Raw genomic sequence first — 57,671 nt, 5'->3', positions numbered from 1 at the left:
GCGCCGGGAGGTGCTCCAGGCCGTGTGGCCGTACCTGACCGATGTCACGGGGAACCCCTCCAGCGCCCACGAGGCCGGCCGGGCGGCGAAGGCCGGCCTGGACGCGGCCCGTTCCGGGGTGGCGCAGGTGCTCGGCTGCCGCCCCGGGGAGGTCGTGTTCACCGCGGGCGGCACCGAGGCCGACAACCTCGCCGTCACCGGGATCGCCGGTGCGGACCCGCGCGGGAAGCGCGTCGTCGTCTCCGCGATCGAGCACCCGGCGGTGCTGGAGACGGCCCGCGCGCTCGCGCGGCGGGGTTTCCGGGTGGACGAGGTGGGCGTCGACGAGTTCGGGGTCGTGGACCTGGAGCAGCTGGAGCACCTCGTCGACGACGGCACCGCGCTGGTGTCGGTCATGTACGCCAACAACGAGATCGGCACGGTGCAGCCGCTGGCGGACATCTCGCGGACCTGCCGCGCGCACGGGGTTCCGCTGCACACCGACGCCGTGCAGGCCGCCGGGCACCTCCCGCTGGACGTCGGCGCCCTCGGCGTGGACGCGCTGTCGGTCTCGGCGCACAAGTTCGGCGGTCTGCGCGGGTCCGGTGCGCTGTTCGTGCGGGGGTCGGTGCCGCTGGAACCGCTGCTGCACGGCGGGGGCCAGGAGCAGGGCCGCCGTCCGGGCACCGTGGACGTCGCCGGCGCCGTCGGCACCGCCGTCGCCCTGGGCCTGGCCGAGGCGGCCCGCGAGGAGGAGTCGGCGCGGCTGCGGGCGCTGCGCGACCGGCTGGTCACCGGGGTCCTCGACGCGGTGCCCGGTGCGCGGCTGACCGGTCACCCGGTGCAGCGCCTGCCGCACCACGCCTCGTTCTGCTTCGCGGGCGTGGGCGGGGAGACGGTCCTGCTGGAGCTGGAGGCCGCGGGGATCGTGTGCTCCAGCGGCTCGGCGTGCTCGGCGGGTTCCGAGGACGCCTCCCACGTGCTGCTGGCCACGGGCCTGGACGCCGACACCGCCCGGACCGCGGTGCGGTTCTCGATGGGTCCGTCCACGACCGAGCAGGACGTCGACGAGGTGCTGCGGGCGCTGCCGGCGGCGGTGCGCACGGCGGCGGGAGCCTGGTAGCCGGGGGCCCGGGCCGGGCCCCCGCCCCCGGGGTTCAGCGGTGCTGGCGCTGCGCCGGCACCCGGCCGCGGCCGGTGTTCCCCAGCGCGAACCCGCCGAGGGCCACGACGGCCGCGGCGACCATGACGATCGCGAGGTTCAGCGGGCTCGTGCCGCCGCCGAGGCTGACCAGCGGGGAGACCAGGGCGGCGAGCGCGAACTGCAGCGCGCCCAGCAGCGCGGAGGCGGACCCGGCCGCCCGCGGGACCGCGGCCAGCGCGAGCGCCGTGCCGTTGCCCATCACCAGGCCGAGGGCGGCGACGGCGACGGCGATCGGCAGGGCGAACCACCCGGCGGGCACGTCGAGCAGGACGAGCAGCAGCAGCGCCGCGGAACCCGCCAGCGACACCCCGAGGCCCACGCCGAGCAGCCGGTGCACGGGGTGCTTGCCCGCCAGTCGCGCGGAGGCGCCGCTGACGACGGCGAGCAGCAGGGCGTTGACGCCGAACACCAGGCCGTACTGCACCTCCCCGAGCCCCATGAGCTCCTGGTACAGGAACGGCGAGGCGGAGATGTAGGCCATCATCACGGCGAACCCGAACCCGAACGCCAGGGTGTTGCCGACGTAGGTGCGCGAGCGCAGGTCGCGGGCGGTGGAGCCGGAGCGGGCCCGCAGGTCGCGGGCGGCGGCGCGCCGGGCGGGCGGGTGCGACTCGCGCACCACGGCGAGCACCGCGACGAGCACGACGACGGCCAGGGCGAGGACGACGGCGAGGACGCCGCGCCAGCCGATGGGGTCCACGAGCAGGCTGCCGGCCAGCGGGGCGACGACCGGGGCGAGGCCGCCGACGATCATCAGCAGGCTCAGGGCGCGCGCGGCGGCCCGCCCGGTGACGAGGTCGGCGACGATCGCGCGGCCGATGACCATGCCGGCCGCCCCGCCCAGGCCCTGCGCGACGCGGGCGGCGACGAGGAGCCCGACGGTGGGCGCGACCACGGCGGCAGTGCTGGCGAGCACGCACAGGACGGCTCCGGCGAGCAGCGGTCGCACGCGCCCGAACCGGTCGGACAGCGGGCCGAAGACGAGCTGACCGGCGGCGGAGCCGATGAGGAAGGCGGTCAGGGTGAGCTGCACGCCGGTCTCGTCGGTGCCCAGGTCGCCGGTCATCCGCGGGAAGGCGGCCAGGTACAGGTCGGTGGCGAAGGGGGCGATGGCGAACAGCAGGGCCAGCACGAGCAGCAGGCCGCGGGTGAGTCCGCGGTGGCCCTCGACGGGCGGGAGCGCGGGGGCGCCGGTGACGCCGGCGGGAGCGGGAGCGGGAGCGGGAGCGGGCACGGGGTTCCTCGTCGATCGGTGATGTTTCCATAACTATAGCTCGACAACCACCGCGTACGCTGTCCCCGTGGCCACCACCGCACCGCCGCGCCCCCGGGACGCCGGCCTCGCCGACCTCGCCGACGTGCTGCTGACCGTCGCGCGCGACCTGCAGCAGCGGCACGCAGCGCTCGAGGGCGTCGTCGCGCTGACGGCCACCGAGACCACCGTGATGCGCCACCTCGACCGCAACCCCGGCACCTCCCCCAGCGCCGCCGCCGCGGCCACCGGCCTGCAGCGCAGCAACCTCAGCGCCGCCGTGCGCTCCCTGGAGGCCAAGGGCCTCGTCGAGCGCTCCCACGAGGGGCACGACGGGCGCTCGGTCGCGCTGAGGCCCACCGCGCTGGCCGCGCGGAACATCGCGCTGCTGCGCGCCCACTGGGCCGAGCGCCTGCACCGGGCGCTCGGCGGCGACGACGCCGGCGTCCACGGGGCCCTGGACCTGCTGCGGCGCCTCGAGCACGGCCTGGCCGCCGAGCGCTGAGCCCCGCCCCCGGCCGGAGGCTCACGCCGGAGCGCGCGGCGCTGCGGGCAACGGGGGGGGGGGGGGGGGACGGCGCTCGCGCCGGTAGAGTCGCCCGGCGCCCGATCACCGGACCGCGGCGCCGGGTGGGAGGGTCCGTTCCGTTGGCGCGCACGTCGCTGGTCAGCCAGGTGGCCGAGACGATCCTGGAGCAGGTCGTGCGCGGCGAGCTGCCCGCCGGCCAGCTGCTGCCCACCGAGGCCGAGCTCTGCGAGGCGCACGGCGTGAGCCGCATGACGCTGCGCGAGGCGCTGAAGACCCTGCAGGCGCAGAACGTCGTGCGCGCCGCACCCGGCGTGGGCAGCTACGTGAACCCGGTCGAGCGCTGGACGGGGCTGGAGGCGGTGCTGCGGGCCACCTCCGCCGGCGCCGGGGACGACGCGACGTCCGTGCAGCTCGTCGAGGTGCGCCGGATGATCGAGACCGGCGCCGCCGCGCTGGCCGCCGCACGCCGCGACGAGGCGGACCTGGAGCGGCTGGAGGAGCTGCTGGAGCGGATGCGCACCGCGCACCGGCACGGCGACGTGGACGACTTCGTGCACGCCGACATCGCGTTCCACGACGTGCTGCTGCGCGCCTCGCGCAACCCGTTCGTCGCCGTGCTGCTGGACCCCCTCTCGCGGGTGCTGCGGGAGAAGCGCGAGCAGACCTCCGCGGTCCCGCAGATCCAGGCCAACGCCGTCGAGCAGCACGCCCTGGTGCTGGCGGCGGTGCGCGCGGGTGAGCCGGAGGGGGCGCGCCGGGCGATGGACGCGCACCTGCAGCAGACCGCGGAGGACCTGCGCCGCTACGTGCTGGACCCCTCCTCCTGAGCACCCCTCCTCGACAGGCGCCACCGCGCCACCTAGGATGTCTGACATCTGACAACAAAGGAGTTCTCATGGTGGACGAGGACACTCTCCTCCAGCGCTACCCCTCCCCGGTCGAGGTCCCCGCCGCACGGGTCGCCGAGGCCGCCGACCGCGCCGGCACCGTGCTGGTCGTCCTCGACGACGACCCCACCGGCACCCAGTCCGTCGCGGACCTGCCCGTCCTGACCGCCTGGGAGGAGGACGACCTCGCCTGGGCCCTGGGCACCGGTGCCCGCGCCGTCTACGTGCTCACCAACACGCGCAGCCTCGACGCCCGGGAGGCCGCCGAGCGCAACCGGCAGGTCGTCACCGCGGCGCTCGCCGCCGCCGGGCGCACCGGCACCCGCGTCCGCTTCGTCAGCCGCGGCGACTCCACCCTGCGCGGGCACTTCCCGCTGGAGACCGACGTCATCGCCGCCACCCTCGCCGAGCACGGGCAGCGCCCCGTGGACGGCGTGGTGCTCGTGCCCGCCTTCCCCGACGCCGGCCGGATCACCGTCGGCGGCGTGCACCACCTGCGCACCCCCGGCGGGCTGGTCCCGGCGGGCGAGACGGAGTTCGCCCGCGACGCCACCTTCGGGTACCGCAGCTCCGACCTGCGCGCCTGGGTCGAGGAGAAGACGGACGGGCGCACCCGCGCGCAGGACGTCGTCGTGCTCGACCTGGGCGTCGTGCGCGCCGGCCCCACCGCCGTCGCCGCCGCCCTGGCCCCCGTCGCCGGCGCCACCCCCGTGGTCGCCGACGCCGTCACCGAGGACGACCTGCGCCTGCTCTCCCTCGGCCTGGCGCAGGCCGAGGAGAACGGCAAGGAGCTGCTGTACCGGGTCGGCCCGCCCTTCGTGCGCGCCCGCACCGGCCAGGAGGTGCACCCCCCGCTGAGCGCCGAGGAGGTGTTCGGCGGGCGCCCGCCGCGCCCGGGCGGGGGGCTCGTCGTGGTCGGCTCCCACGTGGGCCTGACCAGCCGCCAGCTCGCGGTGCTGCAGGCCGAGCGCCCCGACGTGCGCTCCCTCGTCGTCGAGGTCCCGCTGGTCCTCGACGACGCCCGCGCCGGGGAGCACGTGGCCGGGCTGGCCGCCGAGGCCGCGCGCCTGCTCGCCGACGGCGACGTCGTCGTGCACACCAGCCGCGACCTGCGGCGCACCGACGACCCAGCGGAGAGCCTGGAGATCTCCCGGCGCGTCTCCGCCGCGGTCGTCGAGGTGGTGCAGCGCGTGCTCGCCGCCCACCCGCCGCGGTTCGTGATCGCCAAGGGCGGCATCACCTCCAGCGACGTGGCCGCCCACGGCCTCGGCATCCGCCGCGCCCTGGTGCGCGGGCCGATGCTGCCCGGCATCGTCTCGCTGTGGGAGCCCGTCGACGGCCCCGCGGTGGGCACCCCCTACGTGGTCTTCGCCGGCAACGTCGGCGACGACGGCTCCCTGGCCGCCGTCGTGCGCACCCTCACCGCCCCGTGACCGACCCTGCGACCACCCCCGCGACCACCCCCGCGACCACCCAGGAGCCCCCGATGCCCACTCCCCCCGGCTACACCGTCGCCGTCCTCGGCCTGGGCGCCATGGGGCTGCCCATGGCCACGCGGCTGACCGAGCAGCTCACCGTGCACGGCTTCGACCCCGCACCGCAGCGGGCGGCGCTGGCCGCCGACGCGGGCGTGCGGACCTTCCCCTCCGCACCCGAGGCCGCCACCGGCGCCGACGCCGTGCTGCTGGCCGTGCGCGACGGCGCGCAGCTGCGCGAGGTGCTCTTCGGCGAGCAGGGCGTCGCGGGCGTCCTGGCCCCCGGCGCCGTGGTCGTCATGACCAGCACCGTCGGCATCGACGACGTCGTGGACGTCGCCCGGCGCCTGGCCGAGCACGACGTCCACCTCGTCGACGCCCCCCTCAGCGGCGGTCCCGCGCGCGCCGGCGCCGGCGACCTGCTCATCGTGGTCGGCGCCGCCCCGCAGGCGCGCGAGAAGGCGGCGCCGGTGCTGGACCTGCTCGCCTCCACGCTCAGCGTCATCGGCGACGAGCCCGGTCAGGGCCAGGCCTTCAAGACCGTCAACCAGCTGCTGTGCGGGGTGCACATCGCCGCCGGCGCCGAGGCGCTCGCGCTGGCCGAGCGCCTCGGGCTGGACCCGGCCGCCACCCTGGAGACCCTCTCCGCCGGTGCCGCCGGCTCCTTCATGCTCGCCAACCGCGGCCCGCGCATGCTGCAGGCGCTGCAGGAGGAGGACGCGGAGGTCCTCAGCCGCCTGGACATCTTCGTCAAGGACATGGGCATCGTCACCCGCGCCGCCCGCGCCGCGGGCCTGCCGACCCCGGTGGCCTCGGCCGCCGAGCAGCTGTACCTGCTGGGCGCTGCGCAGGGGCGCGGCGCCGACGACGACTCCTCGGTGATCGAGGTCCTCCGCCCGCGCGGGCCGGGCGCCGCGGACGGGCGCTGACGGCGGGCCCGGCACCCCTTGTCGATCCCGTGACGATCCGCCCGCTCGGCCCGTCCCGACGGGCCGAGCGGGCCGGGCCGGCCTAGCGTCGTGGGTGCGGGCCCAGCGCCGGGCCCGCGAGGCCACGCGGGAGGAGAGCACCGTGACGACCGCCCCCCGGCACGGGGACCGCACCGGGCGCCGCACGGCGCTGAGCGCCGTCACCGCCCTGGCCCTGGCCGCCGGCGGCGCGACCGCAGCGGCCGCCGCACCCGGCACGAGCACCCCCACCACCACCGTGCGGGCGAGCGCGGAGGTGACGCCCGCCCGCGCGGCCGGACCCGACCGGTACGCCACCGCGGCGGTGGCCGCCACCGAGGTCACGCACCCGGCCGGCACGGACACCGCCGTGCTCGTCACCGGTGAGGGGTTCGCCGACGCGGTGACCGCCGCCCCGCTGGCCGCGCAGGCCGGCGCCGCCCTCCTGCTGACCCCCTCGGACACCCCGCACGAGGCCACCGCCCGCGCCCTGGACGAGCTGGGCGTGCGGGAGCTGATCGTGCTCGGCGCCGAGTCGGCCGTCGCCGCGGACGTCGTCGCCGCGTACGCCGGCGGCACCCGGCAGGTCACCCGCCTCGGCGGCGCCGACCGCTACGGCACCGCCGCGCTCGTGGCCGCCGAGATCGCCCGGCGCGGCGACGTGCGCGAGCTCCAGGGCTACCCGGCGGCGTTCCTCGTCAGCGGCGAGGACTTCCCCGACGCGCTGGCGACCGGTGCCCCCGCGGCCGCCGGCACACCCGCGCCCGTGCTGCTGACCCGGTCCGGCGAGCTGCCGGCGGCGACCGCGCAGGCGCTGGCCGACCTGGGCACCGAGCACGTGTGGGTCGTCGGCGGCGAGGAGTCCATCGCCCCCGCGGTGCAGGCCGAGCTGACCGGTGCGGGTCTGGGCAGCGCGCGCATCGCCGGCGCGGACCGCTTCGGGACCGCCGTCGAGCTCGCCCGGGAGTTCGTGACGACCCCGCTGCTGGACGGCGGGACCGTCACCCTCGCCCGCGGCGGCTCCTTCCCCGACGCGCTGGTCGCCGGCGCCACCGCCGCCGCCACCGGCGGACCGGTGCTGCTGACCCCTTCAGCCGGTGACCTCGGCGACGCCACCCGCGGGTACCTGGCCGCGCCGTCCGCCCCGGTGGAGGTGGTGCGCGCGGTCGGCGGCGAGGAGTCCCTGAGCTCCGCCCTGCTGGGTGAGGCCGTGCGGGTGGCCACCACCGGCCCCACCACGCCGGTGCCGCCGGCGTGGTCGCTGGAACCCGCCGAGGTCACCGCACCCGCCGGCGGGGTCGCCGACCTCACCGCGAGCGCCCTGCCGGACGGGCCCGCGCTGCCGTTCGAGCTGAACCTCGTGCTGTTCCCCTGCGAGGGCGCCCACGAGCAGGACGGCACCTGGACGTTCACCGACGCCGACGGCGACGGGCTCGCCGACGACGACGCGAGCACCTCGACGGGCTCCGCCGCCCTGGCCGTCGTCAACGGCCAGGACGTCGCCGACACCGGCGCGCTGATCACGGGGGCGCTGCACGAGGTCGTGACGTTCCGCCTGGCGAGCGCCGCTCCCGACTGCACCGTCCCGGTGCTGTTCGACGACACCGGCAGCGCCGACGGCTGGCTCGCCGTGGACGCGCACGGGCGCCCGCTGGAGCCGTACGCGGCCGCGCGCGTCGCGTTCGGCTGAGCCGCTCCCGGGGGTTCAGCCGAACGGGACGGTCCCGACGGCCTCCCACGGCCCGTCGAGGTAGCGGTGCACCTCGACGCCCACCGCGCGCACCGACCACGGGACGAACCCCGCCGACAGGCGCGCGACGAGCTCACGGGCCTCGGCGGGGGCCACGAAGTTCTGCACGGTGACGTGCGCGGAGAACCGCTGCGCGTCCTGGCGGGTCAGCCGGCCGGCGAACCGCCCGGCCAGGTCGGCGCGCAGCGCGTCCAGCTCCGCCGAGCGCAGCACCAGCGCCGTGCCGCGCCCCAGGGAGCGCACCCCGGCGACCTCCACCGCGAAGGGCGGGCGGCGGCACTCCTCGCGCACCGCGTCCAGCACGGCGGGCAGGTCCTCGCCGGGCAGGGCGTGGAAGAGGGTGACGTGCGCGCCGACGCGCAGGCGCTCCGGCGGGAAGTGCCGCCGGCGCAGCTCGTCCAGGTGCCGCTGGTCGGCCTCGTCCAGGGCGAGGGCGAGGACCAGCGGGGCCGGCCCCGCGCCCGGCGCGCTCACCGGGCCGCGAGCAGCAGGGCGAGCCCCAGCGCGGACGACGCCAGGGAGAACGCGCTCACCGCGGTCGCGGCCACCCACCACCCGCGGAACGGTGCGCGGCGCGCCAGGGCCCGCACCGACACCACGAGCACCACGAGCGCCACCGCGAGGGCCAGGGGGAAGAAGACCACGGAGACCAGCAGCGACAGGACGGCCGCGATGGTGGCGGCGATCGCCGCCGTGGACGAGGGCTGCGCGACCTCGACGGGCGCCGGCGGCGCGACCCGGGCGGGCGGCGCCGGTCGGGGGCGGGGCTTCTTGCGCTGGGCCACGCGCCCACTGTGCCAGCAGCCGGCGGGCGACGGCCGCCGCCCCGCCCCGGTGCCGGTCGCGGTGCCGGTCGCGGTGCCGGTCGCGGTGCCGGTTCGTAGGGTGGGCGGGTGCCCGACTGCCTGACCACCCGCCGCCCCGCCCCCCGCACGACCCGCCGCCGCGCCGCCCGCGGTGGCGCCGCCGTCGCGCTGGCCCTCGGCGCCTCGCTCGCCGCCGCGCCCGGCGCCTGGGCGCACGACCGGCTGGTGTCCACCGACCCGGCCGCGGACGCCGTGCTGGAGCAGGCGCCCGAGCAGGTGGTGCTGACGATGTCGTCCCCCCCGGTGGGTCTGGGCACGCAGGTGCAGGTCACCGGCCCCACGGGCGTGGTCTCCACCGGTGAGCCGCGGGTGGTGGACGAGACGGTCACGCAGTCGCTGGCCGGGGAGCGGCCCGCCGGCGCCTACGAGGTGCAGTGGCGGGTGACGTCCTCCGACGGGCACCCGATCTCCGGTTCCTTCACGTTCACCGCGGAGACGGCCGCCGGCGGGGCGGCGGCGACCACCGCCCCCACGCCCGACGTGGTCACCTCCTCCCCCGTGGACGGGGCCACCACCGCGGAGGCCTCCCCCACCGCCGACGGCGAGGCGGACCCGGTCGTGGACGCCCCGGGCGACGCCGCGGCGGAGGGTGAGGGGGTGAGCACCGGCGTGGTCGCCGCGGTGGTCGTGGCCGTCCTCGCAGTGCTCGCCGGGGTCGGGGCGGTCATCGCGCGTCGGCGCCGGCGGGGCTGAGCGGGCTGGCGGCCGGGCGAGAGCGCCGCTCCACCCGCACGTCCACCAGCCACAGCCCCAGCACGACGACGGTGAGGACCGCGCCGGCGAGGGTGACCGCGCTCCAGCCGCCCGCGATCCAGGCGGCGGAACCGACGGCCGAACCGAGCGCACCGCCGGCGAAGTACGTCGTCATGTAGGCGGAGTTCAGCCGCGCGCGGGCGTCCGGGCGCAACGGGTAGACCACGTTCTGGTTCGAGACGTGCACCGCCTGCAGCGCCAGGTCCGCCAGCGCGTACCCGGCGACGAACAGCACCAGCGACGTCAGCGCACCCGAGGCGGACAGCCCCAGCGCGACCCACGCCAGCGCGAACAGCAGCACCCCGGCACCCGTGGCGAGCTGACCCCGCCCCGCGTCGGCCAGCCGGCCCGCCAGCGACGCCACCGCGGCGGCACCGGCCCCGGCCAGGCCGATCAGCCCGATCTGCGCCTCGCCGAGGCCGAACCGCTCCCCCGCGAGCAGGAACGTCATCGAGCTGAAGAGCACCGAGACGCCCGCGAACCCCGCCGCGCCCAGCAGCGCGCGGGTTCGCAGCCGCGGCTCGGTGCGCACCAGCGCGGCCGTGGAGGCCAGCGTGGCCGCGTAGCCGCCGACGCGCTCGGGCACGCTCACCGGCAGGCGGCGGCGCAGCACCAGGGCGAGGACCACGAGGGCGAGCGCCACCACCGCGTACGGGGCGCGCCAGCCGGCGAGGTCGGCGAGCACGCCGGAGACGCTGCGCGCCAGCAGCGCCCCCAGGAGCAGCCCGCTCATCACGGTGCCCACCGCCCGGCCCTCGCGGCCGGGTTCGGCCAGCTCCGCCGCGAACGGCACGAGCACCTGGGCGGCCACCGAGAACACCCCGGCCACCGCGGTGCCCACCGCCAGCACCGCGAAGGAGGGCGCCAGCGCGCACAGCGCGTGCCCGGCGGCGGCCAGCAGCGCCAGGACGGTGAGCAGCCGGCGGCGCTCCAGCAGGTCACCCAGCGGCACCACGAGCAGCAGGCCGAGGCCGTAGGAGACCTGCGCGGTGGTGACCAGGGCGGCGGCGGTGCCCTGGGGCACCGCCAGGGAGAGGGCGATCGTGTCCAGCAGCGGCTGGTTGACGTAGTTGCCGCCGACGGTCAGGCCGGTCGCGACGGCCATGAGCAGCAGCAGGGGGCGGGTCAGCACGGGAGCAGCGTGCTCCCGGCAGGCGCCCGGCGTCCAAGCGATCGGAAGGCGCGCGGCGATCGCAGAACACGATCGCCGAGCTACGCTCCCGCCCGTGACCCCGCTGCAGCTGCGGTGCGTGCTGGCCGTCGCCGGGACGCTGCACTTCACGCGCGCCGCGCACGAGGTGGGCATCGCCCAGTCCGCCCTCAGCGCCCACGTCGCCCGGGTGGAGGCGGAGCTCGGGGCCGCGCTGTTCGAGCGCACCAGCCGCAGCGTGCGGCTCACCGCCGCCGGGGAGGCGCTGCTGCCGCGCGCCCGCACCGTGCTGGCCGAGCTGGACCGGCTGCGCACCGACGTGGCCGCGGCCACCGGGGCCGTCGAGGGACCGCTGCGCATCGGCACCATCCCCACGCTGGGGGACGTGGACCTGGCGGGCCTGCTGGCGCGGCTGCGCGAGCGGCACCCCGGCGTGCGCGCCACCGTCGTGGAGCAGACCTCCGCGCGGACCGTCGCCGACGTGGTCGCCGGAACCCTCGACGTCGGGTTCACCGGCACCGCGCTCAGCGAACCGCCGGTGGGCGTGCAGGCGCAGGTGATCGCCACCGAGCCCCTGGTGGCGGTCGTCGCCGAGGACGACCCGTGGGCCCGGCGGCGCCGGCTGCGGCTGCGGGACGTGGCGACGCGCCCGGGCGTGGACTTCCCCGCCGGCACCAGCGGGCGCCGGCAGGGCGACGAGGCGTTCGCCGCGGCCGGCCTGGCCCGAGAGGTCGCCGTCGAGAGCTCCTCCGCGCCGTTCCTGCTGGACCTCGTGCGCGCCGGGGTGGGCGTGGCCCTGCTGCCCGCCGCGGCCGCGCGCGGCGCCACCGGGGTGCGGGCGGTGGCGGTGGCCGACGCTCCGGTGCGCCGGGTGTGCGCCGTGCACGCCGGCGCCGGCTCGTCCGCCGCGGCGCGGGCGTTCCTCGCGCTGCTCGCCGAGCACCTGCCGGCCTGAGCGCGCCGGTGTCCGCACCGGTGTCCGCACCGGTGCGGACGCGACGAGGGGCGGTCCCCGCACCGGGGACCGCCCCTCCCGCGACGTGGCGCCTCAGCGCACCGTCACCGCGCGATCAGGGGACGATGAGCCCCGCCGTCTGCGTGCGCGCCTTCTCGAAGCGCTGGGCGGCGTCGGCCCAGTTCACGACGTTCCACCACGCCTTGACGTAGTCGGCGCGGACGTTCTTGTAGTCCAGGTAGTACGCGTGCTCCCACACGTCCAGCAGCACGATCGGCACCAGGCCGAGCGCGATGTTGCCCTGCTGGTCGTACAGCTGGACGTTGATGAGCTTCTGGCCCACCGAGTCCCAGGCGAGGATCGCCCAGCCGGAACCCTGCACGCCGGCGGCGACCGCCGCGAAGTGGGCGCGGAACTTGTCGAACGAGCCGAACTGCTCGTCGATGGCGGCGGCCAGCTCGCCGGTCGGCTTGTCGCCGCCGTCCGGGGACAGGTTCGGCCAGAACGCCGAGTGGTTCACGTGCCCACCCAGGTTGAAGGCCAGGTTCTTCTCGTGCAGGTTCACGGTGGCCAGGTCGTCGGCGTCGCGCGCCGCGGCCAGCTTCTCCAGGGCCGTGTTCGCACCCGTCACGTACGCCTGGTGGTGCTTGTCGTGGTGCAGCTCCATGATCGTGCCCGAGATGTGGGGCTCGAGCGCGGAGTAGTCGTACGGAAGGTCCGGCAGCGCGTAGTCAGCCATGTCGTCTCGTCGTCTCCTCGTCCATCACCAGGGTTCTCGCGCGGAGCGGACGGCGCCCGACGGGAGCCGGGCGGCTGGGCGCCCGCGCGCTCGACCTTCGCGCAGCCTCCCGGGCCGCGCAACCGGCCGCGGGCAGCATCCCACCTGGTGATCAAGCCGCCGGGGAGGGGGTGTCGGCGGCGCCTGGCACTGTGGTGCCCGTGACCTCCCCGGCCGAGACCGACCGCCCCGCCCCCCCGCCGAGCGCGCCCGCCGTGCCCGTCGTCGGGTTCGACCTGGACATGACGCTGGTGGACTCCAGCGAGGGCATCGCCGCCACGCTGCGCGCGACGCTGGCGGAGGTGGGCGTGCACGTGGCGCCCGAGGACGTGTGGCCGTACGCGGGGATGCCGCTGGAGCTCATCGTCGCCGGCCTGGCCCCGGGCACCCCCGCGGACCGGGTGGAGCGGCTGGCCGCGCGCTACAAGGAGCTGTACCCGTCGCTGGGCGTGCCCGGCGTGCGGGCGTACCCGGGGGCGGCGGCGGCCCTGGCGGCACCGGCCGCGCACGGCGGGCGCAGCGTCGTCGTCAGCGCCAAGCACACCCCCAACGTGCACCAGGTGCTGGCCGCGGCGGGGCTGGACGGCGCGGTGCGCCCCGAGGACGTCGCCGGGGACCTCTTCGCCGAGCTCAAGGGCGAGCGGCTGGCGCGGGCCGGCGCCACCGCCTACGTCGGCGACCACCCCGGTGACGTGCGGGCCGCGCGGGTGGCCGGGGCGGTGGCCGTGGGCGTGACGACGGGCGCGCACGACGCGGCGGCGCTGCGCGGGGCGGGCGCCGACGTGGTGCTGGGCGGGCTGGAGGACTTCCCGGCCTGGCTGGCCTCGCACGCCGCAGCCCTGGCGGCGGGGCCCGCGGACCGAGGGGAAGGCGACGCGCCCGCACCCCGTTAACCTGGGGGCGACCGTCGCGACCCCCCGGGCGACGCGACGGCCCGCAGACGACCGACGATCACCCGGGCCGCGGCTCCGCGCCGCGCCCGACGCTCAGACGAGAAGGTTCCCGTGCCGACTGGCAAGGTCAAGTGGTTCGACACCGACAAGGGTTTCGGCTTCCTCGCCGCCGAGGACGGCGGGGAGGTGTTCGTGCACACCTCGGCGCTGCCCGCGGGCACCACGACGCTCGCCAAGGGCGCCCGCGTGGAGTTCGGCGTGGTGCAGGGCCAGCGCGGTGCGCAGGCGCTGTCGGTGCGCCTGCTGGAGCCGGCGCACTCGGTGGCGCGCGCCACCCGCAAGAAGCCGGAGGACATGGTCGTCATCGTCGAGGACCTCATCAAGCTCCTCGACGGCGTCTCCTCGTCGCTGCGCCGGGGCCGCTACCCCGAGAAGGGCGGTGCCCGCAAGGTCGCCACCGTGCTGCGCGCCGTCGCCGACGACCTCGAGGCGTGAGCGTGGCCGAGGGCACCGCGGCCAGGCCGCGCCGCACCCGCAAGCCGGCCCTGGACGCCGCCGCCGCCGCCGCGGTGGACCTGGCCCGCACCGCGGCCGAGGAGGTCGCCGACGAGGGCACGGTCGGCGAGCACCTGGGCGCCGTCGCCGAGGGCGACCGGATCGTCAGCCACACCTTCGCCTGCCTGCTGCCGGGGTACCGGGGCTGGCGCTGGACGGTGACGGTGACGCGCGCCTCCCGCGCCCGCAACGTCACCGTCAACGAGGTGTGCCTGCTACCGGGCGAGGACGCGCTGCGCCCCCCCGAGTGGCTGCCGTGGTCCGAGCGCATCACGCCCGGCGACGTCGGCCCGCGCGACACGCTGCCGCGCAAGGCGGACGACCCGTACCTGGAGCAGGGGTACCGGGCGACCGGCGAGACCGAGGCCGACGAGCTGGCGCTGTTCGAGCTGGGCCTGGGGCGCGAGCGCGTCATCTCGGCCCTCGGCCGGGACGAGGCGGCGCGGCGCTGGTACGAGGGCGACCGCGGCCCCGCCTCCGAGGTCGCCGAGCACGCGAAGGCGCCCTGCTCCACGTGCGGGTACTTCCTGCTGCTGGCCGGTTCGCTGCGCCAGGTGTTCGGGGTGTGCGCCAACGAGTGGTCGCCCGAGGACGGCCGCGTCGTCAGCGCCGACCACGGCTGCGGCGCGCACAGCGAGACGGACGTGGAGGTGGAGCCGGAGGCGCCCAGCGCGCCCCTTGTGGACGACCTCGCGGTGGACGAGCTCGAGCTGGTCGACCCCGCCGCGGACGAGGCGGAGGGGGCGGTGGAGCGGGCCGAGCCCGCGCCGGCGCCCTGAACCGGCCCGCGGGCGCGGCCGCCGGCGACCCCTTCGGCACCGCGCGGCTGCGCCGGAACGTCCTGGACGCCTGGACGGCCTCCCCGGCGCGGTTGCGGGAGGACGCCAACGCCGAGGAGGACGCCGCCCTCGGCGCCTACCGCGACCGGCTGGTGGTGGAGCTGGCGCAGAACGCCGCCGACGCCGCCGCGGCCGCGGGGGTGCCGGGCCGCCTCCTGCTGCGCCTGAGCGACGGCGGGGCGTCCGACGGGACGGTCGGCGGGGCGGGGCGGCTGCTGGCCGCCAACACCGGCGCCCCGCTGGACGCGGCCGGGGTGCAGGGACTGGCCACGCTGCGCGCCTCCGCCAAGCGCGGCGCGGGCAGCGACGTGGTGGGCCGCTTCGGCGTGGGCTTCTCCGCCGTGCTCGCCGTCACCGACGCGCCGGTGGTCTCCTCCACCACCGGCGCCGTGGGCTTCTCCCGGGCCGCGAGCGCCGACCTGGTGGACGAGGCGGCGCGGGCCGCGGGCGGCGAGGGGCTGCGGGCGGAGGTGGCGCGGCGCGGCGGGCACCTGCCCGTGCTGCGGCTGCCGTTCGCCGTCGCGGCACCGCCGCCGCCCACCGGCTACGACACCGCCGTGGAGCTGCCGCTGCGCGACGCCGCGGCCCGGGAGCTGGTCGCCGCGCTGCTGGCCGGGGTGGACGACGTGCTGCTGCTGGCGCTGCCCTCGCTCGACGAGGTCGTCGTGGAGGTGCCGGGCGAGCCGCCGCGGGTGCTGCGCGACGTCGCCGGGCGGTGGCGGGTGCTGCGCCGCTCCGGCCGGCACGACGCCGCCGCGCTGGCCGGGCGCGGTGTGGAGGAGCGCGCGCGCCCGTCGTGGCACCTGGCGTGGGCGCTGCCGCGCACGCCGCCGCCCGCGGGGTCCGGCACCGACCTCCTCTCCCCCGCCGGCGCCACCGCGCCCGTCGCGGGGCCGGGGGTGCTGTGCGCGCCCACCCCCACCGACGAGGACCTGCCGTGGCCGGCGCTGCTGGTGGCGACCCTGCCGCTGGGCCCGGACCGCCGTCGGGTCGTGCCCGGCCCGGCCGCCGACGCGGTGCTGGACGCCGCCGCGCAGGCGTACTGCGACCTGCTGGTGGAGGTGGCCGCCGACGGCGGCGACGCCCTGCCCCTGCTGCCGCACGGGGTGCCGGCCGGCCGGCTGGACGCGGAGCTGCGCGAGCGGGTCCTGCGGCGCGCCCGCGAGGTGCCGCTGCTGCCCGCCGCGGAGACGGCGCCGCAGGACGCCGCCGGGGACCTCGGGCGGGGCGCCGGCCGGCTGCTGCTGCGCCCTGCGTCGGCGGTCGCGCTGCGCGGGGCGGGGGCGGACGACCCGCGCCTGCTGGCGGCCCTGGCGCCCTCGCTGGCGGGTCTGGTGGCTGCCCCCCGCGCCGTGGACCGCCTGCTCACCGAGCTGGGGGTGCTGCGCCTGGGGCTGGCCGACGCCCTGGAGCTGCTGCCCGGCGGCGGGTCGCCGGCCGCGGCGCGGGAGCTGTTCGCGGCGCTGCTGCCGCTGGCGGGCGACGGCGCGGCGCGCGAGGCGATGTCGGGGCTGCCGGTCCCGCTGCTGGACGGGCGCACCGTGCACGGCGCCCGCGGTGTCGTCGTCCCGGACGCGGCGGTCGCGGCGGTCCTGGACGCGGAGGCCGCGCGGCTGCTGGCCGGGCACGGGCTGCGGGTGGCCCACCCGGAGGCGGTGGCCGGCGGTGCGGGCGAGCTGCTGGTGCGCCTGGGGGCGCGCGAGGGCGGGGCGTGGGCGCTGCTGACGGACCCGGCGCTGGCGGCGGCGGTGGCGGCCTCCCCCGACGCCGAGGACCCCGACGCCGTCGCGGACGCGGTGCTCGCGGTCATGGAGGCCGCCGTGACCGGCGGTGCCGTGGACGGTGAGGTCGACGGCGGTGAGGTCGACGGCGGTGAGGTCGACGGCCGTGAGGTCGACGGCCGTGAGGTCGACGAGGGTGAGGTCGACGAGGGCGCGGTGCTCCGCGCGGCGCGCGACGTGCCGGTGCTGCGCGACCTGGCGCTGCGCGACGCGGACGGCGAGCTCGCCCCCGCGAGCGCGCTGGTGCTGCCGGGCACCCTCGCCGCCCGCGCGCTGGACCCCGACGCGGTGGCCGAGGTCGACCCGGACCTGCTCGCCGCGTGGGGGCCGGGGGTGCTGCGGGCCGCCGGGGTGCTCGCCGCGCTCGCGGCGGTCCCCGTGCACGCCCTGGACCTGGCCGACCCGGACGAGGTCGGCGACGCCGTCGAGCGGGGGCTGGCGGCCCTGGACGAGTACGCCGAGGAGGTCTGGGGCGACCTGCTGGACGAGGGCCCGGCGGGGCCGGCGGGCACCGTGGTGGAGGACGCCCTGGCCGTGCCCGACCTGGACCTCGTGGTGGACCGGTGGCCGCAGGTGCTGGGTGAGCTGGCCGCCGCACCGGCGGGGGCGGCCGCCCTGACCCGCCCGTGGTCGGCGGGAGGGCGGCACCGCCCGGGCCCGGCGGCGTGGTGGCTGCGCACCCGCGGTCCGCTGCCCGCGGTCAGCCGGGCCGCCGGCGGCACCGCCCCCGCCTGGCTGCCGTCCGCCCCGGGCTGGGCGGGCGAGCTGCCGGCGGCGGTGCGCGCGTCGCTGGGGGTGCTGGAGGAGCTGTCCGCGGCGGGGCCCGCCGACGCCCGCGCGCTGCTGGACGCGGCCGCCGCGGACCCGGCGGCGGTGCCGGCGGCGGACCTGCTGCGGGTGTGGGCGCTGCTCGCCGCCCACGCCGCCGGCCTGCCGCCCGGCGGGGCGCCGCGGGAGCTGGCGGCGCTGGACGCGGCCGGGCGGGTGGTGCGGGCGCCGGCCGACGACGTCGTGGTGGCCGACGACCCGTGCTGGGCGCAGCGCGCCGACCTGGGCCCGCGGTTGCTGGTGCCGTCCCGGCACGCCGCGGCGGTGGCGGACCTGCTGGAGCTGGACCTGGCCTCCGAGCGCGCGGACGGGCGGGCGGAGCCCGGCCCGGTGCAGCGGCGCGCCGTCCCCGTGGAGGTGGCGGCGCTGCTGCCGGGCTGCCCGCCGACGTGGGAGGAGGCGCCGGGCCTGCGCGTGGACGGGCGGCCGGTGGCGTTCTGGACCGAGCGCGCGCAGGCGGGCGGACCGGTGGGCCGGGTGCTGGCGGTGGACGCGCCCGGCGCCGCGGCGGGCCTGGCGCTGGCGGCGGACCGCTGGGCGCTGCGCCGGGCGGTGGCCGACCTGCTGACCGCGGACGCCGGGCAGCGCGCCCGCCTGCTGGCCGAGGAGCTGCCCGGCTGACACCCGCACCACCGGGGCCGGCACCGCCGGCCTCGCTCCGGGGAGCGATCACTCCAGGGGGGCCTCCACGAAGCCCTCGGTGGCCGCGGTGACGCGGGCGGCGGTGGCCCACCGGTCGCCGCCGTCGAGCCGCACGACCGTGTCCGCGCCCAGCAGCGCGTCGATCTGGTCGACGACCCGCTCGGAGACGGCGCCCGGCCCGCCCACCACGTACACCAGGCCCGGGTCGCGCTCGCGCAGCCGGTCGGCGGTGGCGGCCGGCAGGGCGTCACCGGCGGTCAGCAGGACCCCGGTGCCCAGCACGGAGGCCAGCGGGCCGGCGGCCAGGGCGTCGACGGCGTGCGCGTCCTCGCCGGAGGCGACGACCGAGGCCTTCGTGGGCGCGGGGGGAGCCGGGGTGGCGGCGGAGGACGAGGTCGCGGCGGCGGCCCCGGCGGCCGCCAGCACCACCGCGGCGGCGGCCCCGGCTCGCCGGCGCCCGGAGGTCGCGCTGCCCCCGGTGCCGTGCCAGGTGCCGTGCCCGGTGCCGTGGCCGGTGTGCTGCTCGCTGTGGTCCCGCACGGTGCGTCTCCTCGTCCTCCCGGGCGGGGCCGGTCCCCGCTCCCGTGCAGGTGGGACGCCGGGGTGTCGCTCCGCGTTGCACGCGGGAGCCGACGGGTCCGGGCGGGTCAGGGACCGGGGTGCTCGTGCGGCCACAGGTCGCCGGGCTCGGCGGGCCGCTCGCGCTCCTCCCGGCGGGCCGCGCGGCGCTCGCGGCGGTGCACGTGCGCCAGCCCCACCAGGCCCAGCGCCAGGCCGGCGACGCAGGAGCCGAGCCAGCGCCCCTGACCCGTGTCGCGCACCTCGGGCACGGCGAGGGCGACGACGAGCAGCACGCCCCACACCGCCAGGCCGACGAGGACGGCGCGGCGGTCGTCGGTGCGCAGGGGGGGCGGTGGGGGCTTGGCCTTCGACGGCGGCAGGTACAGGCGCACACCCCCAGTGTGCCGGGCGGGGGCGTCTGCTGGGATGGGCCCGTGGCCGACCAGGAGAACGCGCAGAGCCCCCTCCAGCCGCCCGCCGTGGCGCTCACCGACCCCTCCCCGCGCCGGCGCACGGCGCTGGTGACCGGTGCCAGCAGCGGCATCGGTGCCGCGACGGTGCGGGCGCTGGCCGCGGCGGGCTTCGACACGGTGGCGGCCGCGCGCCGGGTGGAGCGCTGCGAGGACCTGGCGCGCGAGGTGGGCGGGCGGGCCGTGGCCCTGGACGTCACCGACGACGCCTCGGTGGCGGCGCTCGTGGACGCCCTGCCGGAGGTGGACGTCGTGGTGCACTCCGCCGGCGGCGCGCTGGGCACCGACCGGGTCGAGGACGGCGACGTCGAGGGCTGGCGGCGCATGTACGACGTGAACGTCCTGGGGGTGCTGCGGGTGCACCGGGCGCTGCTGCCGGCGATGCGGCGCGGCGGCGACGCGCACGTGGTGGTCCTCGGCTCCATCGCCGGGTTCGAGACCTACCCCGGCGGGGGCGGCTACACGGCCGTCAAGCACGCCGTGAACGCGCTGTGCCGGACGATGCGCCAGGAGATGGTGGGCGAACCGGTGCGGGTCACCGAGGTCGCGCCGGGCATGGTGGAGACGGAGTTCTCGCTGGTGCGCCTGGGCGACGCCGGGGCGGCGGCGAAGGTCTACGAGGGCCTGACGCCGCTGAGCGCGCAGGACGTCGCGGAGGTGGTCGTGTTCGCGCTCACGCGCCCGCCGCACGTGGACCTGGACAGGGTCGTGGTGCGGCCGGTGCAGCAGGCGGACGCGGCGCACGTGCACCGCCGCTCCTCCTGACGGCGGGGGCGCAGCCGCCTCGCCGGGCGGCGGTCAGCGGGCGGTGATCAGCGGGCAGTGATCAGCGGGCGGTGATCAGCCGCCCCGCCTCCACCGGGCGGCCGAACAGCCAGCCCTGGGCGCGGTCGCAGCCCATCTCGCGCAGCAGCGTGGCCTGCTCGCGGGTCTCCACGCCCTCGGCGGTGACGACCATGCCGTGCGCGTGGGCCAGGCCGATGAGCGCGCGCACGACGGCCGCGGCGCGCTCGGAGGTCCCCAGCGGCCGCACGAAGCTCATGTCGATCTTCAGGAAGCTCAGCGGGAAGCGGTCCAGGTAGGACAGCGAGGAGTACCCGGTCCCGAAGTCGTCGAGGCCGACGCGGGCGCCGACGCTGCGCAGCTCGCCGAGGCTGGCCCGGGTGGAGGTCGACAGGTCGATGAGGGTGCGCTCGGTGACCTCGGCGAGCAGGCTGGACCCGGAGGCGCCGGTGCTCTCGACGCTGTGCGCGAGGCGGTGCGCGAACGCGGGGTGCTCCAGGGTCTTGCCGGAGACGTTGAAGGAGACCTGCAGCCCCTCGCCGGCGCTGCGCCACTCGCGCAGCTGGCGCAGCACCTCCCCCAGCACCCAGGTGTCGACGTCGACGATGAGGCCGGTGTCCTCGGCGGTGTCGACGAACGACTTGGGTTCCAGCAGCCCCTCGACGGGGTCCTCCAGGCGCACGAGGGCCTCGGCGGCCACGAGCCGCTCGTCGCGCAGGTCGACGATCGGCTGCCAGACCACGCGCAGACCGTCGGTGCGCAGGGCGCGGCGCACCTTGTGCTCGGCCTCGCGGCGGGCCTCGGCGTCCTCGCGCATGGCGGAGTCGAAGGCGGCGACGCGGTCGCGGCCGGCGTCCTTGGCGCGGTAGAGGGCCATGTCGGCGTTGCGGAACAGCTCGTCGCCGCTGCACTCGTGGCCGACGGCGACGCCGGCGCTGGAGGTGCACACGAACGGCTCGGGCAGCCCGGGCAGCAGCACCGGCACGCGCAGCCGCCGGACGATGTTGTGCGCCATGGCGGTCGCCGACTCGGCGCGGTCCACGCCGGGGACCATGAGCACGAACTCGTCGCCGCCCAGGCGGGCCAGGGTGGAGCCGGCGGGGGCGGCCTGCTGCAGGCGCCCGGCGATCTGCCGCAGCAGGGCGTCGCCGATCTGGTGCCCGAGGGTGTCGTTGACGAGCTTGAAGCGGTCCAGGTCGAGCAGGACGAGGGCGACGGCGGAGGTGGCGGTGGCGGTGCGCAGCGCCTCCTCCAGCCGCACGTCGAGCACGGAGCGGTTGGCCAGGCCGGTCAGGGAGTCGGACTGCGCCAGGCGGACCAGCTCGCCGGTGGACCGGTCGCCGGGGGCGAGGTCGAGCACGAGGCCCTGCACGACGCCGGGGCGGCCGGGGCGCAGCGGGACGCTGGTGCCCAGCAGGGTGCGCTCGGTGCCGTCGGCGGTGCGCACCCGGAACGGGTAGGGCACGGGCGAGCCGGTGCGGGCGGCGGGGTCGTCCACACCGGTGAAGGGACCGCGGTCGTCGGGGTGGACGCGCTCGCGCCAGGTGGCCAGGTCCGGGTCCGGGTCGGTGGGGGCCACGCCCAGCAGGTCGCGCAGCCGGTCGTCGAGGGTGACGCGGTCGGTGGCGGGGTCCCACGACCAGGAGCCGAGGCCGGCCAGGCGGACGGCGCCGGCGATCAGCTGCCGGGCACCGGCGAGCTCGGCGGTGGCCAGCTGCGCCTGGCGCGTGGCGCGCGCGGCGCACCAGGCGGTGCCCGCGGCGGCGGCCAGCAGCTCCAGGGGCGCTCCGGCCGGGCCCGGCTCCCCCCACACGGCCAGGCGCGGGGCGGTGGGGTCTGCGGGGACGAGGTCGACGACGGCGGAGGGTGCGCTGCGGGTGAGCTCGGCGACGGTGGTGCTCGGGGACGGCGGCGGGGCGGTGCAGCCGCGGGCGGCCAGGACGTCCAGCTCGTGGTGGCGCGAGCGGGCGACCGGTGCCAGCAGCAGGACGCCGGAGTACCCGGCGCGCTGCACCTCGTCGACCACCTCCTCGGCCAGCGCGGCCGGGTCCGTGCGGTCGGCGAAGCGGCGCTGGGCGCGCAGCAGGGCCGCGGTCAGCTCGGCGGCGGTGGGCTCGGCGGGGGCCGCGGCGTCCTCGCGGGGAGCGTCCGGGGCGACCACCAGGGGGCGCGGGGGGGCGGGCCGGGGGTCGGCGTGCGTGGTGCAGCAGGCCGAGGGTGCTGGAGAACCCGTCACGCGTCCGCTCCCGTCCTCGGGCGGGCCGTCCTGCCCGCCGCCGTGCCGCTGCTCGACGTTGCCGCTACTCAACGTCATGGACTGTAACGCCCCGTAGAGGGGAGTGGGAACCGAACCCGGGGATCGGGTCGTTGCTGATGGTAATTAGCCCGGCTAAGGAGTAGCCTGGCGGGGTGACCGGCGCCACCCCCACCACCTCCCCGGCGGGCGCAGCGCACGGTGACGCGGCCACGGGCGCCCCGAGCGGCGACCCGACGGGCGACCTCGCCGTCGAGCTGCGCATCGCCCTGCTGCGCACCGCGCGCCGCCTGCGCTCGCAGAAGAGCGTCGACGACCTCAGCGACGCCCAGTTCTCCGTCCTCGCCCACCTGCACGTCCACGGCCCGCGAACCCCCGGCGAGCTCGCCGACGCCGAGCACGTGCGACCGCCGTCCATGACCCGCACCGTGGCCGCCCTCGAGGGCGCCGGGTGGGTCCGGCGCACCGACCACCCCGACGACGGCCGCCAGGTCCTCGTCCTGCTCACGGCCGCCGGCCGCTCCGCCGTGGAGGAGACCCGGGCGCGCCGCTCCGCGTGGCTGCACGAGCGCCTGGCCCGCCTCGACGACGACGAGCGCGCCACCCTGGCCGCGGCGGCCCGGCTGCTGCGCGCGGTGGTCCAGGAGTGAACCGGACCTTCCGCTCCCTGCGGCACCGCGACTACCGCCTGTGGGCCACCGGCGCGATCGTGTCCAACACCGGCACCTGGATGCAGCGGGTCGCGCAGGACTGGCTCGTCATCCAGGTGCTCACGAACGGCTCCGGCACCGCCGGCGGCATCACCACCGGCCTGCAGTTCGGCCCCATCCTGCTGCTGGCGCCGCTCGCCGGCTGGGTCGCCGACCGCTTCCCGCAGCGCCGCACGCTGCTGGCCACCCAGGCGGCGATGCTGCTGCTGGGCCTGGCGATGGCCGCCCTGGTCCTCACCGGGGTCGTGCGGCTGTGGCACGTCTACGTCCTGGCGACCCTGCTGGGCTGCGTCTCCGCGATCGACGGCCCCGTGCGGCAGACGTTCGTGGGGCAACTGGTGCCGCCGGAGGACCTGCCCAACGCCATCGGGCTGAACTCCGCGTCCTTCAACTCCGCGCGCCTGATCGGCCCCGGCCTGGCGGGCCTGCTCATCGCCGCCTTCGGCACCGGCCCGGTGTTCCTGATCAACGCGCTGTCGTTCCTCGGGCCGCTGACCACCCTGCACCTGATGCGTCCCGCCGAGCCGGTGCGCCGCGAGCGCCCCGCGAAGGGCTCCGGGAGCGTGCGCGAGGGGCTGCGGTACGTGCGCGCCCGCCCGGACCTGATGGCGATCTTCGTGCTGGTGGGCGTCGTGGGCACCTTCGGGCTGAACTTCCAGCTGACCTCCGCGCTCATCACGAGCGTGAAGTTCGGCCGGGACGCCGCCGCGTTCGGCGTCGCCGGCACCGTGCTGGCCGTCGGGTCGCTGCTGGGCGCCCTGATCGCCGCGCGCCGCGAGCGTCCGCGCTGGCGGCTCGTGGTCGGCGCTGCGGGCGCGTTCGCGGTGACCGCCTCGGTGTCGGCCGTGATGCCGAACTACTGGCTGTACCTGGTGGTGCTGCCGTTCCTGGGCCTGTCCTCGCTGACGCTGCTGACGGCGGCGAACGCGACGGTGCAGATGAGCACCGAGCCGCGCGTGCGGGGCCGGGTGATGGCGCTGTACATGTCGCTGATGCAGGGCGGCACCGTCGTCGGCGGCCCGCTCGTGGGCTGGATCGGCACCCGCTTCGGCGCGGAGTGGTCGGTGCTCGCCGGTTCGATCCCCTCGGGCCTGACGGCCGTGCTGGTGGCCGTGTTCGTGCTGCGCCGCGCGAAGGTGCGTCTGGCGTACTCGTTCCGCACCACCCCGCACCTGCGCGTGGTGCCGGCCCGCTCCCCCGGCGACGACGAGCGCGACGTCGCCGCGGCCTGAGCGGCGACCCGAGCACCCGCCGCCGCGGCGGACAATGGTGCCGTGCCCACCACCGACCTCGCCTCCGCCCTGGCCGACGTCCGCGCGCTGCTGCTGGACGAGCAGCACCTCGTGCGGGCGGTCGCGGCAGGCCGCCGGCGCGGGGTGGAGCCGCCCGAGCACGAGCGGGTGGAGGTGCGCCCCGTGGCGCTGCGCTCGGGCCCGCACCTGCAGGTGCTCTTCCGCACCGGCCCGGTGGTCAGCACCCGCAACGTGCCCGTCGGCGAGGCGGCGGCGGTGGTGGACGAGCTGCTGGCCGGCCCGCACGGCAACTGGCACGTGGAGACCGCGACGCACACCCTGCAGCTGCGGGTGACGAAGAAGGGTGCCGCGCAGGTGCACCGCACCGCGCGGGAGGGCAGCGCCCCGGCCGGTCCACAGGCGCACGACCGGGCCAAGCAGCGCCTGGTGGACCCCGACGACCCGGTGTTCCGGGTGCTGGGCGCCGGCGGGGACAAGCGCCGGCAGGTGGAGGCGTTCGTGCGCCAGCTCGCCCCGCTGGCCCCGGCCGTGCTGGAGCAGGCGGGCCCGGTGGTGCGCGCGGTGGACCTGGGCTGCGGCAACGCCTACCTGACGTTCGCGGCGCACCGCTGGCTGAGCGGCGCGGCGGGCGAGCGCGAGCAGGAGCTGCGCACCGTCGGCGTCGACGTGCGCGAGGACGTGCTGGAGAACGGCCGTCGGGCGGCGGACGAGGCGGGCCTGGCCGGGCTGGGCTTCGCGCGCGGCAGCATCGCCGGGGCGCAGCCGTTCGGGGAGGGCGAGCGCCCGGACGTGGTGCTGGCGCTGCACGCGTGCGACACCGCCACCGACGAGGCGCTGGCGCGGGCGGTGCGCTGGGGTTCGCCCCTGGTGCTGGCGGCGCCGTGCTGCCACCGGGACGTGCAGCGGCAGATCACCGCCGGCGGTGGCCGCGACCCGCTGGTGCGCCACGCCATCCTGCGCGAGCGGTTCGCGGACGTCCTCACGGACGCTCTGCGCGCCCTGGTGCTGCAGCTGCTGGGCTACCGGGTGGAGGTGGTGGAGTTCATCGACTCCGCCCACACGCCGCGCAACGCGATGCTGCGCGCGGTGCGGACGGGGTCCGCACCGCGCGCGGAGCACCTGGCGGAGTTCGACGCGCTGTGCCGGCAGTGGGGCGTGCAGCCCGCCCTGGCCGCGGAGCTGGCGGCCGAGCTGGACGCGGTGCGCTCAGCCCTCGCCGGCCGGCCCGCGGGCGACCGGGAGGATCAGGCAGCGCTGTAGGTGAGGCACTTCGTCTCACCCGAGGCCTCCGTGCCGACGTCGATGGCGGACGCGGTGCAGGTCAGGTCGGAGTTGTGCCTGCAGTCGGCCAGCTGGCAGGCGCCGACGTGGCCCTCGGGGGCCGTCTTGTGCTTGGTGGGCAGGCCCAGGAACGTGCCGCAGTGGTTCGCGCCGTGGTCGCCGACGGTGATCGTCGGGGCGTGGCACGACACGTCCGCGTTGAAGGTGCACCCGCTGACGGAGCACTGGTGGATGGGGGTCAGGTCCAGGTTCACGGTCGCCATGCCTTCGACCATAACGACGGGAAGGCATTCTCGCCACGAAGGAACGCCTTTCCTGATCCTTTCGAGGAATAGGTAGGGAAGGCATTCCTTCACGGCAGGAGAAAGGAAGGTCAGGCTTCCCTGAGACGTTCGGCGACGTGGTCCACGCACCGCGTCAGGGCCCGCACGTCCTCCGGCTCCACGGCCGGGAACATCCCGATGCGCAGCTGGTTGCGCCCCAGGCTGCGGTACGGGAAGACGTCCACGATCCCGTTGCGCCGCAGCACCTCCTGCACCCGGACGCTGTCGACGGAGGCGTCCAGGTCGATCGTGGCGACGACGGCGCTGCGCGCAGCCGGATCCGCGACGAAGGGGGCGGCCCACTCGCGCCGCTCGGCCCAGCCGTAGACGATCCCGGCCGATTCGGCGGTGCGCCGGGCCGCCCACTCCAGCCCTCCGTTCCCCAGCAGCCACTCCACCTGCTCGGCGAGCATCACCAGCGTCGCCACCGCGGGGGTGTTGTACGTCTGGTCCTTGCGGGAGTTCTCCACCGCGGTGCGCAGGTCCAGCGACGGCGGCACCCAGCGGCCGGCGGCACCCAGCTCCTCGGCGCGCTCCAGCGCGGCCGGGGACAGCAGCGCGATCCACAGCCCGCCGTCGGAGGCGAAGGACTTCTGCGGCGCGAAGTAGTACGCGTCGGTCTGCGCGACGTCCACGGCCAGGCCCCCGGCGCCGGAGGTGGCGTCGACGAGCACGAGCGGCCCGCCGTCGGCCGGGCCGGGCCCGTCCGGGCGGCGCACGGGGGCGGCGACACCGGTGGAGGTCTCGTTGTGCGGCCAGGCGACGACGTCGCAGCCGGTGGCGACCTCTCCCGGCTGCGGCAGGGTGCCGGGCTCGGCTCGCACGACGGCGGGGTCGGCGAGGAAGGGCGCCCCGGCGGTGACGGCGGCGAACTTGGCGGAGAACTCCCCCAGCACCAGGTGCTGGGCCCGCTCGCGCACCAGGCCGAAGGCGGCGACGTCCCAGAAGGCGGTGCTGCCGCCGTTGCCGAGGACGACCTCGTACCCCTCCGGCAGCGAGAACAGCTGCGCCAGGCCCTCGCGCACGCGCCGCACGAGCGACTTGACCGGCGCCTGACGGTGCGAGGTGCCCAGCACGTCGCGCCCGGCGCGCACCAGCGCCTGCACCTGCTCGGGGCGGACCCTGCTGGGACCGGAGCCGAAGCGCCCGTCGGCGGGCAGCAGCTCGGCGGGGATGCGGATGTCGGGCGCGTCGCTCACGGGTCGATCCTCCCGCACCGGCGCCACGCGCCCGCCCGGGAGGTGGGCGGGGCCCGGGCGGTGCAGGGTGGGGGTGTGGACGACCCCTTCGACCTGCAGCGCTTCGTCGACGCCCAGGAGGGCACCTACGAGCGCGCCCTGGCCGAGATCGGCGCCGGGCGCAAGACCTCGCACTGGATGTGGTGGGTGTTCCCGCAGGTCGCGGGCCTGGGCCGCAGCGAGACCTCGCGGCGGTACGCGGTCTCCGGGCTCCCCGAGGCGCAGGCCTACCTGGCCCACCCGGTGCTGGGCCAGCGGCTGCGCGAGTGCGCCCGCGTGCTGCTGGACCTGCCCGGTGACGACCCGGTGGCGGTGTTCGGGGAGACGGACGCGGCGAAGCTGCGCTCGTCGATGACGCTGTTCGCGGCCACCGACCCGGAGGAGCCGACGTTCGCCGCGGTGCTGGAGAGGTTCTTCGGCGGCGAGCGCGACGGGCTGACGCAGGACCGGCTCGGCTGAGGCCGGACCCGCGCCGCTCACCCGATCGGCCGCGGACCGCTCGCGACGTCCGGGTCCCGGGCGCGCGGTCCGACGCGCGGCGTCCGAGGCGTGTCGGGCCGCGCGCCCGGAGCGTGAAATCCTCAGGCATGGCCGAACGCACCGCCGAGCAGCTCGAGTCGGGCTTCTTCGACGTCCGACGACAGTCACCGGTGACCACCGAGACCGTCCGGCGCCAGGTCGCCGAGCCGGGCTCGCCCGTCCTGGTCGACTTCGACCACACGCTCTTCGCCTCCAACAGCACCGAGCTGTTCATCTCGCGCTGCCGGCCGTCCCTGGTGGTCGCCCTCATCGACTTCCTGGTGCGGGTGTGCGTGCCGTGGCGCCTGGTGCCCGCCGGCCGCGGTCACCGGGTCGGGGACTACCTCTGCGTCGCCCTGATCGTCGTCCTGACGCCCTGGAACCTGTCCCTGTGGCGCAAGGCGGCACCGGCCCTCTTCGAGCAGCACCGCGCCGCCGAGATCTCCGCCGTCCTCGCCGACGTCGACCGGTCGCGGCTGACGATCATCTCCTTCGGCATGGAGTTCGTGATCCGGGACCTGCTGAGGGCCAGCGAGTACCGGTCCGCCGCGCTGCTGGCGACGCCGCTGCTGCCCAGACCGTCCTGGTTCGCCGGGGGCAAGACGACGACGGCCGTCGGGGCCGTCGGTGAGGACGGGGTCGCCCGGGCCGTCTTCGTCTCCGACTCGCTCGACGACGCCGACCTGCTCGGGGCGTGCCGCTCGGGCCTGCTCATCCCTCAGCAGGGCCGGCGGGTGTCCGCCCGCGAGCGCCTCTACCTCCCGATGCGCTACACGGCCCGGGTCAAGTACTCGCGCTGGTACGCGCTGGACCAGTTCCTCCTGGTGGACGCCCTCGTCATCGCCATCGCGATCACCCGCGACGCGGCGAGCCTGCTCCACTTCGCGGTGATCGCGCCGCTGCTGCTGCTGTCGGTGATGTCGGTCTACGAGATCGGGTACTTCGAGAACGACGTGCACGGCTCGAAGATCGAGGAGCACCCGGTCCTCGACCCGAGCGTGCCGCAGTACCGGGACTACCCGATCCGGGTCCAGGCCTGGGTCTGGGCCGCCGCCTCCGCGGCGGCCGGCCTGGGCACGGCCGTCCTGCTCGGCGAGCTCGGCACCGACGAGCTCCTGGCGGCCGGCACCTCGTGGGTGCTGCTGCTGCTCGTGCTGCGCGGGGTGTTCTTCCTCTACAACCGGGTGAGGACCGACGTGCGGGTGTTCGTGTACCCCGTGCTGCAGGCGCTGAAGTACGGGGCCGTCTTCCTGGTCTTCGCCCCGACCGCCCTCGGGGTGGCCCTGGTGATGAGCCAGGTCACGGCGATGTGGGCGACCTACGTCGTCTACCGGCTCGGCGGGCGCAAGGAGGACCTGGACCGGGACCTCCTGGGCACCGCGGCGTTCCTGGTCGCCGCCGGCCTGCTGGGCATGGCGAGCATCGCGCACGGCGGGCCGTTCGAGGAGGGCGCCGGCCGCGAGGCGGAGAGCCCGGTGCCCCTCGTCGCCGCCCTGCTGTGGTCGCTGGCCAGGGCCTGCAAGTCCCCGGTGATGCGCCGGGTCAGGGCCCGGCTCGCGACCTGACCCCCGCCGGGCGCCCGGAGGCGGCGACCCGCGGGGGGCGGTCGCGGCCGCAGGGCACCCGGCCCGGGGGTCCGGCGCAGGGCTGTCCGGCACCCCTCAGACGAACTCCTCGAACCGCTTGCGCACCAGCCGCAGCACGTCGTCGGGGTCCTCGGCCCACCAGCGCGAGGAGAGGATCTCGACCTCGACGGGACCGTCGAAGCCGGTGGCGGCGACCTGGGCGGACAGCCGGGGCAGGTCCATCAGGCCGTCGCCCATCATCCCGCGGTCCAGCAGCGGGTCGGAGGTCCGCGGCAGCCAGTCGGAGACGTGGTAGCCGAGGACCTTGCCGGCGGCGCGCGCCAGCTGCTGCTCCAGGGCCGGGTCCCACCACACGTGGTAGGCGTCGACGACGACGCCGAGGTGGCCGGGGTGCGCGGCTTCCAGCTCCTCGACGAGGTCGAGGGCCTGGGCGAGGGAGACGACGACGGACCGGGCGCTGATCATCATGGGGTGCAGCGGCTCGATGCCGAGCCGGACACCGGCGGCCGCGGCGTGCGGCAGCAGGGCGGCGATGCCGTCGCGCACGCGGGCGCGGGCACCGGGCAGGTCGGTGTCGAGCAGCGGACCGCAGACGAGGACCAGGGCGTCGGCCCCCAGTTCGGCGGCCTCCTCCACGGCGCGGCGGTTGTCGTCGAGGACGGCGGCCGGGTCGGCGGCCGGGTCGGTGAACATCCCGCCGCGGCACACCGAGCTCACGCGCAGGCCGGCGTCGCGCACCAGCTTCGCGGCGCGCGGCAGGCCCGCGGCGGCGATCTTGTCGCGCCACAGGGCGACGGCGCCGATCTCGTGGCGCTCGCACCCGGCGACGGTCTGCTCCAGGGACCAGGAGTTGACGGTGATCTGGTTGAGGCTGAGGCGGCGGGGGTCCACGGGCTCGCTCCTTCGCGGGCTGGAATGCGCTTTCCGGGCAGCGTGCCACACGCCCCGGCACCGGTCAACGCCCCTGGACGCCGAACGCCCCGGCCCGCCGCGCGCAGGGCGCGGCGAACCGGGGCGTGGTGGTCGCCGGGCGGGTCAGCTGCCCGCGTCGCCGCCGGTGCCCTCGTCGGCCTCCTCGGCCTCCTGCGCGAACCCGGTGTCGTTGCCGTAGCCGGGCTCGGTGGGCGCCTCGGCCGCCTCGGCGCTGCCGGGCTCCTGGCTGGGCTGGGTGGTCATGGCGTTCCTCTCCTCGGGGATCCGGTCGGGGTCAGGGGCGGAAGACCGCCCGCAGGCACCCGTCCTGCTTGTCCTTGAACATCTCGTAACCGCGCACGGCGTCCTCCAGCGGCATCTCGTGCGTGGCGAGGAAGCCGGTGTCGAGCTCGCCGTCGGCGATGTGCTGCAGCAGCTTCGGCACGTACCGCTGCCCGTGCTGCTGCGCCGAGCGGATCGTCAGCCCCTTGTTCAGGACGACGCCCATGGGGAACTTGTCGGTCAGCCCGTAGACGCCGAGCACCGACACGACACCGCCCTTGCGGCAGGCCAGGACCGCCTCGCGCAGCGCCGTGGCCCGGTCGGTCTCCATCCGCAGGGCCTGCTTGGCGCGGTCGTACACCTCCTGCACGCCGGTGCCGTGCCCCTCCATGCCGACGGCCTCGACGACCGCGTCCGGGCCGCGCCCGCCGGTGGACTCGCGCAGCGCCTCCTGGACGCTGTCGGTGCCGGTGTAGTCGATCGTCTCCGCGCCCAGGTGCGTGCGCGCCAGCTCCAGCCGCTCGTCCAGGCGGTCCACCACGATCACGCGCTCGGCACCCATCAGCTTCGCCCCGGCGGCCGCCATCAGCCCGACGGCACCGGCGCCGAACACGGCGACCGTGTCGCCGGGGGCGATGTCGCAGAAGTCCGCCCCCATGAAGCCCGTGGGTGCGGCGTCGGAGGTGAACAGGGCCTGCGCGTCCGAGATCCCCTCGGGCACCGGGAAGCAGTTCACGTCCGCGAACGGCACCCGGATGAACTCCGCGTGCGACCCCGCGTAACCGCCGAAGGGGTGGGTGTAGCCGTAGATGCCGCCGCTGGGGAACCCCAGCACCGGCTGCTGCAACGGCGCGTTCGGGTTGGTGGTGTCGCACAGCGACCACATGTCGTTGCGGCAGTAGAAGCACTCGCCGCACCCGATGAACGAGGGGACCACCACGCGGTCGCCCGCGCGGACGTTGCGCACCTCCGGGCCGACCTCCACCACGACGCCCATGAACTCGTGGCCGAACACGTCACCGCGGCGCATGCCGGGCAGGTACCCGTCGATGAAGTGCAGGTCCGAGCCGCACGTGACGGTGAGCGTCACGTCCAGGACCACGTCGTGCGGGTTCACGATCACCGGGTCGGGGACGGTCTCGACCGCCAGGTCGTTGACGCCGTTCCACACCAGCGCGCGCATCAGCGCTCCTCCTGACGGGCCGAGGGGTTGGGTCGCAGGGTGGGGATCTCCCCCGTGAGCAGCAGGGCGCGCAGCCGGTACAGCAGCGTGAACGGCACCGCGCCCACGCCGGCGCTCAGCTCGGGCGCCACCTCGCAGGTCACCTCGGTGCCCAGCTCGCGCGGGGCGGGACGGGTGCCCACCCGCAGCAGGACCGCCCCGTCACCGGACCGCGCGTCACCGGCCTGCCCGTCACCGGTGCGCCCGCCCTCGGTGTCGTCCTCGGCGTCGCGCACCTCCCCCTGCCCGGCGCCCGCGCCGGGGCGGCGGAACTCCACCCCGCCGGCGGTGGGGGCGAGCTGCGCCTCGACGGTGCGTTCGTCGCCCGCGGTGAGGGTGAAGGTCCACCGCTCGCCGTCTGCCTCGGCGCGGCCGAGGTCGCCGAGCAGCCGGGAGACCACCTGCGGGTCGCGCCAGGCGGCCAGCACGTCCTCGGCGGGCCTGGAGATCGTCAGGGTCTGCCGGGCCGCGCTCGAGCCGCGGTTGCCGGGCAGCACCCGGGAGGCGGCCCCCACGGCGGAGGAGACGACCTCCCGCGCCTTCTGCGTCACGTCCACGTTCCGCTCCGTCCTGCCCGCCGGGCGGCGGGCGCCTGTTGCGGTCGTTGCTGCACCGGCCGTCACGCTACGGCGACCGTCCGCGGGCGGCACCTCGGCGCCTCCCTCCCCCACCACCCCCGCCCCGCGGGGGTGGTGCGGTCCTAGGGTGGCCGCGTGGAGGACCCCGCGCAGCGGCGCGTCGACTACGGCGAGCGCTCCCTCGAGCCGGCCGACCTGGCCGCGCACCCCCTGGAGCAGTTCCGGCGGTGGTACTCCGAGGCCGTCGCGGCCGCGGTGCCCGAGCCGAACGCGATGGCGCTGGCCACCTCCGGGCCGGACGGCGCCTCGGCGCGCACCGTGCTGCTCAAGGGCGTCGACGCGCGCGGGTTCGTCCTCTACACCAACCAGCGCTCCCGCAAGGCGCTGGCGATCGCCCACGACCCGCGCGTGGCCCTGCTGTTCACCTGGCACGGGACGCACCGGCAGGTCGCCGTGCGCGGGCGGGCCGAGGTGCTCCCGCGCGAGGAGACGGAGGCGTACTTCGCCTCCCGGCCCCGCGCCTCGCGCATCGGGGCGTGGGCCAGCGAGCAGTCCCGGCCGATCGCCACCTCCGCCGAGCTGCGCGAGCGCGAGGAGGAGCTGCGCCGGCGCTTCCCCGACACCGGCTCGCCGGACGACGTGCCCGCACCACCGCACTGGGGCGGCTACCTCGTGCGGGCGCACGAGGTGGAGTTCTGGCAGGGCCGCACCTCCCGCCTGCACGACCGGCTCGTCCTGGTCAGCCGTGACGGCTCCCCCGCCGCCCTGGACGACGCGGCGGCCTGGCGGCTAGAGCGGCGCCAGCCCTGAGGCGGCGCCGCCCCGTCCGGGAACTTTCCGGTAACGGCCCGCCCGAACCCCTCCCGCGCGCCGTGCGCACCGGCTAACGTCGCGCCAGGAGCGCTCGCACCACCTCGACGCGGAGGCGGTCGCCCGTTCCCGGGCCGAACCTGCGCCCGCACCCCTCGCTGCCGCACCGTCGCGGCTCGACGGACAGGAGACCACCGTGGACCGCACCACCAGCCGCCGCTCGCTCCTCGCCGCGGCGCTGAGCGCGCCGCTCGCCGCCACCGCCCTGACCGCCTGCGGGGGTTCGTCCGGCCCCGGCCAGGCCGCCGAGGGCGGCGCGAGCATCTGGTACCTCACCGGTGACCCCAAGGAGAGCATCCGCGACGCGTACGTCGAGGCGTTCAACGAGAGCTCCGAGGGCGACCTGGCCCACACCGCGTTCGAGAACGACGCCTACAAGTCCAAGATCCGCACCGCGGTCGGCGCGAACCAGGCCCCCACGATCATCTACGGGTGGGGTGGCGGCGGCATGCGCGACTTCGCCCGGGCCGGGCAGATCGAGGACCTGACGGACTGGCTGGCGGAGAACCCGGAGGTCAAGGACCGCCTGCTGGCCAGCACGTGGCCGGCGGCGACCGTCGACGGGCGCATCTACGCGATGCCGAACGAGACGGTCCAGCCGATCGTCCTCTTCTACAACAAGCGCCTCTTCGAGCAGGTCGGCGCGCAGCCGCCGCAGACCTGGGACGACCTGATGGCCCTGACGGGGACGTTCAACGCGGCGGGCATCGCCCCGATCTCGCTGGCCGGGCAGTCGCGGTGGACCACCATGATGTGGCTGGAGTTCCTCTTCGACCGCGTCGGCGGCCCGGAGGTGTTCCAGGCGATCTACGACGGCGAGCCGGAGGCGTGGTCGAACCCGGACGCGCTCAAGGCCCTGACGATGGCGCAGGACCTCGTGCGCGCCGACGGCTTCGTCACGGGCTTCAACTCCGTCGTGGCGGACCAGAACGCCGACCAGGCCCTGCTCTACACCGACAAGGCCGCCATGATGCTGCACGGCACCTGGACCTACGGGTCCATGAAGGCCGACGGCGGCGACTTCGTCACCGGCGGCCACCTGGGCTACATGAACTTCCCCACCGTCGCCGGCGGCAAGGGCGACCCCACCGACTCCGTCGGCAACCCGGCGCAGTACTTCTACCTGTCCTCCTCCGCCACCGACGAGCAGAAGGAGCTGGCGAAGAAGTTCTTCGCCGAGGGCCTCATGACCGACGAGGCCGTCACGGCGTTCATCACCGACGCCGGCGAGGTCCCCGTCGTCAAGGGCGTGGAGGACCAGCTCGGCCAGGCCGCCGACCCGGAGTGGATGGAGTTCGTCTACGGCACCGTCAGCGACGCCGCGTACTTCGGGCAGTCCTGGGACCAGGCGTTGAGCCCCACCGCGGCGGAGGAGCTGCTGACGAACATCGAGCAGCTCTTCCAGCTCTCCATCACCCCCGAGGAGTTCGCGGCGAACATGAACGCGGTCCTGGAGGCCTGACCCCGGCGGCCCCGGGCCCGCCGGGAGGAGCCCCGCGTCCCGCCGGTGGTGCCCACCACCGGCGGGACACTGCCGCGTCACCGCCCGGCGAGCCGGAGGGGCGCCCCCGGCCCGGGCGCGGTAGGCAGGGGGCGTGCACGAACCCGACGTGAGGACGCGCCTGCCCCGGGGGCGGCGCCTGTCACCGCTGCGCGCGATCGCGCTCCGGCTCGCCATCGCGTTCGCCCTCGTGCTGGTGGCCTGGGGCATGGTGGTGGCCGAGCGCGGCGACTACAACGACAGCCTGGACGGTGAGGTCTCCGTCCTCGACGCGCTCTACTACACGACCGTCACCCTGACGACGACCGGGTACGGCGACATCGTCCCGGTCACCCCCAGCGCCCGGCTGCTCAACACCCTCGTGGTGACGCCGATGCGGATCACGTTCGTCATCGTGCTGGTCGGCACCACCATCCAGGCGCTCACCGAGCGCTCGCGCACCGAGATCCGCCTCGCCCGCTGGAGGGCCCGCATGCGTGACCACGTCGTCGTCCTGGGCTACGGCACGAAGGGGCGCAGCGCGGTGCGCCAGCTGCGCCTGCACGGCCACCCCAAGGAGCGCCTGGTGGTGGTCGACAGCGACCCGCGGGCGACCGCGGACGCCGCCCAGGAGGGGTACCTCTCGATCACCGGAGACGCGACCCGCACGGCCACGTTCCGCGCCGCGCTCGTCGAGCGCGCCGCCCGCGTCGTGGTGGCCCTGGACCGCGACGACACCGCGATCCTCGCCACCCTCGCGGCCCGGCGCCTGAACCCGCGCGTGTCCGTGGTGGCCGCCGCCCGCGAGGCCGAGCACGCCGAGCTGCTGCGCGAGAGCGGTGCGAGCTCGGTGGTGGTCTCCTCCGAGACGGCCGGCCGGCTGCTGGGCATGGCCACCGACAGCCCCGCCGCGGTGGAGGTCGTGGAGGACCTGGTCTCCTTCGGCACCGGCCTGGACCTGGCCGAGCGGCAGGTGAGCGCCGCGGAGGTGGGCCGCTCGCCGGAGTCGTTCGACGTGCCGGTGCTGGCCGTCGTGCGCGACGGGCGCCCGATCCGCTACGGCGACCCGGAGGTGGCGACGCTGCGGGCCGGGGACCGGTTGCTGTACGTCGTGACGGGCTGAACCGTGACGGGCTGAACCGCGACGGGCTGCGGCGCGCTCAGAGGACGGCGCGCACCCCGGCGAGGAAGTCGGCGAGCGCCGCGGGCTGCACGTGCACCGTGGTGCGCGTCAGCAGGCCGTCCACGTCCAGCACGACGGTGACGTCCGGCACGTGCACGCCGTGCAGCATGAGCTCCAGGGCGACCACCTCGGGGAGGGGGTCGCCGGGGGCGATGGCGCGGGCCTGGTGGCGCTGCCCCTCGTCGAGGGACGCCCACCACTGCTCGAGGGCCGCGGTCTGGTTCACGTGCTGCTCATCGCGGCGGCGGTGCGCCGTGAAACGCGGTGTCCCCCGACCGGCCCAACGCGCGGGCCCCGCGCCGGGCCCGGGCGGCTTCCGGGTGCGCGAGGCCGCCGCGTCGGGTTGGATCGGCGGGATGGCTGGAGCGAACGCGGACACCACCACCCACGACGAGGTCGAGCTGAAGTACGCGGTCGGCGAGGACTTCGCGCTGCCGGAGCTGGAGGGCCTGGACGGCGAGGCCCGCACCGCCCGGCTGGAGGCCGTCTACTTCGACACCCCCGGGCAGCGCCTGGCCGCAGCGCGGGTCACGCTGCGCCGGCGCACCGGTGGTGACGACGCCGGCTGGCACCTGAAGCTGCCGGTGGCGGGCGCGCGCCGCGAGGTGCGCCTGCCCCCGGGGCGCGCCACCCGCAAGGTGCCGGCGCAGCTGACGACGATGGTGCGGGCGCTGACCCGCGGCGAGCCGCTCGTGCCGGTGGCGCAGCTGACCACCGAACGCACGGTGCGCCACGTCGTGGACGGTGCCGGGCGGGTGCTGGCGGAGGTCGCCGACGACCGCGTGGAGGCGCGGCGGCTGCTGGCCGAGGGCCCGGCGCCCGAGCCGGACACCTGGCGCGAGCTGGAGGTGGAGCTCGTCGAGGGCGACCGGGACCTGCTGCGCGCCCTGGACGCGCAGCTGCGCGCGCACGGCGTCGCCGAGGCCCCGCACGGCTCGAAGCTGGCGCGCGCCCTGGGGGCCGGGGCGCCCGCCACCGCGCCGGCGGCGCTGAAGCGGAAGTCGCCGGCCGGGGAGGTGGTGCGCGCGCACCTGGCCGCTCAGGTGGAGCAGATCACCGCCAACGACCCGCTGGTGCGCCTGGACGTGCCCGACAGCGTCCACAAGGCGCGGGTGGCCACGCGCCGGCTGCGCAGCGCGCTGAAGACGTACCGCCCGCTGTTCACCGACGGCGCGCCCGAGCAGCTGCGCGAGGAGCTGTCGTGGTTGGCCGACGAGCTGGGCGGCGCCCGCGACGCGGAGGTCATGCGCGACCGCCTGGTGGCCGCCGTCGGCGCGCTGGAACCCGTCGAGGGCGAGGACCCGGACGTCGCGGCCGCGGCGCTGCGCGAGGTCCTCGAGGCGGACTACCGCGCCGCTCACGAGGAGCTGCTGCGCGCCCTGGACGGCGAGCGGTACGCGGCGCTGCTGCGGCGCCTGGACGAGGTGGTCGAGGCGCCGCTGGACGCCGAGCCGTGGTCCCCGCTCGCCCTGGGCAGGGCCAAGGAGGTGCTGCCGGCGCTGGTGCGCGCCACCGACCGCAAGCTGCGCAAGCGGGTGCGCGCCGCGTACGCCGCCGACGCCGACCCCGCGGTGCCCACCGCCCACGCCGACGAGCTGTTCCACGACACCCGCAAGCGCGCCAAGGAGGCCCGCTACGCCGGTGAGTCCCTGGTGCCGCTGTGGGGCGAGGAGGCCAAGGCGTACGCGAAGGCGGTCGAGGGCCTGCAGGAGGTGCTGGGCGAGCACCAGGACTCCGTCGTGGTGCGCGAGGTGCTGCACCGCCTCGCCGGCCGGGACCCGCAGCGGCTGGCGTTCACCTGCGGGCGGCTGTTCGCCGCCGAGGTGGGGCACGCCGCCGCCAGCCGCGAGGCCGTCGACGCCGCCTGGGAGGCGGCCTCCTCCAGGAAGCTGCGGCGCTGGCTGCGCTGACGCGCTCCCGGGGTGCGCGGCGGCGGCCGGGGCGCTAGGCAGGGGTCGTGGACGCCAAGGACCTGCTGCTCGACGGCTTCGGCCGCATCCCGCCCGCCGTGCACGCCGTCCTGGACGGGTGCGACCACACGGCGCTGACGGCCCGGCTGGACCCGGGCGCCAACACGATCGCCTGGCTGGTGTGGCACCTGGCGCGCGGGCAGGACGCCCAGGTCGCGCAGGTCGCCGGTCACGAGCAGGTGTGGACCGCGGACGGGTGGGCTCGGCGCTTCGACCTGCCCTTCGGCGACGACGAGATCGGCTACGGCTTCAGCGCCGAGCAGGTCGGGCGGGTGCGGGCGAGCGCCGAGCTGCTCGGCGGGTACGTCGACGCGGTGCACGAGCGCACCGAGCGCTACCTGCGCACCCTCACCGACGCCGACCTCGACCGCGTGGTCGACGACTCCTACGACCCCCCGGTGACGCTGGGGGTGCGGCTGGTGAGCGTGCTGGACGACGACCTGGAGCACGCGGGGCAGGCCGCGTTCGTCGCCGGGGTCCTCGGCCGGCGCTGAACTCCGCCGCCGGACCCGGCGCGGCGGCGCGCGGGCGGGTGACCGGCGTGCCCGCCGCCGGGGGGACGGGCCTAGGCTCTCCGGGTCCGCGAACGAGGCACGCGCGTCAGGAGAGACCGCCGAGTGAGCCAGCCCACCGAGCGCCCGCAGGGGCACCGGACCAGCGCAGCGAACGGCAGCGGCGCCGAGGAGCGCGCGGCCGAGGAGGTCGCCCGCGAGGACGCCCACGTCGGGCGCCTGTACGCGCGCCTGGACGAGCTGCGCGAGCAGACGGCCGTGCAGCTGGCCGAGGTGCGCCGCACCCGCGCCACCGGCACGCACCAGAACCGCTTCGAGCGCGACGCGTTCGCCACCCTGTACGAGGACCGCCTCTCCCAGCTGTGGTCGGTGGAGAACCGGCTGTGCTTCGGCCGCCTGGACCTGCGCGAGGGCACCGAGGACCCGCGCCGCTACGTGGGCCGGCTGGGGCTGGCCGACGAGCGCGGCGAGCAGCTGCTGGTGGACTGGCGCGCCCCCGCGGCGCAGGACTTCTACCAGGCCACCGCCGCCGCCCCGCGCGACGTGGTGCGCCGCCGGCACCTGCTGACGAAGGGCCGGCACGTCACGGCCGTGGACGACGAGGTGCTGGTGGCCGCCGACGGCGAGCGCACCACGGGCGACGCGGCCCTGCTGGCCGCCGTGACCGCGCCGCGCACGGGCCGCATGGGCGACATCGTCGCCACCATCCAGGCCGAGCAGGACCGGGTGATCCGCGCCTCCGAGCGCGGCGTGCTCGTCGTGCAGGGCGGGCCGGGCACCGGCAAGACCGCCGTGGCGCTGCACCGCACCGCCTACCTGCTCTACACGCACCGCGACCGGCTGGCGCGCAGCGGCGTGCTGCTGCTGGGGCCGAGCCCGGTGTTCCTGCGCTACGTGGAGCAGGTGCTGCCCGCGCTGGGCGAGACGGGCGTGGTGACGATGACGCTGGGTGAGCTGTTCCCGGGCGTCGTCGCGCGCGGGCACGACTCCCCGCGCGCGGCGCGGGTGAAGGGCTCGGCCGTCATGGTGGACGTGCTGGCCGCGGCCGTGGCGGCGCGCCAGCGGGTGCCGGAGCGCGCGATCCGCTTCGACCTGGACGGCACCCGCCTCGTGCTGCGGCCGGAGACGGTCGTCTCGGCCCGCACCCGGGCGCGCCGCAGCCGCCGGCCGCACAACGCCGCGCGCGTGCTGTTCGTGCGCGAGGTGCTGAACTCGCTGGTGCAGCAGCTGGCGCGGGCGCGGGGCGTGGACCTGACCGAGGAGCGCGAGGACCTGCTGGCGGAGCTGCGCGAGTCGGTGGACGTGCGCCGGGAGGTGAACCTGTGCTGGATGCCGCTGACGCCGCAGAAGGTGCTGGCGGGGCTGTACCGCTACCCGGAGCAGCTGCGGCGGGCGGCGCCCCAGCTGCCGCGCGCGGACCGCGAGGCGCTGCACCGCGAGGACGCGCAGGCGTGGAGCGAGGCGGACGTGCCGCTGCTGGACGAGCTGGCGGAGCTGCTGGGGCCGCTGGAGGAGAACCGTGCCGTCGAGGCGCGCGAGGCCGAGCGCGAGGAGCAGCTGGCGCACGCCCGCGAGGTGCTGGAGGCCTTCGAGGCGTCCGGGGTGGGCGACACGCTGGTGACGCCGGAGCTGCTGGCCGACCGCTTCGCCGGTGACGGGCCCAGCGGCACGGTGGCCGAGCGGGCCGCCGCCGACCGCACGTGGGCGTACGGGCACGTGGTGGTCGACGAGGCGCAGGAGCTGTCGGCGATGGCGTGGCGGCTGGTGGAGCGCCGCTGCCCGGCGCGCTCGATGACGCTGGTGGGCGACGTGGCGCAGACGTCGAACCCGGCGGGCGCGCGCAGCTGGGCGCAGGCCCTGAAGCCGGTGGTGGACGACCGCTGGCGGCTGGAGGAGCTGACCGTGAACTACCGCACCCCGGCGCGGATCGCGCGGGTGGCGGCGGACGTGCTGCTGGCGGCGGGGATCGACGCGAAGCCGCCGACGCCGGTGCGCGAGGGCGAGGTGGACCCGGCGGCGGTGCGCCTGGCCGGCCCGGACGACGCCCCGGGCGTGGTGGCGCGGGTGCGGCGGGTGCTGGAGGAGCTGGACGAGGGCCGGGTGGCGGTGCTGACCGCCCACGAGGACGGCCCGCTGGGCGCGGACGCGCTGCGCGCGGCGGTGGCCCGCGCGCTGGAGCCGGGGGCGGTGGCCGCCTCCCCCGACGACCTGGACGCCGACGTCAGCGTGCTGGACGTGCAGCGCGCCAAGGGCCTGGAGTTCGACGTGGTGGTGCTCGTGGAGCCGGCGGCGGTGCTGCGCCGGCCGCGCGGGGCCAACGACCTGTACGTGGCGCTGACGCGGGCGACGCAGCGGCTGCTGGTGCTGCACGCCGAGGACCTGCCGGCGTCGATGGCGTCGGTGGCGCCGCTCGCCGGGGGCTGACGCGCGCACGGCCCCGCCCCGGGGAGGGGCGGGGCCGTGCGCGGGGGCGCGGGCGGTTCAGCCGGCGGTGCCCCAGCGGGCTCGCATCGACTCGGCGAAGGCCCGGAAGCCGGCGACCATCGCGGTGCCCTCGGCGGCGCCGGAGTGCAGCCACTGCACCTGCAGGCCGTCCATGACGGCGACGGTGGCGGCCGTGATCGCGTCGACGTCGGCCTCGGGCGAGACCTCCCCGGCGGCGACCCCCGCGCGCAGGGCGGCGTTGATCCAGGCGGTGATCCCCGCGTAGTGGTCGCGGGCCCACTCGTGCGCCGGGTGGGCCGGGTCGACGGCCTCCGCGGAGATCGTCACGAACAGCTCCACCCACGCGCGGTCGCGGGCGTTGGCGGCCACGAGGCGCTGCAGCCCCTCGAACGCCGCCCACCCGACCGGCTCCTCGCGCCCGACGAGCACCGGGGTGGTGCGGGCGTCGCGGTGCGCGAGGGCGGCGGTCAGCAGCGCGGCCTTGGTCGGGAAGTGGTGCAGCAGGCCGGACTGGCTGAGCCCCGCCCGCTGCGCCACCAGGGCGATGGCGGTGCCGCGGTAGCCGCGCGCCCCGAACAGCTCCAGCGCCACGTCGAGGGCCCGTTCGCGGGCGGCGGCGGGGGTGGTCGGAGCGGTCGTCACGGCGACAGTCTGCACCGCCACCGCGCTCACCGGACCTTGCGGACGAACATGATCGCCACGGCCCCGAGGACGGTGACGACACCCGCGACCCACAGCATGAGGCCGTAGTTCTCGCTCGTGGCGCTGCCGACGGCGAGCAGGGCGGCGGCCGCGGCCGGCGCCAGGCTCTGCGGCAGGGCGTTGGCCATGTTGAGCACGCCGAGGTCCTTGCCGGCCTCCTCGGACGAGGGCAGCACGTCGATGACCAGGGCGGTGTCGACGGCCAGGTACACGCCGTAGGCCAGGCCCATGACGACCTCGGCGAGGTAGAAGCCGCCGGTGGTCTCCACGTGGGCGAGCATCACCAGACCCACCGCGAACAGCACCGTGGACAGGGCGACGAACACCTTGCGCTGCCCGAAGCGGTCGGAGGCCCACCCCGCGGCGCGGGCGGCCACGACGAGCGCGACGGTGTAGACGGCGACGCCGACTAGGGCGACGAGGGTGGCGCCGCCGGCGTCCAGCGCGAAGGAGTGCTCCAGGTACAGCACGCGCACCGTGGTGAACATGAACGAGCCGAAGATGATGAAGAAGCGCGACCACCAGGCGAGCGCGAAGTCGGGGTTCTTCCGCGGGCTCGTGTAGAAGGTGCGGGCGAACGCCTTCAGGTCGAACGGCTCGCGCGGCTCGGGGTGCGGGGTGTCGTCGAGGCGGGCGACGAAGACGAGCACCGTGACGAGGCCGATCGCGGCCGGCACCAGGAACAGCGGCCACATGCTGAAGGTGAACCGCACCGCGATGACGAAGGCGAGCAGGACGCTGGCGTTCTGCGCGATGCCCACCCACGAGGAGACGGTGGCCCGCTGGCGCTCGGGCACCTGGTCGGCGACCGCGGCGATGAGGCAGGCGAGCACGGCGTTGGCCGCCACCTGCGCGACGAACCAGGCGATGCCCAGCTGCAGCACGCTGGGCGCACCGGCCACCCACACCAGGGCCGCGGTGAAGACCAGCGCGCCGCCGAGGATCCAGGGGCGGCGGCGGCCGAAGCGGCTGCGGGTGCGGTCGCTGAGCATCCCGAACAGCGGGTTGGCGATGAACGCGCCGAGCGCGCCCCACGGCAGGACCGCGCCGATGACGGACGCCGGGTCCACCGGGTCCAGCTGCGAGGCCTTCAGCTGCATGGTCACCATGACGGGGGCCAGCAGGGCCAGGAACAGCCCGAACTGGGCCAGGGTCAGCGTCACCACGAACGAGCGCGGCGCGCTCGGTCCCCCGCCGGCGGGGACGCCCGCGCCGGTGGGGGCGGGCGCACCGGCGGCGGGGACGGGGGGTGTGTTCGACAGGGCCACGACGCCTCCTCGAGATCCCGGGCGACGACCGCGTCACCCGACCGACCGAGCACTCGGTCGGTGCGGGAGACCGTAGCTCCCCCACCTGTGAGCACCGCGACGACGAGCCCGATCGTGATGCGGTTCACACGAGGTCTCCCGCCGTGTCGGTGCCCCGTGCTTGTCTGTGCGGCGTGACGATCCCCGCCCCCGCCCCGTCCGATCGCACCGTCGCCGCGCCCGTCGCCGACGCTCCCGGGGTCGCGGCCGCCGACCTCGAACCGCTCCTGGCCGCGCACCGCCGCGAGCTGACCGGCTACTGCTACCGGATGCTCGGCTCGGCGTTCGACGCCGAGGACGCCGTGCAGGAGACGCTGCTGCGCGCCTGGCGCTCCGCCGCCGGCTTCGAGGGCCGCTCGTCGCTGCGCTCGTGGCTGTACCGCATCGCCACCAACGTGTGCCTGACGGCGATCGAGTCGCGCGGGCGCCGGGCCCGCCCGATGGACCTGTCCGCCGCGGCGTGGGAGCCGGTGGAGGCCTCGCTGGCCGCCCGGCGGCCGGAGGACACCTGGCTGGAGCCGATGGTCGACACCCGGGTGCTGCCCGAGGCGGGCGACCCGGCCGACGTGGCGGTGGCGCGCGAGTCCATCCGCCTGGCGTTCGTCGCGGCCCTGCAGCACCTGCCCCCGCGCCAGCGCGCGGTGCTGGTCCTGCGCGACGTGCTGCGCTGGCGGGCCGAGGAGGTCGCCGGGCTGCTGGAGACGTCGACGGCGTCGGTCAACAGCGCCCTGCAGCGCGCCCGCGCCACCCTCGCCGCGCGCCCGGACGTGGACCCCGACGCCCTCACCGGCGCCGGCGGGACGGACCTGGACGCCGAGCACCGCGAACTGCTGGAGCGGTACGTGCGGGCCTTCGAGTCCTACGACATGGACGCCTTCGTGGCGCTGCTGGCCGAGGACGTCACGCAGAACATGCCGCCGTTCGAGATGTGGCTGTCGGGACCGCGGGACGTGGTGCGCTGGATGGTGGGCCCCGGCCGCGCGTGCCGCGGCTCGCGGCTGCTGCGCACGGACGCCAACGGCTCGCCGGCGTTCGCCCAGTACAAGCCGGGCGGGGCGGACGGGCGCCTGGTGCCGTGGGCGCTGCACGTGCTGGACCTGCGCGAGGGGCGCGTCCGCCGCATCACCTCGTTCCTGGACACCCGGCTGTTCGCGCACTTCGGGCTGCCCGCGCACCTGCCCGCGCACCCGCCCGCGCACCCGCCGCTCTCGCCCGCGCGCTGAGGCGCCCCGCGCGGCCCCGACCTAGACTCGCCCGGATGGCCACCCCCGCCCGCAGCACCCCGCGCTCCCTCGCGGAGGACCTGCGCGCGCGCGGCGACGACGAGCTGGAGGCGCTGCTCGCCGCCCGCCCCGACCTGGCCTCCCCGCTGCCCGGCTCGACGACGGCGCTGGCCACCCGCGCCACCACCCGCGCCAGCGTGCAGCGGGCGCTGGACGCCCTCGACACCCCCGCGCTGCAGGTGGCGGAGGTGCTGGCCGTGCTGCCCACCCCCACCAGCGCCACGGCGGTCACCCGCGCGTGGGGAGCCAGGGCGAACGACGTGCTCGCGCGGCTGCGCGCCCGGGCCCTGCTGTGGGGGCCGGACCGCCGGCTGCACCTGGTGCACGCGGTGCGCGACCTGCTGGGCCCGCACCCCGCGGGCCTGGGGCCGCCGCTGGCCGAGGCGCTGGGGCGCCGCTCCCCGCAGCGCCTGGCCGAGCTCCTGGAGGACCTCGGCCTGCCGGTGACCCACGACCCCGAGGCCGCCCTGGGCCGGCTGGCCGCCCACCTGGGCGACGCCGCCGTGCTGGAACCCCTGCTGGCCGACGCGCCCGAGGGCGTGCGCGCGCTGCTGGAGAAGCTGACGTGGGGCCCGCCGACGGGATCGGTGGAGCGCGCCGACCGGCAGGTGCGGGCGGCCGGCGCCACCGGCCCGGTGGACTGGCTGCTGGCGCACGGGCTGCTGGCGGTGTCCGGCCCGGGCACGGTCGTGCTGCCGCGCGAGGTGGGCCTGGCGCTGCGCGGCGGCCGGGTGCACCGCGCGCCCGACCGGGAGGCGCCGGCGCCGCGGGTGCAGCGGCGGCGCCCGGAGCAGGTGGCCGCCGCGTCGGCGGAGGCCGCGGCCGAGGCGTGCCGCCTGGTGGAGGAGCTGGGGCTGCTGTGGGGCGCCGCTCCCCCGCCGGTGCTGCGCGCCGGCGGCGTGGGGGTGCGCGAGCTGCGCCGCACCGCCGCCGCGCTGGAGGTGGACGAGGCCACCGCCGCACTGGTGGCCGAGGTCGCCCACCTGGCGGGCCTGGTCGCCGACGACGCCGAGGTGGAGCCGCGCTGGCTGCCCACCCCGGCCTTCGACGCCTGGCGCGAGGAGGACGTGCCCGTGCGCTGGCTGGACCTGGCCCGCCCCTGGCTGGGCTCCACCCGGGTGCCGGCGCTGGTGGGCACCCGGGACGCCAAGGACGCCCTGCGCAACGCGCTGGGCCCCGACCTGGACCGCGGCGCGGCCCTCGCCGTGCGCCGCTCGGTGCTGGCGCAGCTGGCGGCCGCCGGGGAGGGCGGCGCCGTCGACGCGGACGACCTCGCGGCGCTCCTGCGCTGGGAGGCGCCCCGGCGCGCCGGGCGGCTGCGCGAGGAGCTGGTGCGCTCCGCGCTGCGCGACGCCGGCTGGCTGGGCGTGCTCGGCGCCGGGGCGCTCTCGCCCGCCGGGCGCGCGCTGCTGGACGGCGACGAGGACGCCGCGGCGGCGGTGCTGGCGGCGGCGCTGCCGGCCCCGGTCACGCGGGTGCTGCTGCAGGCGGACCTGACGGCCGTGGCCCCCGGGCCGCTGGAGAGCCACCTGGCGCAACGGCTGGCCGCCCTGGCGCGGGTGGAGAGCCGCGGCGGGGCCACCGTCTACCGGTTCGACGCCGGCACCGTCCGGCACGGCCTGGACGAGGGGCTGACCGCCGACGACGCGCTGCGCTTCCTCGCCGACGTCTCCGCCACCGGGGTGCCGCAGCCGCTGGAGTACCTGGTGCGCGACGTGGCGCGCCGGCACGGACGGGTGCGGGTGGGCCGCGCGGGCAGCTACGTGCGCGCCGAGGACCCGGCCGTGCTGGCCGAGCTGCTGACCGAGCGCCGCTGCGCGGCGCTGGGGCTGCGCCCCCTGGCGCCGACCGTGCTGGCCGCGCAGGCCGAGCCCGACGAGGTGCTGGCGGTGCTGCGGGCGGTGGGCCTGGCGCCCGCCGCCGAGGGGCCCGGCGGGGAGCTGCTGGTGCACCGGCCCCCGGTGCTGCGCAGCGGCCCGCGGACCCCGCCCCGCCCGGTCACCGGTGAGCCTCCCCCGCCGTCGCCGGCGCTGCTCACGGCGGCCGTGCGCTCGCTGCGCACCGGTGACGAGGACGCCGAGGCCGGTGAGCGGCGCCGCGCCGAGCACGTCGGTGCCCCGGCGCTGGACCACCTGGACCCCTCCACGTCCCTGGTGCTGCTGCGGCAGGCCGCCGCGGAGCGCCGCGCGGCGTGGATCGGGTACGCCGACGCCGACGGGGCACCGCGCCGGCACCTCGTGGAGCCGATCGAGGTGGCGGGCGGCCGGATCACCGCCCTGGACCGCGCGGACGGGGCGGTGCGCACCTTCTCGGTGCACCGCGTCACCGGAGTGGCGGTACGGGACGAGTGAGGGCAGCCGGTGTCGGCTAGCGTCGGCACCCGCCCGCCGCCGCGGGCGCAGCGGTGCGACGGGTCGGAGGGGGCAGGCGATGGGTGAGCCGGAGCGGGACGGGCAGCAGCGCTCGTGGTGGGAGAAGCCCGACGACGCGGGACGCCCGGCGGGGGACGCGCACGACCCCTACGGCGACCGGGGCCACGCGCAGGGGTACGACCAGGGGTACGACCAGCCGTCCCCGTACGGCCACGACCGGGTCCCGGCCGCGGGGCACCCGCAGGGCTACGACCAGGACTACGGGCAGAGCTACGGCCAGGGCTACGACCAGGGCTACGACCAGGGCTACGACCAGGGCTACGGCCAGCCCGTACCCCCGTACGGCGAGCCGCCGGTGACGGGGTCGGCGCACGCGGTGCTGTGGACGGCCGTCGGCGGCCTGGTGCTGCTGGGCACCGGGCTGGGCTGGATCGCCTCGATCGTGTCCCTGGCGCTGACCCCGGCCGCCCGCCGGGAGATCGTCGCCTCGCAGGGCGCCCGGCGCGGGCTGGGCTTCCTCCTCGCCGGCAAGATCATCTCCTGGGTGACGATCGCGCTGACGGTGCTGTTCGTCGTGGCCGTCGTGGCGTTCGTCGCCTGGGCCGCGCAGCAGGGCGCGCAGTACGGCTACGACGGCGGCGAGTACGACTTCGGCTCGGTGGGCGGCCTGGTCGAGGCGTGAGCCCCCTCACCGGCAGCACCGCGGCGCGTCGCGGAAGCACGGCGCGCCGCGCGGGGTTGAACGCCCCGTGACCGACGGCCCCCTCATCGTCCAGAGCGACAAGACGCTGCTCCTGGAGGTCGACCACCCGCGCTCGGGCGACGCCCGCGCGGCGATCGCCCCGTTCGCGGAGCTGGAGCGCGCCCCCGAGCACGTGCACACCTACCGGCTGACGCCGCTGGGCCTGTGGAACGCGCGCGCGGCCGGCCACGACGCCGAGCAGGTCGTGGACACGCTGCTGGAGTTCTCCCGCTACTCGGTCCCGCACTCGCTGCTGGTGGACGTCGCGGAGACGATGGCGCGCTACGGGCGCCTGCAGCTGGCGAACGACCCGGCGCACGGGCTGGTGCTGCACGCCCTGGACACCCCGGTGCTGGAGGAGGTGCTGCGCAGCAGGAAGGTCGCCCCGATGCTGGGCGAGCGCGTCGCCCCCGACACCGTGGCGGTGCACCCCAGCGAGCGCGGCAACCTCAAGCAGGCGCTGCTGAAGCTGGGCTGGCCGGCGGAGGACCTCGCCGGCTACGTCGACGGCGAGGCCCACCCGATCGACCTGGCGCAGGACGGCTGGTCGCTGCGCCCGTACCAGTCGGAGGCCGTGGACGGCTTCTGGCACGGCGGTTCCGGCGTGGTGGTGCTGCCGTGCGGGGCGGGCAAGACGATCGTGGGCGCCGGGGCGATGGCGAGGGCGCGCGCGACGACGCTGATCCTGGTGACGAACACCGTCTCGGCGCGGCAGTGGCGCGACGAGCTGATCAAGCGCACCTCCCTGACGGAGGACGAGATCGGCGAGTACTCCGGGGCCCGCAAGGAGATCCGCCCGGTGACGATCGCCACCTACCAGGTGGTGACGACGAAGCGGAAGGGCGTCTACCCGCACCTGGAGCTGTTCGACGCGCGCGACTGGGGCCTCATCGTCTACGACGAGGTCCACCTGCTGCCGGCGCCGATCTTCCGGATGACCGCGGACCTGCAGGCGCGCCGCCGCCTGGGCCTGACGGCGACGCTGGTGCGCGAGGACGGCCGGGAGGGCGACGTGTTCTCCCTCATCGGCCCCAAGCGCTACGACGCGCCGTGGAAGGACATCGAGTCCCAGGGCTACATCGCCCCGGCGGACTGCGTGGAGGTGCGGGTGACGCTGCCGGACGGCGAGCGCCTGGCCTACGCGACGGCCGAGGACGACGTGCGCTACCGGTTGTGCTCGACGTCGCCGGAGAAGTCGCGCGTGGTGGAGCGGCTCATCGCGCAGCACGCCGGGCAGCCCACCCTGGTGATCGGCCAGTACATCGACCAGCTCGACGACCTCGCCGCCCGTCTCGACGCGCCCGTCATCAAGGGCGACACGTCGGTGAAGGAGCGCCAGAGGCTGTTCGACGCGTTCCGGCACGGGGAGATCACCACGCTGGTGGTCTCGAAGGTGGCGAACTTCTCCATCGACCTGCCGGAGGCGAAGGTCGCCATCCAGGTGTCCGGCTCGTTCGGCTCCCGCCAGGAGGAGGCGCAGCGCTTGGGCCGGGTGCTGCGCCCGAAGGGCGACCACGGCGCGGCGCGCTTCTACACGGTGGTGGCTCGCGACACGAAGGACCAGGACTTCGCGGCGCACCGGCAGCGGTTCCTCGCCGAGCAGGGCTACGCGTACCGGATCGTGGACGCCGACGACATCGACGGTGGCGTGCCGGACGCGGACGGGGTGCTGCCGGGCGAGTGAGGTCGCCCGGCCCGCCACGGAGGTGACGGGCCCGGCGCGCGGGCCGGGCGCGGAGCCCTACCGGGCGGCGGGGCGCCGCGGCTGCCCGGCGGTGCCCGCGCGCGCCCGGCCGCCCTGGCTGGCGGCGGCCAGCACCAGGTCGGCGGGCTCGCAGCCCAGGTCGGCGCGGGCCTCGATCCAGCCGCGCAGGCCGTCGGGGCGGTTGGTGATGAGGCCGTCCACGCCCGCGTCGGCCAGCGCCCGCCACAGCACCGGCTCGTCGACGGTCCAGGACCACACCTGCAGGCCGGCGGCGTGCAGCTCGGCGACGGCACCGGGGCGCGCCACGAGGGACGCGACGGAGGGGTTGCAGGCCAGCACGCCCAGGTCGCGCCGCAGCGCGCGGCCCTGCGCGAGGGCGTCGGGTGCGGGCACGTCGAGCAGGACGGCGCGGCGCACCTCGGGCGCGACCTCCTGCACGTGCGCGAGGGTGCTGGTCTCGAAGCTCTGCACCACCACCTGCTCCACGGCCCCGGCGCGGCGCACGTCCGCCACCGCCGCGGCGACCTGCGCCGCGCTCCAGCGGCCCTTCAGCTCCAGCAGCAGCTGGGCGCCGGGGTGCCCGGCGAGCAGGTCGAGCAGGTCGGCCAGCAGCGGCACCCGCTGGCCGCGGTAGGCGGCGGAGAACCAGGAGCCGGCGTCCAGGCGGGCCAGTTCGCCGGCGGGCAGGTCGGCGACGCGGCCGCGGCCGGCGGTGGTGGCGTCGACGACCTCGTCGTGGATGAGCACCGCGGAGCCGTCGGCTGCGGGGTGGGCGTCCGTCTCGACCATGTCGGCGCCGCAGCGCAGCGCGGCCTCGAAGGCGGCGAGCGTGTTCTCCGGCGCCACCGAGGAGTAACCCCGGTGGGCGATGACGAGGGGCGGGGCGAGCGGAGCTGCGCTGACCACACCCCCACCTTGCCCGGCCGCGGCGACCGGGAGGTGGCCGCCGCGCGGAGCGCGCGTGACGAACCGCTGACCGTTCTCGTCCACCGCGTCCCCCCACCGGTGCGCCCGGGTGCCGGCGACCGCCGCCGGCACGCGTTCCCGGGTGCTCCCCCGGGTGCTCTCCCGGGTGCTTCGGCACCGCGGCCCGGTCGCTGGAGGGCGGCACCCGGGAACGCGCCCGGTGGGCCGAACGGGTCGAGGCGGCGGCACCGGGTCAACCGGGCGCCGGCGGGTGCCGATCCTGCGGGGGTGAACGCTGACCGCTGGCTGTCCGTGGGCTCGGCGGACGCCGGTGCCGACGTCGCCGCGTCCGCGGCGCTGGCGGTGGAGCGCGCCCGCGCCGGGCGCCGCGCCGAGCTGCTGGTCGTCGTGGCCCGCTGGGACCTGGACCTGGGTGCCGTCGCCGGCGGGGTGGGCGCCGCCGCGGGCGGGGCCGCGGTGGTCGGCACGAGCACGGCGACGGCGTACGCGGGTGACGACGGCTCCCCCGCCGACGTGGTGGTCACGGCGCTCGGGGGCCCGGGGCTGTCGGTGCGCACGGCCCGCGGGGCGCAGGCGGACCCGCACGAGCGCGGCGCGCGGGTCGCGGCGGCCTGCCGCGGCACCTCCCGGCCGTTCTCGACGGTGCTGCTGCTGCCCAACGGCACCGACCTGCAGCAGCAGGCGGTGGTGCGCGGGGCGTACTCGGAGCTGGGCCCGTCCGTGCCGATCGTGGGTGGCGGCTCCGGCGGGGACCCGCGGGCGCGGCGCAGCTGGCAGCTGCACGGCGCGGCGGGCGGTGCCGGCGGCACCACCGTCGAGGTCGTCGAGAACGGGCTGGTGGGCGCGTGGCTGGGCACCGACCGGCCGCTGGGCGTGGGCGCCGCCCACGGCCTGCACCGGGTGGGCGAACCGATGGTCGTCAGCGACTCCGACGGGTTCCACGTGCGGGGCCTGGACGGCCGCCCCGCGCTGGACGTGTACCTGGAGCGCCTGGGCGTGGACGCCGGCGAGCTCGACGAGGGCGCGCTGACCGGCCTGGGGTTCGCGCACCCGCTCGGCCTGGTGCGCCGCCGGCGCGAGGAGGTGCGCACCGTCGTGGGCGTGGACCCGCGCGAGCGGACGCTGACGTTCGTCTCCGAGGTGCCGCACGGCAGCCTGGTGCACGTCATGGCCGGCGACGAGGAGGTCATGGTCGACGGCGCCCGCCGCGCCTGCCGGGACGCCGCGGCCGCCCTGGGCGGCACCGCCCCGGCCGGGATGCTCGTCTTCAGCTGCGTCGCGCGCCGCGAGCTGCTCAGCCGCACCGGCCCGCTGCGCGAGGCCCGGGCCGCGCGGGAGGCGGCAGGGGGTGCCGACGTGCTGCTCAACTACAGCAACGGGGAGATCGCCCGCGTCTCGGGCGCGGCGGGCTGCCACAACCAGACCGTCGTCGCGCTGGCGCTGTGAGCGCGGGACGGGGCGCGCGGTGAGCACCGGGGAGACCGGGCAGCAGGGGCTGCTCCTGGTGGAGCTGCTGACGACGCTCGCGCAGGCCGGGCAGACGCGCCCGATGGCGGCCCGCGCCGTGCAGTGGGTGGCCGAGCAGCTGGACGCCGAGGTCGCCGCGGTGGTGCGCGCCGGCGAACCGGTGGCCGCTGTCGGCCTGCTGCCCGGTGACGGGGCGAGCACGGCCGCGCTGCTCGCGGCGCTGGGCGACGGCGGCCCCGTCGACCTGCCCGGCCTGCCCGGCGCCGAGGTCGTCGGCACGGAGGTGCCCGACCCGGCGGCTCCCGCCCTGCTGGTCGTCGCGCGCGCCGAGGAGCCCTTCGACGCCGGTGAGCGCCTGCTGCTGCTGGGCACCGGGCGCCTGCTCGGCCAGGCGCTGCAGGCCGCCCGGGCGCTGCGGCGCGAGCGCGAGCAGCGCGAGCGCGGTGAGCGGCTGGCGCGCGAGCGCGAGGAGCTGCTGCGCACGCTGCAGGAGCGGGAGCTGGTGCTGAGCACGGTGCTGACGCTGCAGCGGGCGATCTCGCACCGCCGGCCGCTGGAGGAGGTGCTGGACCTGCTGTGCGACGGGGCGCAGCGCGTCCTGGGCGGCGACGAGGTCGTCGTGGTGCTGGAGAACGCGCTGCACCGCGACCGGTTCGAGGTGCGCGCGCACGGCACGGGCGGGGGGCCGCCGTCGTGCCCGGACCTGGCCGGGCACGGCGCCGAGGCGGTGCGGGCGGACGCGCAGGTGCACGGCCGGCACGGGGACTGCACCTGGCGGGCCGCTCCGGTGCGCGTGCACGGACGGCCCGTGGGTGCGCTGCTGGTCGTGGACGCCCCCGGTGGCACCGTCCCGGCCACCCGGCACCTGCTGGCGACGTTCACCGAGCACGCGGGCGCGGCGCTCAACGACGCCCACGCGGAGCGGACGCTGCGCGAGTCGTTCTACGACCAGCTGACGCGGCTGCCGAACCGCGCGCTGTTCCTGGACCGGCTCGGCGCCGCCCTGGAGGACCACGAGCGCTGCGGGCGCCCCACCGCGCTGCTGTTCCTGGACCTGGACGGGTTCAAGGCGGTGAACGACCGCTGCGGGCACGAGGCGGGGGACGCGGTGCTGCAGGCGTGCGCGGAGCGGGTGCGCGAGTGCCTGCGCCCGCAGGACACCGCCGCCCGCCTGGGCGGCGACGAGTTCGCGGTGCTGCTCGACGACGTGGACGTGCCCGGCGCGGTGCGCCTCGCCGAGCGCCTGCTGCAGCGGCTGCGCCTGCCCGTGGAGCACGAGGGGCGTCCGCTCGCCGTGGGGTGCAGCATCGGCGTGGCCGCGCCGGGGCAGGAGGGGACGACCGCGGGGACGCTGCTGCGCGACGCCGACACCGCCATGTACGCGGCCAAGCGCGCCGCCCGACCGGCGACCGGCCCGACGGTGGCGGTGTTCGAGCGTTCGATGCGCGAGGCGCGGGCGGACCGGCTGGAGCTGGAGGCGGACCTGGCGGTCGCGGCCGCCGAGGGGCAGCTGCGGCTGCACTACCAGCCGACGGTGAGCCTGGCCGACGGGTCCACGACCGGGGTGGAGGCGCTGGTGCGCTGGCAGCACCCGAGCCGCGGGCTGCTGCCCCCCGACGCGTTCATCGCGGTCGCCGAGGAGAGCGGCGCGGTGGAGGCGCTGGGCAGCTGGGTGCTCCGGGAGGCGTGCGCGCAGACCGCTGCCTGGCGCGCGGCGGGGGCGGCTGAGCTCACCGTGGCGGTGAACCTGTCGGTGGCGCAGCTGCGCCCCGGGCTGGTCGCCGAGGTGCTGGGGGTGCTGCGGGACACCGGCCTGCCGGCGTCGGCGCTGGTGCTGGAGGTCACCGAGACGGTGCTGGTGCGCGAGGGCGAGGGCGCCCGGGACGTCCTGGCCCGGTTGCGCTCGCACGGCGTGCGCGTCGCCGTGGACGACTTCGGCACGGGGTACTCCTCGCTGGCGTACCTGCGCCGGCTGCCGGTGGACGTGCTGAAGGTGGACCGCTCCTTCGTGCAGGGGATGAGCTGCCCGCAGGACGCGGCGCTGGTGCGCACCGTCCTCGGCCTGGCCCGCGCGCTGGGGCTGGAGACGGTCGCCGAGGGCGTCGAGAACGGCGAGCACGCGCGCGCCCTGCGCGAGCTCGGGTGCGACCGGGCGCAGGGGTACCACTGGTCGCGGCCGGTGCCGGCCGCCGAGCTGTCCGCGCGCTGGGCGCCGCGCCGGGTGGCGACCGCCTGCTGAGACGGTGCGCGGCGCTGAGCCGCGCACCGTCCGGGCCGGGTGGCCCCGCTCAGGCGGTGGTCGGGCGGTGGTCAGGCCGCGGTCAGGCCGCGGCGGCGCAGCAGCGGTTCCATCTGCGCGTCGCGGCCGCGGAACTCGCGGTACGCCCGCATCGGGTCCACGGCGCCGCCGCGCGAGAGCAGGGTGCGGCGGAAGTGCTCACCGTTCTCCCGCCGCAGCCCGCCGTTCTCGCGGAACCACTCCACGGCGTCGGCGTCGAGGACCTCGCTCCACACGTAGGAGTAGTAGGCGGCCGCGTACCCGCCCCCGAAGACGTGGTGGAAGCAGGTGCTGCGGTAGCGCGGCGGCACGGTCTCCAGCGCGACGCCCGCCTCGGCCAGGGCCGCGGCCTCGAACCGCTGCACGTCGTCGGGTGCGGCGCCGTCGAGGTCCCCGGGTGCCAGGCGGTGCCAGGCGATGTCGAGGAGGGCGGCGGCCAGGTACTCCAGGGTGGAGAACCCCTGCCCGAACGAGCGGGCCTCGCGCAGGGCCTCGGCCGTGCCGGGAGGGAGCGGCTCGCCGGTGACGTGGTGGCGGGCGTACCGCTGGAGCACCTCCGGCTCGAAGCCCCAGAACTCGTTCACCTGGGAGGGGAACTCCACGAAGTCGCGGGGGACGTTCGTGCCGGAGAACCGCGGGTGGTGCACGTCGGAGAGCAGCCCGTGCAGCGTGTGCCCGAACTCGTGGAAGAGCGTCTCCACCTCCTCCACGGTGAGCAGGGCCGGCTGCCCGGGTGCGGGTTCGGGCACGTTCAGGCAGTTCACGACGACGGGGGCGGTCCCCAGCAGGCGGGACTGCTCGGCGAACGAGCTCATCCACGCACCTCCCCGCTTGGTGGCGCGCGCGTACGGGTCGAACAGGTACAGCCCGAACGCCCCGTCCGGGCCGGCGACCTCGAACACCCGCACGCCGGCGGAGTACACCGGCAGGTCGTCGCGCTCGGTGAACGACAGCCCGTACAGCGCCGAGGCGGTGGCGAACACCCCGTCCACCAGGACGCGCTCCAGCTCGAACCAGGGTCGCAGCTGATCGGTGTCCAGCGAGAACCGCTGCTGCCGCAGGCGCCCGGCGCACCACGCCCAGTCCCAGGCGCGCAGGGGAGCCTCCTCGCCGGCGGCGACGAGGACCTCGGTGAGCTCGGCCTCCTCGGCGCGGGCGTTGGCGACGGCGGCCGGGGCCAGCCTGCGCAGCAGGCCGACGGCGGCCTCGACGTCGCCGGCGGTCTCGTCGGCCACCACCCAGGAGGCGTGGTCGGCGAAGCCGAGCAGCCGCGCGCGCTCGGCGCGCAGCGCCGCGATGCGCTGCAGCAGCGCGCGGGTGTCGTGCTCGCCGCCGCGGCCGCCGCGAGCCACGGACGCCCGGTGGACGCGCTCGCGCGTCTCGCGCCGGCGCAGCTGCTCCAGGACGGGCTGGCCGGTGGGCAGCGACAGCGGCAGCAGGTAGCCGTCCAGACCGCGGTCCCGGGCGGCCCGCTCGGCGCGCGCGAGGTCGGCCGGCGCCAGGCCCTCCAGCTCGGCGGCGTCCGCGAAGCGCACCGCCAGGTCGTTGGTGTCGGCCAGCAGCTCCACGTCGAAGCGGGTCGTCAGCGCGCTCAGCTCGGCGTTCAGCTCGCGCAGCCGTTCGGCGCCGGCGGCGTCCAGCAGCGCGCCGGAGCGCACGGCGTCGGAGTGCAGCCGCTCCAGCAGCCGGCGCGCCTCGTCGTCGAGCCCGGCCGGCGGGTCCTCGTGCAGGGCCCGCACCCTGGCCACCACGCGCGGGTCCAGGCGCACGGCGTCGTGGTGGGCGGCCAGCCGCGGGGCGTACTCCTCCTGCACCGCGCGCAGGGCGTCGTCGGCGTCGGTGCCGGTGAGGTTCCAGAAGACGGCCTCGGCGCGGGCCAGGAGCCGCCCGCTGGACTCCAGCGCGTCCAGGAACTCCGCGGCGGGCAGCTCGGCGGCCAGCAGCTCGTCCAGCTCGGCGCGGTGGGCGGCCATCCCCGCGTCGAAGGCGGGGGCGAAGTGCTCGCCGCGGATCCGGTCGAACGGCGGCAGCCCGAACGGCAGCTCGCTGGGTGCGGCGAACGGGTTGTCCACGGGCAGGCCGTCGGCGGTGCTCATGGCGTGATCCTGCCGCAACACCCGGTAGCGCATCGAGGAAGGTGAGGCAAACCATGCTCGCTACTGGTCATCGACGGTTCACCCTCGCTCCACCTCCCGGTAGCCTCAACCGCCGCCCAGCATCCTTAACGTCCACCGCGCACGACCGCCATCCGAGCGGTCGACGGCCGGGTGCCGCCCCGGCTGGACGCCCCGCCCGAGGAGATCCCCCCGTGACGACGGACGCCTGCCGCCCGACGCTGGAACTGCTGCCCTACGCCCCCGCCGGGCGCCGCAGCTCGATGACCTGCCACTACCGCTGCGCGACCTCGTGCGCGCAGCCGGTCCCGAACCGCACCGAGAACGCGTACTTCGGCGACATCGTCCGCTCGGCCGTCTCCCGCCGCGGCGTGCTCGCCGGGCTCGTGGGCCTGGGCGTCGCAGGTGCCGCCGTGGCGCAGGCCCCCCGGGCCAGCGCCGGCGCCTTCGGCGCCTCCGGCGACGTGAACCTGCTGGCCGACCCGTTCGACCCGGGCCACGCCGTGGACTTCGACGTCATCGCGCCCGTCCCGGCGGACGTGGACTCCTTCGACGTGCCGGCCGGCTGGACCTGGGCGCCGCTGATCTCCTGGGGCGACCCGATCCTGCCCGGCGCGCCGGACTTCGACTTCGAGAACCAGACCGCCGAGGCCCAGCTGGGCCAGTTCGGCTACAACAACGACTACACGACCATCGTCCCGATGCAGGACCCGAACCGGGCGCTGCTGGTGTGCAACAACGAGTACACCAACGAGGAACTGATGTTCCGCGACTGGGACGGCGCGGAGAACGCCACCGACGAGCAGCTGCTCATCTCGCTGGCCGCCCACGGCATGTCCGTCGTGGAGCTGCGCCGCGCCGACGAGAACTCCCCGTGGGCGTACGTGCGCGGCTCGGAGTTCAACCGCCGCATCACGCCGATGACCCCGATGGAGTTCACCGGCCCGGCCGCCGGCGCGAAGGCGCTGCGCACCAACGCCGACCCGTCCGGCCGCAAGCCGATCGGCACCTTCGCCAACTGCGCCGGCGGCACCACGCCGTGGGGCACGGTCCTGTCCGGCGAGGAGAACTTCAACGGCTACTTCTTCTCCTCCGAAGAGCCCGGCGGCGAGGGCCCCGGCGAGAACGACGACCGCTACGGCGTCTACGGCAGCAGCGGCCGCGGCTGGGAGCGCATCGACGAGCGCTTCGGCGCGGCGGCCGAGCCCAACGAGGCCAACCGGTTCGGCTGGGTCGTCGAGGTGGACCCCTCCGACCCGACCTCCACGCCGCGCAAGCACACGGCCATGGGCCGCATGAAGCACGAGGGCGCCACCATCTCCATCGCCGCCGACGGCCGCGCGGTGTCCTACATGGGCGACGACGAGCGCTTCGAGTACCTGTACAAGTTCATCTCCAAGCGCAAGTACCGCGAGGGCGACCGCAAGCACAACATGCGGCTGCTGGAGGACGGCGACCTGTACGTGGCCGTCTTCGAGGGCGACGGCATCGAGGACGAGCGCTACGACGGCCGCGGCCGCTGGGTGCAGCTGACGAAGGACGGCCGTTCCCTCGTCCCGGGCATGTCGGTCGACGAGGTGCTGGTCAACGCCCGCGCCGCCGGTGACGCCGTGGGCGCCACCAAGATGGACCGCCCCGAGGACGTCGAGCGCAACCCCGTCAACGGGCGCGTGTACCTGGCGTGCACGAACAACACCCAGCGCGGCACCCTGTACAAGCCCGCCGTCGACGAGGTGAACCCGCGACCGATCAACAAGGACGGCCACGTCGTCGAGATCGTCGAGGCCCGCGACGACGCCGCGGCGACGGAGTTCTTCTGGAACCTCGTCCTCGTCTGCGGCGACCCGGAGGACCAGAGCACCTACTTCGGCGGTTTCGACCCCGCGCAGGTCTCGCCGATCTCCTGCCCCGACAACGTCGCGTTCGACAGCACGGGCAACCTGTGGATCTCCACGGACGGCAGCACGCTGGGCACCAACGACGGCCTGTTCGAGGTCGTCGTGGACGGCCCGAACCGCGGCCAGGTGCGGCAGTTCGCGTCCGTGCCGGCCGGCGCGGAGGCCTGCGGCCCGGTCATCGCCGACGACGGGCGCACCGTGTTCGTCGCCGTGCAGCACCCCGGTGAGATCGACACCGCCACCATCGACGCCCCGGCGTCCACGTTCCCCTACGACGGCACGGGCCAGCCCCGCCCGTCGGTCTGCCAGGTCTACCGCGCCTGAGCACCCACCCCGCTCCACCCCCGCGGTGATCAAGGAAGTTGCAACTTCCTTGATCAC

Annotated in this window: 50 protein-coding genes (1 of these 50 running past the window's edge); 31 read left to right on the top strand and 19 right to left on the bottom strand. The window is 76.8% G+C overall.

Annotated features, from left to right (window positions below; all coding sequences use genetic code 11):
• Window positions 1-1,102, top strand: the 3' portion of a protein-coding gene (locus tag V9U69_RS00670; protein ID WP_337059361.1) for a cysteine desulfurase family protein. Its footprint begins 35 nt before the window's first position; 1,102 of the gene's 1,137 nt are visible here — the last part of the coding sequence; its start codon lies off the left edge, out of view; its stop codon occupies window positions 1,100-1,102.
• Between the two features lie 34 nt (window positions 1,103-1,136).
• Here V9U69_RS00670 and V9U69_RS00665 read toward each other — a convergent pair whose 3' ends face one another.
• On the bottom strand, window positions 1,137-2,417 hold the full coding sequence (locus V9U69_RS00665; RefSeq protein ID WP_337059360.1) for a multidrug effflux MFS transporter: 1,281 nt from the start codon (window positions 2,415-2,417) through the stop codon (window positions 1,137-1,139).
• 67 nt (window positions 2,418-2,484) lie between these two features.
• Here V9U69_RS00665 and V9U69_RS00660 point away from each other — a divergent pair, with 67 nt between their 5' ends.
• The 5 genes from V9U69_RS00660 to V9U69_RS00640 all read left to right on the top strand — a co-directional run bounded on the left by V9U69_RS00660 (window position 2,485) and on the right by V9U69_RS00640 (window position 7,963).
• Window positions 2,485-2,940: a MarR family winged helix-turn-helix transcriptional regulator gene (locus tag V9U69_RS00660; protein WP_337059359.1), complete on the top strand. Its 456-nt coding sequence runs from the start codon at window positions 2,485-2,487 to the stop codon at window positions 2,938-2,940.
• A 143-nt stretch (window positions 2,941-3,083) separates the two neighbouring features.
• Window positions 3,084-3,791, top strand: coding sequence for a FadR/GntR family transcriptional regulator (locus tag V9U69_RS00655; protein ID WP_337059358.1), 708 nt, complete (start codon window positions 3,084-3,086; stop codon window positions 3,789-3,791).
• Between the two features lie 68 nt (window positions 3,792-3,859).
• A complete protein-coding gene (locus tag V9U69_RS00650) occupies window positions 3,860-5,284 on the top strand; it encodes a four-carbon acid sugar kinase family protein (RefSeq protein ID WP_442907512.1) in 1,425 nt (474 codons plus the stop codon).
• A 53-nt stretch (window positions 5,285-5,337) separates the two neighbouring features.
• On the top strand, window positions 5,338-6,255 hold the full coding sequence (locus tag V9U69_RS00645; RefSeq protein WP_337059356.1) for an NAD(P)-dependent oxidoreductase: 918 nt from the start codon (window positions 5,338-5,340) through the stop codon (window positions 6,253-6,255).
• Window positions 6,256-6,397: 142 nt separating this feature from the next.
• Window positions 6,398-7,963: a cell wall-binding repeat-containing protein gene (locus tag V9U69_RS00640; RefSeq protein ID WP_337059355.1), complete on the top strand. Its 1,566-nt coding sequence runs from the start codon at window positions 6,398-6,400 to the stop codon at window positions 7,961-7,963.
• A gap of 15 nt (window positions 7,964-7,978) precedes the next feature.
• On the opposite strand, the gene V9U69_RS00635 is transcribed toward V9U69_RS00640, so the two are convergent.
• Window positions 7,979-8,497 carry a 2'-5' RNA ligase family protein gene (locus V9U69_RS00635; RefSeq protein ID WP_337059354.1) on the bottom strand — a complete coding sequence of 173 codons (519 nt, stop codon included), beginning with the start codon at window positions 8,495-8,497 and terminating at the stop codon, window positions 7,979-7,981.
• The gene (locus V9U69_RS00630; RefSeq protein ID WP_337059353.1) at window positions 8,494-8,808 is read right to left on the bottom strand and encodes a hypothetical protein; all 315 of its coding nucleotides are present in this window, start codon (window positions 8,806-8,808) and stop codon (window positions 8,494-8,496) included. Before V9U69_RS00630 ends, V9U69_RS00635 begins: the two co-directional genes overlap by 4 nt.
• A 108-nt stretch (window positions 8,809-8,916) precedes the next feature.
• Here V9U69_RS00630 and V9U69_RS00625 point away from each other — a divergent pair, with 108 nt between their 5' ends.
• A complete protein-coding gene (locus V9U69_RS00625) occupies window positions 8,917-9,582 on the top strand; it encodes a copper resistance CopC family protein (protein ID WP_337059352.1) in 666 nt (221 codons plus the stop codon).
• Here V9U69_RS00625 and V9U69_RS00620 read toward each other — a convergent pair.
• Entirely contained in the window at window positions 9,554-10,774 is a 1,221-nt protein-coding gene (locus V9U69_RS00620) for an MFS transporter (RefSeq protein WP_337059351.1), read from the bottom strand. The two genes, V9U69_RS00625 and V9U69_RS00620, sit on opposite strands and share 29 nt — an antisense overlap.
• 94 nt (window positions 10,775-10,868) lie before the next feature.
• On the opposite strand from V9U69_RS00620, the gene V9U69_RS00615 reads away from it, so the two are divergent.
• A complete protein-coding gene (locus V9U69_RS00615; RefSeq protein WP_337059350.1) occupies window positions 10,869-11,747 on the top strand; it encodes a LysR family transcriptional regulator in 879 nt (292 codons plus the stop codon).
• Window positions 11,748-11,862: 115 nt separating this feature from the next.
• On the opposite strand, the gene V9U69_RS00610 is transcribed toward V9U69_RS00615, so the two are convergent.
• Entirely contained in the window at window positions 11,863-12,486 is a 624-nt protein-coding gene (locus tag V9U69_RS00610) for a superoxide dismutase (RefSeq protein ID WP_337059349.1), read from the bottom strand.
• A 200-nt stretch (window positions 12,487-12,686) separates the two neighbouring features.
• Between V9U69_RS00610 and V9U69_RS00605 the strand changes: the two genes are divergently transcribed.
• The 4 genes from V9U69_RS00605 to V9U69_RS00590 all read left to right on the top strand — a co-directional run bounded on the left by V9U69_RS00605 (window position 12,687) and on the right by V9U69_RS00590 (window position 18,042).
• A complete protein-coding gene (locus tag V9U69_RS00605; protein WP_337059348.1) occupies window positions 12,687-13,418 on the top strand; it encodes an HAD family hydrolase in 732 nt (243 codons plus the stop codon).
• Between the two features lie 111 nt (window positions 13,419-13,529).
• Window positions 13,530-13,913 carry a cold-shock protein gene (locus V9U69_RS19265; protein WP_442907511.1) on the top strand — a complete coding sequence of 128 codons (384 nt, stop codon included), beginning with the start codon at window positions 13,530-13,532 and terminating at the stop codon, window positions 13,911-13,913.
• The gene (locus V9U69_RS00595) at window positions 13,910-14,752 is read left to right on the top strand and encodes a DUF3027 domain-containing protein (RefSeq protein ID WP_337059347.1); all 843 of its coding nucleotides are present in this window, start codon (window positions 13,910-13,912) and stop codon (window positions 14,750-14,752) included. Before V9U69_RS19265 ends, V9U69_RS00595 begins: the two co-directional genes overlap by 4 nt.
• 92 nt (window positions 14,753-14,844) lie before the next feature.
• A complete protein-coding gene (locus V9U69_RS00590; protein WP_337059346.1) occupies window positions 14,845-18,042 on the top strand; it encodes a sacsin N-terminal ATP-binding-like domain-containing protein in 3,198 nt (1,065 codons plus the stop codon).
• Between the two features lie 48 nt (window positions 18,043-18,090).
• Here V9U69_RS00590 and V9U69_RS00585 read toward each other — a convergent pair whose 3' ends face one another.
• Entirely contained in the window at window positions 18,091-18,603 is a 513-nt protein-coding gene (locus V9U69_RS00585) for a cell wall-binding repeat-containing protein (RefSeq protein WP_337059345.1), read from the bottom strand.
• Window positions 18,604-18,710: 107 nt separating this feature from the next.
• Complete coding sequence (locus V9U69_RS00580; protein ID WP_337059344.1) at window positions 18,711-19,016, bottom strand: DUF2530 domain-containing protein; 306 nt, start codon at window positions 19,014-19,016, stop codon at window positions 18,711-18,713.
• A gap of 126 nt (window positions 19,017-19,142) precedes the next feature.
• Between V9U69_RS00580 and V9U69_RS00575 the strand changes: the two genes are divergently transcribed.
• Window positions 19,143-19,859 carry an SDR family NAD(P)-dependent oxidoreductase gene (locus V9U69_RS00575; RefSeq protein WP_442907518.1) on the top strand — a complete coding sequence of 239 codons (717 nt, stop codon included), beginning with the start codon at window positions 19,143-19,145 and terminating at the stop codon, window positions 19,857-19,859.
• A gap of 61 nt (window positions 19,860-19,920) precedes the next feature.
• Here the strand turns inward: V9U69_RS00575 and V9U69_RS00570 are convergent, their stop codons facing one another.
• The gene (locus V9U69_RS00570) at window positions 19,921-22,191 is read right to left on the bottom strand and encodes a putative bifunctional diguanylate cyclase/phosphodiesterase (protein WP_337059342.1); all 2,271 of its coding nucleotides are present in this window, start codon (window positions 22,189-22,191) and stop codon (window positions 19,921-19,923) included.
• A gap of 95 nt (window positions 22,192-22,286) precedes the next feature.
• Between V9U69_RS00570 and V9U69_RS00565 the strand changes: the two genes are divergently transcribed.
• From V9U69_RS00565 to V9U69_RS00555, 3 genes are read left to right on the top strand one after another with little or no spacing between them, the layout of a single operon-like run.
• Window positions 22,287-22,781 (top strand): MarR family transcriptional regulator, encoded by a 495-nt coding sequence (locus V9U69_RS00565; RefSeq protein ID WP_337059341.1) that lies wholly within the window; start codon window positions 22,287-22,289, stop codon window positions 22,779-22,781.
• Window positions 22,778-24,073, top strand: a complete 1,296-nt coding sequence (locus V9U69_RS00560; protein ID WP_337059340.1) for an MFS transporter — start codon at window positions 22,778-22,780, stop codon at window positions 24,071-24,073. Before V9U69_RS00565 ends, V9U69_RS00560 begins: the two co-directional genes overlap by 4 nt.
• Window positions 24,074-24,115: 42 nt before the next feature.
• Window positions 24,116-25,354 carry a class I SAM-dependent methyltransferase gene (locus V9U69_RS00555; RefSeq protein ID WP_337059339.1) on the top strand — a complete coding sequence of 413 codons (1,239 nt, stop codon included), beginning with the start codon at window positions 24,116-24,118 and terminating at the stop codon, window positions 25,352-25,354.
• Here V9U69_RS00555 and V9U69_RS00550 read toward each other — a convergent pair.
• Window positions 25,339-25,638: a DUF1540 domain-containing protein gene (locus V9U69_RS00550; protein ID WP_337059338.1), complete on the bottom strand. Its 300-nt coding sequence runs from the start codon at window positions 25,636-25,638 to the stop codon at window positions 25,339-25,341. The genes V9U69_RS00555 and V9U69_RS00550 overlap by 16 nt on opposite strands.
• A 110-nt stretch (window positions 25,639-25,748) precedes the next feature.
• A complete protein-coding gene (gene serC / locus V9U69_RS00545; RefSeq protein WP_337059337.1) occupies window positions 25,749-26,897 on the bottom strand; it encodes a phosphoserine transaminase in 1,149 nt (382 codons plus the stop codon).
• 75 nt (window positions 26,898-26,972) lie between these two features.
• Between serC and V9U69_RS00540 the strand changes: the two genes are divergently transcribed.
• Both V9U69_RS00540 and V9U69_RS00535 read left to right on the top strand, forming a co-directional pair.
• Window positions 26,973-27,395, top strand: a complete 423-nt coding sequence (locus V9U69_RS00540) for a DUF1810 domain-containing protein (RefSeq protein WP_337059336.1) — start codon at window positions 26,973-26,975, stop codon at window positions 27,393-27,395.
• Between the two features lie 128 nt (window positions 27,396-27,523).
• On the top strand, window positions 27,524-29,020 hold the full coding sequence (locus tag V9U69_RS00535; protein ID WP_337059335.1) for a hypothetical protein: 1,497 nt from the start codon (window positions 27,524-27,526) through the stop codon (window positions 29,018-29,020).
• A gap of 96 nt (window positions 29,021-29,116) precedes the next feature.
• Here the strand turns inward: V9U69_RS00535 and V9U69_RS00530 are convergent, their stop codons facing one another.
• From V9U69_RS00530 to V9U69_RS00515, 4 genes are all read right to left on the bottom strand, one after another.
• Window positions 29,117-29,932 (bottom strand): sugar phosphate isomerase/epimerase family protein, encoded by an 816-nt coding sequence (locus V9U69_RS00530; RefSeq protein WP_337059334.1) that lies wholly within the window; start codon window positions 29,930-29,932, stop codon window positions 29,117-29,119.
• A gap of 144 nt (window positions 29,933-30,076) precedes the next feature.
• A complete protein-coding gene (locus V9U69_RS00525) occupies window positions 30,077-30,217 on the bottom strand; it encodes a hypothetical protein (RefSeq protein ID WP_337059333.1) in 141 nt (46 codons plus the stop codon).
• Window positions 30,218-30,248: 31 nt separating this feature from the next.
• The gene (locus tag V9U69_RS00520; protein ID WP_337059332.1) at window positions 30,249-31,418 is read right to left on the bottom strand and encodes a zinc-dependent alcohol dehydrogenase; all 1,170 of its coding nucleotides are present in this window, start codon (window positions 31,416-31,418) and stop codon (window positions 30,249-30,251) included.
• Window positions 31,418-32,014 carry a hypothetical protein gene (locus V9U69_RS00515; protein WP_337059331.1) on the bottom strand — a complete coding sequence of 199 codons (597 nt, stop codon included), beginning with the start codon at window positions 32,012-32,014 and terminating at the stop codon, window positions 31,418-31,420. Before V9U69_RS00515 ends, V9U69_RS00520 begins: the two co-directional genes overlap by 1 nt.
• Window positions 32,015-32,170: 156 nt before the next feature.
• Between V9U69_RS00515 and pdxH the strand changes: the two genes are divergently transcribed.
• The 3 genes from pdxH (at window position 32,171) to V9U69_RS00500 (ending at window position 35,508) form a co-directional block, all read left to right on the top strand.
• The gene (pdxH, locus tag V9U69_RS00510; RefSeq protein ID WP_337059330.1) at window positions 32,171-32,845 is read left to right on the top strand and encodes a pyridoxamine 5'-phosphate oxidase; all 675 of its coding nucleotides are present in this window, start codon (window positions 32,171-32,173) and stop codon (window positions 32,843-32,845) included.
• A gap of 196 nt (window positions 32,846-33,041) precedes the next feature.
• Window positions 33,042-34,367: an extracellular solute-binding protein gene (locus tag V9U69_RS00505; RefSeq protein ID WP_337059329.1), complete on the top strand. Its 1,326-nt coding sequence runs from the start codon at window positions 33,042-33,044 to the stop codon at window positions 34,365-34,367.
• Window positions 34,368-34,515: 148 nt separating this feature from the next.
• Window positions 34,516-35,508 (top strand): potassium channel family protein, encoded by a 993-nt coding sequence (locus tag V9U69_RS00500; RefSeq protein ID WP_337059328.1) that lies wholly within the window; start codon window positions 34,516-34,518, stop codon window positions 35,506-35,508.
• Window positions 35,509-35,545: 37 nt separating this feature from the next.
• On the opposite strand, the gene V9U69_RS00495 is transcribed toward V9U69_RS00500, so the two are convergent.
• Window positions 35,546-35,794: a hypothetical protein gene (locus tag V9U69_RS00495; RefSeq protein WP_337059327.1), complete on the bottom strand. Its 249-nt coding sequence runs from the start codon at window positions 35,792-35,794 to the stop codon at window positions 35,546-35,548.
• Window positions 35,795-35,924: 130 nt separating this feature from the next.
• On the opposite strand from V9U69_RS00495, the gene V9U69_RS00490 reads away from it, so the two are divergent.
• From V9U69_RS00490 to V9U69_RS00480, 3 genes are all read left to right on the top strand, one after another.
• Window positions 35,925-37,478 (top strand): CYTH and CHAD domain-containing protein, encoded by a 1,554-nt coding sequence (locus tag V9U69_RS00490; RefSeq protein ID WP_337059326.1) that lies wholly within the window; start codon window positions 35,925-35,927, stop codon window positions 37,476-37,478.
• Between the two features lie 47 nt (window positions 37,479-37,525).
• On the top strand, window positions 37,526-38,032 hold the full coding sequence (locus V9U69_RS00485) for a mycothiol transferase (protein ID WP_337059325.1): 507 nt from the start codon (window positions 37,526-37,528) through the stop codon (window positions 38,030-38,032).
• Between the two features lie 123 nt (window positions 38,033-38,155).
• The gene (locus V9U69_RS00480; protein ID WP_337059324.1) at window positions 38,156-40,474 is read left to right on the top strand and encodes a HelD family protein; all 2,319 of its coding nucleotides are present in this window, start codon (window positions 38,156-38,158) and stop codon (window positions 40,472-40,474) included.
• 57 nt (window positions 40,475-40,531) lie between these two features.
• Here V9U69_RS00480 and V9U69_RS00475 read toward each other — a convergent pair whose 3' ends face one another.
• Together V9U69_RS00475 and V9U69_RS00470 are read right to left on the bottom strand one after the other, a co-directional pair.
• Window positions 40,532-41,137, bottom strand: coding sequence for a TetR/AcrR family transcriptional regulator (locus V9U69_RS00475; RefSeq protein ID WP_337059323.1), 606 nt, complete (start codon window positions 41,135-41,137; stop codon window positions 40,532-40,534).
• Between the two features lie 26 nt (window positions 41,138-41,163).
• Window positions 41,164-42,465 (bottom strand): MFS transporter, encoded by a 1,302-nt coding sequence (locus V9U69_RS00470; protein ID WP_337059322.1) that lies wholly within the window; start codon window positions 42,463-42,465, stop codon window positions 41,164-41,166.
• Between the two features lie 179 nt (window positions 42,466-42,644).
• On the opposite strand from V9U69_RS00470, the gene V9U69_RS00465 reads away from it, so the two are divergent.
• From V9U69_RS00465 to V9U69_RS00450, 4 genes are all read left to right on the top strand, one after another.
• Window positions 42,645-43,727, top strand: coding sequence for a sigma-70 family RNA polymerase sigma factor (locus V9U69_RS00465; RefSeq protein WP_442907517.1), 1,083 nt, complete (start codon window positions 42,645-42,647; stop codon window positions 43,725-43,727).
• A gap of 35 nt (window positions 43,728-43,762) precedes the next feature.
• Window positions 43,763-46,138 (top strand): helicase-associated domain-containing protein, encoded by a 2,376-nt coding sequence (locus tag V9U69_RS00460; RefSeq protein ID WP_337059320.1) that lies wholly within the window; start codon window positions 43,763-43,765, stop codon window positions 46,136-46,138.
• Window positions 46,139-46,217: 79 nt separating this feature from the next.
• Window positions 46,218-46,841 (top strand): DUF4190 domain-containing protein, encoded by a 624-nt coding sequence (locus V9U69_RS00455; RefSeq protein ID WP_337059319.1) that lies wholly within the window; start codon window positions 46,218-46,220, stop codon window positions 46,839-46,841.
• Between the two features lie 67 nt (window positions 46,842-46,908).
• Window positions 46,909-48,585 (top strand): DNA repair helicase XPB, encoded by a 1,677-nt coding sequence (locus V9U69_RS00450; protein WP_337059318.1) that lies wholly within the window; start codon window positions 46,909-46,911, stop codon window positions 48,583-48,585.
• Between the two features lie 57 nt (window positions 48,586-48,642).
• Here V9U69_RS00450 and V9U69_RS00445 read toward each other — a convergent pair whose 3' ends face one another.
• On the bottom strand, window positions 48,643-49,512 hold the full coding sequence (locus tag V9U69_RS00445) for a glycerophosphodiester phosphodiesterase (protein WP_337059317.1): 870 nt from the start codon (window positions 49,510-49,512) through the stop codon (window positions 48,643-48,645).
• 288 nt (window positions 49,513-49,800) lie between these two features.
• Here V9U69_RS00445 and V9U69_RS00440 point away from each other — a divergent pair, with 288 nt between their 5' ends.
• Window positions 49,801-50,979 (top strand): FIST signal transduction protein, encoded by a 1,179-nt coding sequence (locus V9U69_RS00440; RefSeq protein ID WP_337059316.1) that lies wholly within the window; start codon window positions 49,801-49,803, stop codon window positions 50,977-50,979.
• Window positions 50,980-50,998: 19 nt separating this feature from the next.
• Window positions 50,999-53,239: a putative bifunctional diguanylate cyclase/phosphodiesterase gene (locus V9U69_RS00435; protein WP_337059315.1), complete on the top strand. Its 2,241-nt coding sequence runs from the start codon at window positions 50,999-51,001 to the stop codon at window positions 53,237-53,239.
• 71 nt (window positions 53,240-53,310) lie between these two features.
• Here V9U69_RS00435 and V9U69_RS00430 read toward each other — a convergent pair whose 3' ends face one another.
• Entirely contained in the window at window positions 53,311-55,374 is a 2,064-nt protein-coding gene (locus V9U69_RS00430) for a M3 family metallopeptidase (RefSeq protein ID WP_337059314.1), read from the bottom strand.
• A 281-nt stretch (window positions 55,375-55,655) separates the two neighbouring features.
• On the opposite strand from V9U69_RS00430, the gene V9U69_RS00425 reads away from it, so the two are divergent.
• Window positions 55,656-57,614 (top strand): PhoX family protein, encoded by a 1,959-nt coding sequence (locus tag V9U69_RS00425; protein WP_442907515.1) that lies wholly within the window; start codon window positions 55,656-55,658, stop codon window positions 57,612-57,614.
• The last annotated feature ends 57 nt before the right edge of the window (window positions 57,615-57,671 follow it).

The organism is Kineococcus sp. G2 (assembly GCF_037154035.1).
Classification (GTDB): domain Bacteria; phylum Actinomycetota; class Actinomycetes; order Actinomycetales; family Kineococcaceae; genus Kineococcus.
This window is presented reverse-complemented; position numbering and strand designations above follow the sequence as displayed.

Bases quoted from the DNA above. Each gene is read 5' to 3' on its own strand.
- V9U69_RS00525 (WP_337059333.1), bottom strand. From the start codon at position 30,217: ATGACCACCCAGCCCAGCCAGGAGCCCGGCAGCGCCGAGGCGGCCGAG.
- V9U69_RS00455 (WP_337059319.1), top strand. From the start codon at position 46,218: ATGGGTGAGCCGGAGCGGGACGGGCAGCAGCGCTCGTGGTGGGAGAAG.
- V9U69_RS00570 (WP_337059342.1), bottom strand. From the start codon at position 22,191: ATGACGTTGAGTAGCGGCAACGTCGAGCAGCGGCACGGCGGCGGGCAG.
- V9U69_RS00430 (WP_337059314.1), bottom strand. From the start codon at position 55,374: ATGAGCACCGCCGACGGCCTGCCCGTGGACAACCCGTTCGCCGCACCC.
- V9U69_RS00645 (WP_337059356.1), top strand. From the start codon at position 5,338: ATGCCCACTCCCCCCGGCTACACCGTCGCCGTCCTCGGCCTGGGCGCC.
- V9U69_RS00490 (WP_337059326.1), top strand. From the start codon at position 35,925: ATGGCTGGAGCGAACGCGGACACCACCACCCACGACGAGGTCGAGCTG.
- V9U69_RS00425 (WP_442907515.1), top strand. From the start codon at position 55,656: ATGACCTGCCACTACCGCTGCGCGACCTCGTGCGCGCAGCCGGTCCCG.
- V9U69_RS00650 (WP_442907512.1), top strand. From the start codon at position 3,860: ATGGTGGACGAGGACACTCTCCTCCAGCGCTACCCCTCCCCGGTCGAG.
- V9U69_RS00460 (WP_337059320.1), top strand. From the start codon at position 43,763: ATGGCCACCCCCGCCCGCAGCACCCCGCGCTCCCTCGCGGAGGACCTG.
- V9U69_RS00550 (WP_337059338.1), bottom strand. From the start codon at position 25,638: ATGGCGACCGTGAACCTGGACCTGACCCCCATCCACCAGTGCTCCGTC.
- V9U69_RS00520 (WP_337059332.1), bottom strand. From the start codon at position 31,418: ATGCGCGCGCTGGTGTGGAACGGCGTCAACGACCTGGCGGTCGAGACC.
- V9U69_RS00610 (WP_337059349.1), bottom strand. From the start codon at position 12,486: ATGGCTGACTACGCGCTGCCGGACCTTCCGTACGACTACTCCGCGCTC.
- V9U69_RS00535 (WP_337059335.1), top strand. From the start codon at position 27,524: ATGGCCGAACGCACCGCCGAGCAGCTCGAGTCGGGCTTCTTCGACGTC.